53 protein-coding genes, 1 tRNA gene and 1 pseudogene (2 of these 55 running past the window's edge) are annotated in these 57,671 nt (G+C 41.1%); 32 read left to right on the top strand and 23 right to left on the bottom strand.

The window, feature by feature from the left end; all coding sequences use genetic code 11:
* Nucleotides 1-1,487, top strand: the 3' portion of a protein-coding gene (locus HWQ42_RS34050; RefSeq protein WP_292736755.1) for a DEAD/DEAH box helicase. The gene continues 43 nt to the left of window position 1, outside the view; only the last 1,487 of its 1,530 coding nucleotides appear in the window; the start codon falls outside the window, past its left edge; its stop codon occupies nt 1,485-1,487.
* Between the two features lie 232 nt (nt 1,488-1,719).
* On the opposite strand, the gene HWQ42_RS34045 is transcribed toward HWQ42_RS34050, so the two are convergent.
* The 5 genes from HWQ42_RS34045 to HWQ42_RS34025 all read right to left on the bottom strand — a co-directional run bounded on the left by HWQ42_RS34045 (nt 1,720) and on the right by HWQ42_RS34025 (nt 3,915).
* On the bottom strand, nt 1,720-2,667 hold the full coding sequence (locus HWQ42_RS34045; protein WP_292820215.1) for an aldo/keto reductase: 948 nt from the start codon (nt 2,665-2,667) through the stop codon (nt 1,720-1,722).
* 267 nt (nt 2,668-2,934) lie between these two features.
* A complete protein-coding gene (locus HWQ42_RS34040) occupies nt 2,935-3,159 on the bottom strand; it encodes a hypothetical protein (RefSeq protein WP_292736759.1) in 225 nt (74 codons plus the stop codon).
* Nucleotides 3,160-3,304: 145 nt separating this feature from the next.
* Nucleotides 3,305-3,517, bottom strand: coding sequence for a hypothetical protein (locus HWQ42_RS34035; RefSeq protein ID WP_292820212.1), 213 nt, complete (start codon nt 3,515-3,517; stop codon nt 3,305-3,307).
* 21 nt (nt 3,518-3,538) lie between these two features.
* The gene (locus HWQ42_RS34030; protein WP_292820209.1) at nt 3,539-3,703 is read right to left on the bottom strand and encodes a hypothetical protein; all 165 of its coding nucleotides are present in this window, start codon (nt 3,701-3,703) and stop codon (nt 3,539-3,541) included.
* Nucleotides 3,700-3,915 (bottom strand): hypothetical protein, encoded by a 216-nt coding sequence (locus HWQ42_RS34025; RefSeq protein WP_292820206.1) that lies wholly within the window; start codon nt 3,913-3,915, stop codon nt 3,700-3,702. Before HWQ42_RS34025 ends, HWQ42_RS34030 begins: the two co-directional genes overlap by 4 nt.
* A 278-nt stretch (nt 3,916-4,193) precedes the next feature.
* Here HWQ42_RS34025 and HWQ42_RS34020 point away from each other — a divergent pair, with 278 nt between their 5' ends.
* Nucleotides 4,194-4,727, top strand: a complete 534-nt coding sequence (locus tag HWQ42_RS34020; protein WP_292820203.1) for a hypothetical protein — start codon at nt 4,194-4,196, stop codon at nt 4,725-4,727.
* Between the two features lie 125 nt (nt 4,728-4,852).
* On the opposite strand, the pseudogene HWQ42_RS34015 reads toward HWQ42_RS34020, so the two are convergent.
* A pseudogene (locus HWQ42_RS34015) lies at nt 4,853-5,675 on the bottom strand (Rpn family recombination-promoting nuclease/putative transposase); the annotation flags it as partial.
* Nucleotides 5,676-5,684: 9 nt separating this feature from the next.
* The gene (locus tag HWQ42_RS34010) at nt 5,685-5,807 is read right to left on the bottom strand and encodes a hypothetical protein (RefSeq protein ID WP_292820200.1); all 123 of its coding nucleotides are present in this window, start codon (nt 5,805-5,807) and stop codon (nt 5,685-5,687) included.
* A 100-nt stretch (nt 5,808-5,907) separates the two neighbouring features.
* Between HWQ42_RS34010 and HWQ42_RS34005 the strand changes: the two genes are divergently transcribed.
* From HWQ42_RS34005 to HWQ42_RS33990, 4 genes are all read left to right on the top strand, one after another.
* On the top strand, nt 5,908-7,341 hold the full coding sequence (locus tag HWQ42_RS34005) for a BCD family MFS transporter (RefSeq protein WP_292820197.1): 1,434 nt from the start codon (nt 5,908-5,910) through the stop codon (nt 7,339-7,341).
* Between the two features lie 91 nt (nt 7,342-7,432).
* On the top strand, nt 7,433-8,239 hold the full coding sequence (locus tag HWQ42_RS34000; protein WP_292820194.1) for an inositol monophosphatase family protein: 807 nt from the start codon (nt 7,433-7,435) through the stop codon (nt 8,237-8,239).
* A gap of 216 nt (nt 8,240-8,455) precedes the next feature.
* Nucleotides 8,456-9,028, top strand: coding sequence for a hypothetical protein (locus HWQ42_RS33995; RefSeq protein ID WP_292820191.1), 573 nt, complete (start codon nt 8,456-8,458; stop codon nt 9,026-9,028).
* A 12-nt stretch (nt 9,029-9,040) separates the two neighbouring features.
* Complete coding sequence (locus tag HWQ42_RS33990; protein ID WP_292820188.1) at nt 9,041-9,997, top strand: alcohol dehydrogenase catalytic domain-containing protein; 957 nt, start codon at nt 9,041-9,043, stop codon at nt 9,995-9,997.
* A gap of 40 nt (nt 9,998-10,037) precedes the next feature.
* Here the strand turns inward: HWQ42_RS33990 and HWQ42_RS33985 are convergent, their stop codons facing one another.
* From HWQ42_RS33985 to HWQ42_RS33970, 4 genes are all read right to left on the bottom strand, one after another.
* Complete coding sequence (locus tag HWQ42_RS33985) at nt 10,038-10,325, bottom strand: hypothetical protein (protein ID WP_292820185.1); 288 nt, start codon at nt 10,323-10,325, stop codon at nt 10,038-10,040.
* Nucleotides 10,326-10,398: 73 nt separating this feature from the next.
* Nucleotides 10,399-11,445 carry a chlorophyll synthase ChlG gene (gene chlG / locus HWQ42_RS33980; protein ID WP_292820182.1) on the bottom strand — a complete coding sequence of 349 codons (1,047 nt, stop codon included), beginning with the start codon at nt 11,443-11,445 and terminating at the stop codon, nt 10,399-10,401.
* Between the two features lie 132 nt (nt 11,446-11,577).
* Nucleotides 11,578-12,678, bottom strand: a complete 1,101-nt coding sequence (locus HWQ42_RS33975; RefSeq protein ID WP_292820179.1) for an ArsA family ATPase — start codon at nt 12,676-12,678, stop codon at nt 11,578-11,580.
* Nucleotides 12,679-12,798: 120 nt separating this feature from the next.
* The gene (locus HWQ42_RS33970; protein ID WP_292736781.1) at nt 12,799-12,990 is read right to left on the bottom strand and encodes a DUF2862 domain-containing protein; all 192 of its coding nucleotides are present in this window, start codon (nt 12,988-12,990) and stop codon (nt 12,799-12,801) included.
* 434 nt (nt 12,991-13,424) lie between these two features.
* Here HWQ42_RS33970 and HWQ42_RS33965 point away from each other — a divergent pair, with 434 nt between their 5' ends.
* The 15 genes from HWQ42_RS33965 (at nt 13,425) to rfbD (ending at nt 30,046) form a co-directional block, all read left to right on the top strand.
* Entirely contained in the window at nt 13,425-14,273 is an 849-nt protein-coding gene (locus HWQ42_RS33965; RefSeq protein ID WP_292820290.1) for an ABC transporter permease, read from the top strand.
* 172 nt (nt 14,274-14,445) lie between these two features.
* On the top strand, nt 14,446-15,735 hold the full coding sequence (locus tag HWQ42_RS33960) for an ABC transporter ATP-binding protein (RefSeq protein ID WP_292820176.1): 1,290 nt from the start codon (nt 14,446-14,448) through the stop codon (nt 15,733-15,735).
* A gap of 50 nt (nt 15,736-15,785) precedes the next feature.
* Nucleotides 15,786-17,108 carry a methyltransferase domain-containing protein gene (locus HWQ42_RS33955; RefSeq protein WP_292820173.1) on the top strand — a complete coding sequence of 441 codons (1,323 nt, stop codon included), beginning with the start codon at nt 15,786-15,788 and terminating at the stop codon, nt 17,106-17,108.
* 60 nt (nt 17,109-17,168) lie between these two features.
* Nucleotides 17,169-18,257 carry a glycosyltransferase family 4 protein gene (locus tag HWQ42_RS33950; protein ID WP_292820169.1) on the top strand — a complete coding sequence of 363 codons (1,089 nt, stop codon included), beginning with the start codon at nt 17,169-17,171 and terminating at the stop codon, nt 18,255-18,257.
* The gene (locus tag HWQ42_RS33945) at nt 18,254-19,447 is read left to right on the top strand and encodes a glycosyltransferase (RefSeq protein WP_292820166.1); all 1,194 of its coding nucleotides are present in this window, start codon (nt 18,254-18,256) and stop codon (nt 19,445-19,447) included. Before HWQ42_RS33950 ends, HWQ42_RS33945 begins: the two co-directional genes overlap by 4 nt.
* A 211-nt stretch (nt 19,448-19,658) precedes the next feature.
* Nucleotides 19,659-20,222 carry a class I SAM-dependent methyltransferase gene (locus HWQ42_RS33940; protein ID WP_292820163.1) on the top strand — a complete coding sequence of 188 codons (564 nt, stop codon included), beginning with the start codon at nt 19,659-19,661 and terminating at the stop codon, nt 20,220-20,222.
* Between the two features lie 7 nt (nt 20,223-20,229).
* The gene (locus HWQ42_RS33935; RefSeq protein ID WP_292820160.1) at nt 20,230-20,976 is read left to right on the top strand and encodes a glycosyltransferase family 2 protein; all 747 of its coding nucleotides are present in this window, start codon (nt 20,230-20,232) and stop codon (nt 20,974-20,976) included.
* Nucleotides 20,977-21,092: 116 nt separating this feature from the next.
* Entirely contained in the window at nt 21,093-23,333 is a 2,241-nt protein-coding gene (locus tag HWQ42_RS33930; protein WP_292820157.1) for a hypothetical protein, read from the top strand.
* Between the two features lie 43 nt (nt 23,334-23,376).
* Nucleotides 23,377-23,745 carry an EamA family transporter gene (locus HWQ42_RS33925; protein WP_292820154.1) on the top strand — a complete coding sequence of 123 codons (369 nt, stop codon included), beginning with the start codon at nt 23,377-23,379 and terminating at the stop codon, nt 23,743-23,745.
* Nucleotides 23,746-23,925: 180 nt separating this feature from the next.
* On the top strand, nt 23,926-24,897 hold the full coding sequence (locus HWQ42_RS33920; protein WP_292820152.1) for a GDP-mannose 4,6-dehydratase: 972 nt from the start codon (nt 23,926-23,928) through the stop codon (nt 24,895-24,897).
* Nucleotides 24,898-24,905: 8 nt separating this feature from the next.
* Nucleotides 24,906-26,066 (top strand): glycosyltransferase family 1 protein, encoded by a 1,161-nt coding sequence (locus HWQ42_RS33915; protein ID WP_292820149.1) that lies wholly within the window; start codon nt 24,906-24,908, stop codon nt 26,064-26,066.
* Entirely contained in the window at nt 26,066-27,160 is a 1,095-nt protein-coding gene (locus HWQ42_RS33910) for a glycosyltransferase family 1 protein (RefSeq protein WP_292820146.1), read from the top strand. Before HWQ42_RS33915 ends, HWQ42_RS33910 begins: the two co-directional genes overlap by 1 nt.
* A 90-nt stretch (nt 27,161-27,250) precedes the next feature.
* The gene (locus HWQ42_RS33905) at nt 27,251-28,327 is read left to right on the top strand and encodes a glucose-1-phosphate thymidylyltransferase (RefSeq protein ID WP_292820143.1); all 1,077 of its coding nucleotides are present in this window, start codon (nt 27,251-27,253) and stop codon (nt 28,325-28,327) included.
* Nucleotides 28,328-28,445: 118 nt separating this feature from the next.
* Nucleotides 28,446-28,991 (top strand): dTDP-4-dehydrorhamnose 3,5-epimerase, encoded by a 546-nt coding sequence (gene rfbC, locus HWQ42_RS33900; RefSeq protein WP_292736808.1) that lies wholly within the window; start codon nt 28,446-28,448, stop codon nt 28,989-28,991.
* A 164-nt stretch (nt 28,992-29,155) separates the two neighbouring features.
* Nucleotides 29,156-30,046: a dTDP-4-dehydrorhamnose reductase gene (rfbD, locus tag HWQ42_RS33895; protein WP_292820141.1), complete on the top strand. Its 891-nt coding sequence runs from the start codon at nt 29,156-29,158 to the stop codon at nt 30,044-30,046.
* 105 nt (nt 30,047-30,151) lie between these two features.
* On the opposite strand, the gene HWQ42_RS33890 is transcribed toward rfbD, so the two are convergent.
* Nucleotides 30,152-30,892 carry a 2-phosphosulfolactate phosphatase family protein gene (locus HWQ42_RS33890; RefSeq protein ID WP_292820138.1) on the bottom strand — a complete coding sequence of 247 codons (741 nt, stop codon included), beginning with the start codon at nt 30,890-30,892 and terminating at the stop codon, nt 30,152-30,154.
* A 452-nt stretch (nt 30,893-31,344) separates the two neighbouring features.
* Here HWQ42_RS33890 and HWQ42_RS33885 point away from each other — a divergent pair, with 452 nt between their 5' ends.
* A complete protein-coding gene (locus HWQ42_RS33885) occupies nt 31,345-31,764 on the top strand; it encodes a BlaI/MecI/CopY family transcriptional regulator (protein ID WP_099102645.1) in 420 nt (139 codons plus the stop codon).
* Nucleotides 31,764-32,603 (top strand): M56 family metallopeptidase, encoded by an 840-nt coding sequence (locus tag HWQ42_RS33880; RefSeq protein ID WP_292820287.1) that lies wholly within the window; start codon nt 31,764-31,766, stop codon nt 32,601-32,603. Before HWQ42_RS33885 ends, HWQ42_RS33880 begins: the two co-directional genes overlap by 1 nt.
* 288 nt (nt 32,604-32,891) lie before the next feature.
* On the opposite strand, the gene HWQ42_RS33875 is transcribed toward HWQ42_RS33880, so the two are convergent.
* The 7 genes from HWQ42_RS33875 to HWQ42_RS33845 form a co-directional block, all read right to left on the bottom strand.
* Nucleotides 32,892-35,165, bottom strand: a complete 2,274-nt coding sequence (locus HWQ42_RS33875) for an AAA family ATPase (protein ID WP_292820135.1) — start codon at nt 35,163-35,165, stop codon at nt 32,892-32,894.
* A 2-nt stretch (nt 35,166-35,167) separates the two neighbouring features.
* The gene (locus HWQ42_RS33870) at nt 35,168-36,241 is read right to left on the bottom strand and encodes an AAA family ATPase (protein ID WP_292820132.1); all 1,074 of its coding nucleotides are present in this window, start codon (nt 36,239-36,241) and stop codon (nt 35,168-35,170) included.
* Nucleotides 36,242-36,502: 261 nt separating this feature from the next.
* Nucleotides 36,503-37,678 carry an aminotransferase class V-fold PLP-dependent enzyme gene (locus tag HWQ42_RS33865; protein ID WP_292820129.1) on the bottom strand — a complete coding sequence of 392 codons (1,176 nt, stop codon included), beginning with the start codon at nt 37,676-37,678 and terminating at the stop codon, nt 36,503-36,505.
* A 24-nt stretch (nt 37,679-37,702) separates the two neighbouring features.
* Nucleotides 37,703-37,774 (bottom strand) — tRNA-Asn (locus HWQ42_RS33860).
* A 144-nt stretch (nt 37,775-37,918) separates the two neighbouring features.
* On the bottom strand, nt 37,919-38,470 hold the full coding sequence (locus HWQ42_RS33855) for an NYN domain-containing protein (protein ID WP_094352149.1): 552 nt from the start codon (nt 38,468-38,470) through the stop codon (nt 37,919-37,921).
* Nucleotides 38,471-38,758: 288 nt separating this feature from the next.
* A complete protein-coding gene (locus HWQ42_RS33850; protein ID WP_292820126.1) occupies nt 38,759-39,436 on the bottom strand; it encodes an ABC transporter ATP-binding protein in 678 nt (225 codons plus the stop codon).
* Between the two features lie 13 nt (nt 39,437-39,449).
* Nucleotides 39,450-39,722 carry a hypothetical protein gene (locus HWQ42_RS33845; protein WP_012410874.1) on the bottom strand — a complete coding sequence of 91 codons (273 nt, stop codon included), beginning with the start codon at nt 39,720-39,722 and terminating at the stop codon, nt 39,450-39,452.
* 354 nt (nt 39,723-40,076) lie between these two features.
* Here HWQ42_RS33845 and psbD point away from each other — a divergent pair, with 354 nt between their 5' ends.
* The 7 genes from psbD (at nt 40,077) to HWQ42_RS33810 (ending at nt 47,960) form a co-directional block, all read left to right on the top strand.
* A complete protein-coding gene (gene psbD / locus HWQ42_RS33840; protein WP_012409998.1) occupies nt 40,077-41,132 on the top strand; it encodes a photosystem II D2 protein (photosystem q(a) protein) in 1,056 nt (351 codons plus the stop codon).
* Between the two features lie 786 nt (nt 41,133-41,918).
* Entirely contained in the window at nt 41,919-42,200 is a 282-nt protein-coding gene (locus HWQ42_RS33835; RefSeq protein WP_292820122.1) for a 4a-hydroxytetrahydrobiopterin dehydratase, read from the top strand.
* A gap of 491 nt (nt 42,201-42,691) precedes the next feature.
* Entirely contained in the window at nt 42,692-44,416 is a 1,725-nt protein-coding gene (locus HWQ42_RS33830; RefSeq protein ID WP_292820120.1) for an iron uptake porin, read from the top strand.
* Nucleotides 44,417-44,751: 335 nt separating this feature from the next.
* Complete coding sequence (locus HWQ42_RS33825; protein ID WP_292820117.1) at nt 44,752-45,189, top strand: Rrf2 family transcriptional regulator; 438 nt, start codon at nt 44,752-44,754, stop codon at nt 45,187-45,189.
* A gap of 70 nt (nt 45,190-45,259) precedes the next feature.
* Nucleotides 45,260-46,222, top strand: a complete 963-nt coding sequence (cysK, locus tag HWQ42_RS33820) for a cysteine synthase A (protein WP_292820114.1) — start codon at nt 45,260-45,262, stop codon at nt 46,220-46,222.
* A gap of 15 nt (nt 46,223-46,237) precedes the next feature.
* Complete coding sequence (locus HWQ42_RS33815; protein ID WP_292820111.1) at nt 46,238-46,939, top strand: J domain-containing protein; 702 nt, start codon at nt 46,238-46,240, stop codon at nt 46,937-46,939.
* A 148-nt stretch (nt 46,940-47,087) separates the two neighbouring features.
* Nucleotides 47,088-47,960, top strand: a complete 873-nt coding sequence (locus HWQ42_RS33810) for a 6-carboxytetrahydropterin synthase (RefSeq protein ID WP_292820108.1) — start codon at nt 47,088-47,090, stop codon at nt 47,958-47,960.
* 69 nt (nt 47,961-48,029) lie between these two features.
* Here HWQ42_RS33810 and HWQ42_RS33805 read toward each other — a convergent pair whose 3' ends face one another.
* The 4 genes from HWQ42_RS33805 to HWQ42_RS33790 all read right to left on the bottom strand — a co-directional run bounded on the left by HWQ42_RS33805 (nt 48,030) and on the right by HWQ42_RS33790 (nt 52,447).
* Entirely contained in the window at nt 48,030-48,587 is a 558-nt protein-coding gene (locus HWQ42_RS33805) for a Uma2 family endonuclease (RefSeq protein WP_292820105.1), read from the bottom strand.
* A gap of 32 nt (nt 48,588-48,619) precedes the next feature.
* On the bottom strand, nt 48,620-49,615 hold the full coding sequence (locus HWQ42_RS33800) for a PrsW family glutamic-type intramembrane protease (protein ID WP_292820103.1): 996 nt from the start codon (nt 49,613-49,615) through the stop codon (nt 48,620-48,622).
* Nucleotides 49,608-50,528: a class I SAM-dependent methyltransferase gene (locus tag HWQ42_RS33795; RefSeq protein ID WP_292820100.1), complete on the bottom strand. Its 921-nt coding sequence runs from the start codon at nt 50,526-50,528 to the stop codon at nt 49,608-49,610. The genes HWQ42_RS33800 and HWQ42_RS33795 overlap by 8 nt, the downstream gene beginning before the upstream one ends.
* Before the next feature lie 242 nt (nt 50,529-50,770).
* Nucleotides 50,771-52,447, bottom strand: coding sequence for a DUF3352 domain-containing protein (locus HWQ42_RS33790; protein ID WP_292820097.1), 1,677 nt, complete (start codon nt 52,445-52,447; stop codon nt 50,771-50,773).
* Nucleotides 52,448-53,715: 1,268 nt separating this feature from the next.
* On the opposite strand from HWQ42_RS33790, the gene HWQ42_RS33785 reads away from it, so the two are divergent.
* A complete protein-coding gene (locus HWQ42_RS33785) occupies nt 53,716-56,337 on the top strand; it encodes a M1 family metallopeptidase (protein WP_292820093.1) in 2,622 nt (873 codons plus the stop codon).
* 500 nt (nt 56,338-56,837) lie between these two features.
* On the top strand, nt 56,838-57,671 hold the 5' end (the start) of the coding sequence (locus tag HWQ42_RS33780; protein WP_292820090.1) for an AarF/ABC1/UbiB kinase family protein. It continues 891 nt past the right edge of the window; only the first 834 of its 1,725 coding nucleotides appear in the window; the start codon lies at nt 56,838-56,840; its stop codon lies off the right edge, out of view.

Raw genomic sequence — 57,671 nt, 5'->3', positions numbered from 1 at the left:
TCGAACAACTAGAAAAAATTGGTTTTACTGAACCAACTAACATTCAAGTGCAAGCAATTCCCCAATTGCTAGCTGGTCGTGATGTGGTAGGTCAATCTCAAACTGGAACAGGCAAAACGGCAGCATTTTCTCTGCCAATTTTAGAACGGCTAGATATTAATCAAAGAGCCGTGCAAGCCATCGTTTTAACACCAACTCGTGAATTAGCGATGCAAGTTCACGATGCGATCGCCCAATTCATCGGCGATGAAGGATTGCGGGTGTTAGCAATCTATGGTGGTCAATCAATTGACCGCCAAATGCTACAACTCAGACGTGGCGTTCACATGGTTGTGGGCACTCCAGGACGGGTGATCGATTTACTCGATCGCGGCTGTTTAAAGCTCGATCAAGTCAAGTGGTTTGTGTTGGATGAAGCTGATGAAATGTTGAGCATGGGCTTTATCGACGATGTGATAAAAATCCTCTCACAAGCGCCCGTAGACCGCCAAACAGCTTTATTCTCGGCAACAATGCCACCATCGATTCGGATGTTGGTGAACAAGTTCTTGCGATCGCCTGCAACTGTCACCGTCGAGCAGCCAAAAGCCGCCCCCAACAAGATTAATCAAGTAGCTTACTTGATCCCCCGCCATTGGACAAAAGCCAAAGCTTTACAGCCGATTCTGGAAATGGAAGATCCAGAAACAGCTTTAATCTTTGTCCGCACCAGACGCACAGCCGCCGAACTCACCAGTCAGTTACAAGGCGCTGGTCACAGTGTCGATGAATACCACGGTGACTTGTCTCAACAAGCACGGGAACGGTTATTAGTCAGATTCCGTAACCGTCAAGTCCGTTGGGTAGTAGCAACTGATATTGCAGCACGAGGGTTAGATGTCGATCAACTCTCCCATGTAATCAACTTCGACTTACCCGATAGCGTAGAAACCTACGTCCATCGCATTGGTCGTACTGGTCGTGCTGGTAAAGAAGGAACAGCAATTTCTTTAGTACAACCATTTGAGCGGCGCAAGCAGCAAACATTTGAACGTCATAATCGCCAAAGTTGGCAATTGCTGACGATTCCTACACGCGCACAAATTGAAGCACGGCACATCCTGAAATTGCAAGAACTGGTGCGAGAAGCTTTGACAGGTGAGCGTTTGGCTTCATTCTTGCCAATTGTCAGCGAACTGATTGAAGAATACGATGCTCAAGCGATCGCCGCCGCCGCATTACAAATCGCTTACGATCAAACTCGCCCTGCTTGGTTGAACTCAGACGTAGAAATTCCCCAAGAGGAATCTTCTGCTCCCAAACCAAGACTCGGCAAACGTCGTGAATCTTCCAGCGATCGCCCCCGTTCTGCATGGAAATCAGATAGTAACAATGGTGAAGAAAGACATTCTTCTCCCAAGCCAAAACTGCGGACAAGTGGACAGGATTCTTCTGTATCTCCTAGTAAAAAGATAGGTTCACCTACAGCTAGAGAATCAGCTTCTTAGTCAACATTTAGAAGTTAATCAATTTTGGATTTTAGATTTTTAGATTTTTCTGCAATCCAAAATCCAAATATAAAATTGGAGAGTTGAGAGTTAAGAGTCAAGATTTTGGCTTTGGCTCTTGACTTTTTGGTTTTGCAAGATAACGACAAACTGACACTACCAGACTTACTACCAGATTGAGAGCTAGTAGTGTCAGAAATTTGGCCTCCTGTGTTTGAGTAGTTCAAAACTACTACAGCCAAGGACGACTAACTAGTTCTAATTCTCCAATTTCATCCTCGCTCAATTTCCAGCCTAAAGCACCAGCATTCTGCCGTACTTGTTCGGCTGTCTTTACCCCAGCAATGGGAATAACGTTACCCTGAGCAATTAACCAGTTGAGAGCAACTTGAGCAGGGGTGCGATCGTATTTTTCCCCGAAGTTGCGTAGCAAAGATATGACTGGGGCAATTTTTTGCAGACCTTCTTTCTTAAATCGCGGGTCTATTTTTCTCGCACCAGTGGGAGTTTCAGCACTATCAATACTGTACTTACCTGTGAGTAATCCCTGTGCTAAAGGACTATATGCCAAGATAGTCACACCCAACTCACGCGCAGTTGCCAAAATACCTTTGCTTTCAATTTGGCGACTGAGTAAAGAATAACGCACTTGGTTTACAGCCAAAGGCACTCCACGGGCTGCCAATATTTGATGCGCGTCTCGCATTTGCTCTGCTGAGTAATTACTTACACCGACTGCCGCAATTCTGCCCCGCTTCACTTCATCAGCTAGGGCATTCATCAAAGTTTTTTGGCTTAAAAAGAAGGCAAAAGGCCAATGCACTTGGTACAGGGCGATCCGCTCAAGTTGTAGCCGTTTGAGGCTGGCTGTTAAAGCATCAGAGACGGATTGGGCTGTAAATCGCCACGGTACGGGGCCAAATTTTGTGGCGATTTGTACAGGTTGTTGTGTCTGTTGCAGAAATTGCCCTAAAAATTCCTCGCTCTTTCCCATTCCGTAGATTTCGGCAGTATCAAAGAATGTAATCCCAGCTTCTAGAGCTGCGGTAAAGGCTTCTTGTAACTGTTCTGGGCCGTAGCGATCGCCATAATTCCAAAATAGTTTATCACCCCAAGCCCAAGTACCGATGCACAAGGGTGTAACAGATGGGCCATTTTGCCCCAATGTGATGTTTTCCACGGTTGCAAAATTTAGTTTATTTACATTTCTTTACTTTTATAGTGTATCGTTACAGACAAGATTGGGTGCGATCGTCACCACTTGACTGCAAATCTTGTGGTGTCGCAGCTACGCCCGTCGTAGACATTGCGCCTTGCATAACAATTTAAAACCTGAATCAAAGGCGCATAAACAAGATCCCCGACTTCTTCGAGAAGTCGGGGATCTGTGGGTCGCAATTCTCACAAATCAAATAGGATTGCTATAGTTGAGTGTATTTACTTGTATTTATGAATTAGATGATTTATCCTGCTTGGCTTTTTTGATTAATTCCATGTAGACATTAATCTCACTAATTTCTACATCATGCTCAACTCTGGTTACTTTCCATCTTTCCTTTTTTAGGTAAACTTCCTCTCCTACTCTGGGAGTAAATTGAAGGTCGTAGAATTTTTTGAGAAAATCTTTTTGATTTTCTTCCCATAATATTACTTTGACTGGTTCTTTACTCATTACTTATGCCTTTTTGGTTACTGGATGAAGCTAAGTAGTTTGATGACATACATACGGCAAGTTTATCTTACTAATTCAATGGAATAGCGTAGTTAAAACCACATTTTCATAATGTTTAAACTTACCTGTGTAATGATTACGGAGACTACAATTCCAGACTCTTGAACCAACTCAAATCTCTGTAATCCAATATCCAAACACTAGTGTCATAAAGTTGAGCTACCGCTACAACAGACATATCTTCTAAAGTTCCTTGCCAGTCTGGTATCTGGCGAACCATGCTGTAAATTTCCTGAAACATTTCCATGTTCACTGGTACAGTCACTGTGTTCTCACTAATAACGCCTAATGCAGTCATTGCAGCACGGCTCGATTGTTCTCATAGCACAAACTTGTAAACTTCAAACAACACAGGTAGAGGGGTTAGAACCTCACCAAACAAGGCTGGTAACTTACTAAAACCCGCTTTGCATTCCTGATGGTAGTCATCTTGGACAGAAACTAAGGCAATCAGGGGGCCTGCATCCAAAACGAGACGCTTCATCCTTGTATCAAATAATCTTCATTAACTGAAGCGTCTGTAGGAGCATTTTCTACGATTCCTGCTAGCGATAGTAGCCTTGAAGCATTTTTGGGGCGTAACTTTTCCGCCAGTGCTTCCTGTATAACACTTGATGGGTTTTGCTCTGGGTGATCTTTTAAGTATTGGTCAAGTTGTGTCCACAACTCATCAGGAATATATAGTGTGCGTTTCATTTTTTCAGCATCTGGAGGTACAACACTAGTTGTACTCTTATTGTAGTTGCTGGAGTGCGATCGCTATTTTTAGCTAGTTCCTGCTCAATGTTGGGGTCAGTCTTTGTTTAAGCTTTTTGACTTTTATTCTGATCGTGAGAATTCAACCGAATTTTATGGGAATACTTATAAATAGTTCTATCTTCTCTAAATAAGTAAATATGGGCTTTTTTAACAAATTTGCAGCAACGTTTGAGGAGTCTAGACAATTTCTCAAAAGAAGTCTAGAAGAATACATAATGTTTAGTTCAGAAGCTAAACAGTTGACTTTGACCAAAAAAATGGTTTTACTTCTCTGTCAACAAGCCGAATCTAGAGTTGAACAATTAAAAAGCTTAGAACCACACTCTGAGGAGGGACTGATTGCGACAATAGAGTACAATAAAATTCAAGTAAAATTACATTTTACTCCTGAAAAAATAACTCTTAATAAAGATTGCATTAAAGGTGAACTTCGCTTATTGAACACTCCTCAATTTGAGACTGAAGCGATAGTTTACCGTCACCTTATTGCAGGTTGGACAAGATTTTTGGGAGGTAAATTCCCCAATGGAACTTTACCAAAAGAGGTTAGAATTGAAAATAATAAGGTCTATTATACTCTTCCTCGAAATGAATTGCAGCTTTTAGATTCTCTTTTCCCTAGTCTTGAAAATGGTTCTGCTTTGATAACTAAGCTTCAACAAGGGGAATTAACTATTGAAACTTCAGTAGCTTTGAGTTGGAATAATTTTAAGCTTCAAAATTTGCTTCAACTTCTGAATCTCAAATAGGCATATCTTAATCTGTCATATTTTGGCGTGATCGCTCTGGAAACCATAAAAGGACAATCGAGGATTCTTATCAAGCTCTGCTCATTTTGCAAAAATATGACAACAGACATAAAATGCCCATTGTATGTATTTTGTTGTGTGCCAAGCTGGACAGCTTCTATATCAACATTGAGATGTTGAGCAATCTCCTCCATACTCATCCCTGTTTTTAGTAACAGAGGGACGGTAAGTTTCAACATTTCAGCTTCCCGTTCTTCTCGACCTTGTTCTCGACCTTCTTCTCGACCCTCGGCTTTCGCTTCCTGATAAACCCTTGTTTGCTCCAAAGTCAGTCCTAACATAGCTTCAACTTCCTCTCTACTCAAGGTCGAAAACTTATAAACAGCGATTGTGGTGATGATGTCTAGTATTTCGTTTTGCGGCAGTGTGTCTGTTTGCTCTAATTTTACCCGCTCAATCAATTGCTTTGCTTGCTCTGCCATCACTTCATCCGATGCTAGAGTCAACTGCATCAAGTTGATGCCTATTGGCTGCTGATTAGTCGCGCCTAACTCATCTAAATAGATTCGCTGCACTTGGTCGCTGTTGAGAAATATTCGATGAGTTTTTTGATCCCTTGATTCTACAGAGCGTGATGAAAAAATTACCACACAGAACCAGTCATCGTACTGAGAACGATTACGGTTCAGGTACATCAGCGACTCGGTAAAGAACCTATGGTAGAGGGCTTCATCTCTTTGGAATTGAACTTCAGCAAAAAAGATAACTCTGGATGTTGCACCCTCTGGAGGTAAAAATACACCATCCATGCGAAATGCGGTTTCTTTGACTTCAACTGATTCAAATCGATAATTTTGCCCTTGCAGAGGAGGATTATCAACCAGTTCAAAGAGTAACCCAGGAAAGCGCTTAAAAATTTGATAGATAGTAAATGGAGTCTCGTTTCACTACTTCATCCTAAAAACCTGATTTCTCACAAGCCATCAAAATTAATCCTAACTTGACTGAAGCATACACTAATCGAGGTGTTGGTATAACTGCTTGCCAAATGATTGCGATGTCTGTGGCAGGCGAAGCCATCGCAACTTCCACTTTTCATTCGCTGATTTTGAGCGGGTAGGGTTTATCTTTATTTAAAGAGAGAGAGATTAAATCCTATAAACTATACGAAAAAGTAGCTATGGCAAGCGGTGAAGTATTTGATACCAAAACAAAATCCCTATCTGTGCCAAGGGTAAACCTGCTGACCATGTTCCGGCTGGGTTTATTTCAGATGGGATTGAGCATGATGTCTATCTTGACTCTGGGCGTACTCAACAGAGTCATGATTCAAGAAATAGCAATTCCGGCGACGCTGGTATCAGTTGTTCTAGCACTCCCTTTATTTGTTGCTCCTTCCCGTATCTGGTTTGGTCAGATTTCCGATGCCAAGCCGTTATGGGGATACCACCGCACAGCTTATGTTTGGGTGGGCGCAGCAATATTTGCGATCGCAGCATTTTTAGCTGTACAAGTAATGTGGCAGATGAATCTTGCTGGAAATAGTGCAGGTACTTGGGTATGGACAACCCAAACAATCGGCTGGACAGCACTTTTGGCTTTAGTTTTCGCTATATACGGTCTAGGAATTTGTGCTAGCGGTACTGCCTTTGCTGCTTTGTTGGTGGATATATCTGAAGAAGATAACCGTTCTAAAGTAGTCGGTGTGGTTTGGTCGATGCTAATGGTGGGGATTATTGTTGGCGCAATTATCAGTGCTAGCTTACTGAAACAGTTAACACCAGAAGCAACTGTAGAAACCTTGCAGCCAGCCATCAACCGATTGTTTACTATCGTCCCAGCAATTGTATTTGGTTTAGCGATCGCAGCAACATTCGGCGTAGAAAAAAAATACTCTCAATACTCAACCCGTTCCACACTAGTGAACCGGGAAGACAGTATTACTCTGGGCAATGCTTGGAAAATATTGACAGCTAGCCCACAAACAGGTATATTTTTCACCTTTTTACTGGTGATGACTATCAGTTTGTTTATGCAAGACCCGGTTTTAGAACCTTATGCGGGTCAAGTGTTTAAAATGCCCCTAGCGGAAAGTACCAAATTAAATATTTTTTATGGAACGGGTCTACTGATTGCCTACGGGGTTACGGGCTTTTACATTGTCCCGCGTTTGGGTAAGCGCAGAACTGCACGTCTAGGTTGTATGTTGGTAGCATTCTGTGCAATCTTGCTAGGTATCTCAGGATTCACAGCTAATGCAGCAGTTCTCAAACTAAGTTTGGTCTTGTTCGGTTTAGCCACAGGTTTCTTAACTACAGCAGCAATTAGCTTGATGTTGGATCTTACCGCAGCAGAAGCCGCAGGTACGTTTATTGGGGCATGGGGATTAGCGCAGTCCCTTTCTAGAGGTGTGGCGGTAGTCATCGGAGGTACAGTTTTGGATATTGGACGCAAGGTGTTACCAAGTTTAGAGTTAGCTTATGGACTGGTATTTGCCCTAGAAGCCGTGGGAATGGTGCTGTCGATTTGGTTTCTGAATCGGGTGAACATCACAGAATTTCAAACAAGTACCAAGCAAGCGATCGCTTCAGTTTTAGAAAGCGATTTAAACTAAACTGTATAGGGCATGGGGCATTGGGCATGAGACAAATGACCAATGACCAATGACCAATGACCAATGACAAATGACAAATGACTAATAACCAATGAATGATTTTTGGACAACAATTCTAGATTTTGCCCAAACTACTACTACCAGGGTGGGTAAGCAGCTAATGCAAGATTTTGGGCAAGTACAGGCTTCCCAAAAAGCTGATGGAAGTTTGGTGACGCAAGCAGATAAATGGGCAGATCAGGAAATTCGGGATGCGATCGCTTCTAATTTCTCTGGTTACGGCATTTTGAGCGAAGAGAGCGATCAGTCATTTCCCGGTACTGAGTGGTGTTGGGTAATTGATCCTCTTGATGGTACAACCAACTTTACACGCGGCATTCCCATCTGGACAATATCTCTGGGTTTACTGTATCGAGGTACACCTATTTTCGGTTATGTTTACGCACCAACCTTGAATCAAGCTTTTCATGGTTTCTGGGCAGGTTCATCTGGTTTAGCAACACCAACAGGAGCATTTCTCAACCACCATCCCATCCACACTAGTATTGATAGTCCCAGCAATAATCACTTTTTTAACCTCTGTTCTCGTAGCACCGCAGCTATCAAAAACGGCTTTCCTTGCAAAATTAGGATGTTGGGTGTAGCTAGCTATAATTTTTTGACAGTTGCTACTGGGGCTACTCTCGGTGGTATTGAGGCAACACCAAAAGTTTGGGACTTAGCCGGGGCTTGGGTAATTGTCCAGGCTGCTGGTGGGGTATGGTCATCGCTGAAGTCAGAACCGTTTCCGTTGTCACCGGGAGAAGATTATAGCGATCGCTCTTTTCCCACCCTTGTGGTTAGTCGTCCCGAATTAGTTCCAGTATTTCAACCTTTTCTCGAAGGCGTAAAAATTTAATTTGCAGCTCCTCGTCCTGAAAACAGTGATTTTGTCAACTAGCCTAGTGGAGAATTGCATACTCGACATTAAACTTAACAAAACCCTAGTTAAACAAAGAATTGAGTATAAATAAAGCTAGTAATAATCCTGATTTCAGTGCAAAACCAGTGTAGTTATTAATTTAAGTAGTGTTGTGGCTTTCATCACACTGGTTAATTTAGTATAAAAAATTTTATGTTGTCTAATCTAGATTTAATTCGAGAGTTTGTGCAAAACTCTATCCAGAAAAAAGACGTTTTGTTGTCAAATCATGTTTTGACAGCGCAAACAGTTTATAAAACCAACCAATTAACAGCAAAATCTGAAGGCGTAATTGCCACTGCTCAACTATCTAACACCCTATCGGAATTCTCGATTTCTCCAAAATCAACCCAGTGGGAATTGATAAATCAGGCATTAGCAGAATCTAGTTATATCCTCAAAGGAGAAGTAGATAGTCGGGGTTTCTATCAGTATCAATACTGCGAAGTTCCCAAAGGCTATGAGATGCACTGTACTAAATCTGTACTTCTATGGCGAGCTTGGTGGAAATATCGCAAGTATAGTTCAAAACTAGGGATTCCCTTGGAACTTCTAATCAGGAGGCGGGATTCATGGTATCCAATCCGAGATTTAATTATTAGTGATGGACTTGTTTATATCAAAACTTTAGGAAGCGAGATCGCGCTTGATTCAGAAGACTTGGTTACTTGGTTAAGCAAAATTGATGTAACCAAAATTAAAGAAATACCTAGTACAGAGACATAAGTGTGAAGAAAAATGCAAGGACTTTGGCTCGAAAATAACCAGTTGCAGCTACGTACAGATATTCCCATTCCTGAACCACCACCAGGAGAAGCTTTGATACGCGTCTTGCGTGCGGGTATCTGTAACACTGATTTGGAACTACTTAGAGGCTACTATCCCTACATCGGTATTTTGGGGCATGAATTTGTCGGCATTGTCGAACAAGGGCCAGAACACTTAGTTAACCAACGCGTAGTTGGAGAAATCAACGCTGTGTGTGGGCATTGTCGATTTTGTCGTAGTGGACAACCAACTCACTGTGAAAACCGTACAGTTCTGGGTATTGTCAACCGCAACGGAGCATTTAGTGAATATCTTTGTTTGCCGGTAGAGAACCTGCATCCCGTACCTGATAATGTGCCGACAGAAGTAGCAACATTTTCTGAACCTTTAGCAGCAGCTTTGGAAATCCAGCAGCAAGTGCTATTGCATCCAAACCATCGGGTGCTAGTGGTTGGAGATGGCAAACTAGGGCAGTTGGTAGCGCAGACACTAGCTCTAACTGGCTGTGAACTCTTAGCTGTGGGGCGTCATCGAGACAAACTGGCTAACTTAGAAGCACGGGGGATAAAAACGAGTCTAGCTGACGCTGTTACAGATGGATATTTCGATATCTCAGTAGAATGCACTGGCAACCCAGAAGGATTTGCGATCGCCCGCCGCGCTCTACGTCCCCGTGGTACTCTTGTACTGAAAAGTACTTATGCTGGTAACCTCAGCCTAGATGCTTCTTCTTTAGTAGTAGATGAAATCACTCTCATCGGTTCCCGTTGTGGCCCCTTTAGCCCAGCCCTCCAGCTACTAGCCACAGGAAAAGTTGACGTGCAACCCCTGATTCATGCCACTTACCCCCTCATTGAAGGGCTTGCAGCTTTTGAACACGCCCAGAGTCGCGGTGTTTTAAAAATATTGCTGGAAATTGGTCAATAGTTATTGAACATTGGGCAAACTCTTTCCCAGTCCCCAATCCCTAATACAGATAAGGATTAGTCTTCGGTTGATAGTCAAGACAATCGATCGCTTCTTCTGTATTGGCAATAGATGGGCGTACAGTACATTTAAGACGGTAATTGTCAGTAAAAAATTGGCAACCAGTACAGGGGATTTGATGCATTTGCTTGGCTGTAGCCACGCTATCTCGCGCCGCCGTCCAGAGACTCAAAACAACGAGAATAGTTACAGTCCAAGCAGTGATAAAGCATATTGGGATTAACAAAGGTTGAATCTCATGAAGGAGGAAAAATATGACTTTTAACACAGTATATCCTGATACAAATTAGGAATTAGAAGTATATTAACTCCTAATTCCTAAATTCCGACTATAGAAGTATTTAAATACCAGCATGACCAAGAGCTAAACCTGTTACTAGCATTCCTAGCACAAGAAAAGGTTGGGCGCTGGCTTGGTACTTAACATCATTCTTCACAGGGTCGCGCAGGAAATACATATCCTGCAAGGTGATTTGCGGGATGATTAACAGTACTAGTATTGTTGCATACAAATTCTCATGGATGCTGACAAGATAAGCTGCGATCAATCCTTGAAAGACATCAATCGTCACTACACAAATCCATGCCGCAGTGGTAATGCCAAACATTACAGGTAGTGAATTTAATCCTAACTGGCGATCGCCCTCTACACTCTTAAAGTCATTGACAATGGCAATACCTAATCCAGCCAAACTGTAGAACATTGTCAAAACCACAATTGTGGAATTGAGTTCGCCAAACAAAGCGTGTCCTGTAGACCAAGGTAGGGTAATGTAACTTGCACCCAAGGCGTAACTACCTAGCCAGCCGTTTTGCTTGAGTTTCAGGGGAGGTGCAGAATAAATATAGGCGATGAAGGAACCGATAATTGCGATCGCTGTAATAGTCGGGAATTCATGACCAGACCACACATCTAACACAAACGCCAAACCAATACCAGCAATCAGTAGTACCCAAATCTGAATAATTACCTGGGGTAGGGGAATTGCCCCAGAGGGAATCGGGCGATAGGGTTCATTGATGGCATCGATTTCGCGATCGTAGTAATCATTGAGGATTTGGGTGTAACCTGTCATCAATGGCCCAGCCAGCAGCATACAGGTTAATACTTTCAACACATTTTCCAGTGTCCAAGTATAGTTACCCGAAGAAGCCGCACCACAGATTACGCCCCAAATTAGGGGAATCCAGGTAATCGGCTTCATTAGCTGCAAACGAATTTTCCAAATTGAAGTTTCCCCAGCAGATGCACCTTTCATCCCCAGCAACTGCCTAGTTTTCGCATTGCGATCGGCGGATGCTATTGCTTGATCATTGGGATTATTTACCACTGAGTCTAATGCCTCAGATGGGTTAGGGTCTGGGGTAATGGGAGTTGATTCTGACATAATTTTTACTGATTAATTAGGCATTGGGCATTGGGCATTGGGTACTGGGCATTGGGCATTAGGATTAAGTTTCTTCCCTATTCCCTATTCCCCATGCCCCATTCCCCATTCCCCATGCCCCATTCCCATAACTTAAAACGAAATTATCAAATAATTATTCTGAAACTTTGCTCCAGCAACGGGTCTGCCACTGAGAGCCGGGGGTAGGGGAATATTCCGCCGCTGGTCTCCTGCTTCTACCGTGACTTCTGGCCCATATTGGGTGAGTTTGACTTGCTTTTTGTCAAATCCTGGCAAGAATAAGCGTACTTGACGATTGTGGATGTCTATTTCAATTGGTTTAGGAGCCTGTAAAGCTTGTGCTTCAAAGTTGGGTAGTGCGTCTATCAGTGGTTGCCAGTCACCTGTTGGCGAGTCGGGAACAACGCTCACAGGTAGGGGTATAAATTCCTCTGGCAGATTGACGTTTGTCTCAGGAGACACAAGCAGAACACCACCGACAGTTAAACCAATTTGTTGAGCGCTACCCCATAAATAACGAGCATTTGCTACGTCAATTGGATCTCCTGTGGTCACTAAGAAAGCAGCAAGACGCTTCGGATCGGCAAGAGCGGCTCTCCCTTTTTCCAAGAAATTATTGACTTGGTTGGTAGGCCCTGCAAAATTATCTGCTGTCCAGTTGATATTGAAAAAACTGCTAATCAGGGGTTGAATCAAGGGTGATTCAGTAATCGTCTTCCCCAAATCGGAGTTGACAAATAATTGCCGAAATCGCCGGACATACCAACTGAGGGATTCTGGCAAACCCAACATTCGCAACGTTAAAGAGTCACCCGTGCCATCATAGACGATCGCATCATATTTGCCACTGGCATCATATTCGCGGATAGCATTGAGAGCTAGGGCGTTGTCCATCCCCGGCAATACTACCAGTTCTTGACCAAAAACGTCTTTGAAGATGGGCGTGCGGAGATATTGCGCCTCAAGTTTCTTCACTTCGTCCCAGTTGCGCTCAAGTAGTACAGATGCTTGAAACTGTACCGCCTGTAACTTGGGAGCGATCTCTTGAGGATCGGCAGCAATGGGAGTACCCAAAAGGATTGATAATGTTGGTTCTGCTTGTCCTGCTAGGAGTACGCGCTTGCCTTGACTTGCCAATAATTTGGCGGCGGCGATCGCAATTTTGGTACGAGCGGTGCCGCCTTTGCCCAAAAATGTCAATATTAGAGCCATTACTTGATTCCTATTTTCACCGCCGAGCTTTTCAACTCCAACTTAGCACTCAATAAAGATTCTCAACCTGTGCTTTCAATTTCAGATGCCAAGAAAAACTCCGATCTGAGTTCTTTACTACTACACAGGTTTGATTTCATCTTCAAAAAACCAAGTGGAATAATTATCGTCAAACAGCACCACTACACCGATTCCACCACCATCGGTGACTTTGTAGCCTTGGATGATACCCACTTGTCCGAGTTTTTTTACAACTGGGGGAGAAACGCGATCGCGTAAACGAAAGACTTTAACCTTTTGTCCGATTTCCATGCCTGATTACAATTCAGATAAACCAAGTCTCAGTGTAACGGAATCCGTGACTCTGCTTTCATAAATTCAGTAGAGATGAGGGAACTGGGGAAGATGAAGGAAAATAGTAAATGACTAATGACTTCTGAGGTTCAATATCCTATTTATTGTATGATCACCAAGATAATTTGGATACAATTTTCTCGTGATGATATATTCTAAAAGCACGGAAGAGATTTCCAACAAATAAATTATCCAATATATATGAGGTGGGCATCCTGCCCAGGGCTAGCCAAAGGTGGGTGTCTCACCCGCCTCACAATAAGTTGTTGGATATTTTTTATATTTTTAAGTCCCTGAAAAAGGAACTTTCATAAATATAATAGGCTTCAGTGAGAGCAATTAGGTGAGCGGATAGTGAGTAGTAAGCGAGGAAGCAGAAATTGTTGCCGACAATGCGGGGAGTTGTACGTAAGGTAGGGAGATGCAGGCGCATCTTGCCCATAGATGAACAGTTATGGGTAAAGTTCGACTTACTAAGAACTCTAGTACGCCGGGATTTAGAGGCACGTTACAAGGGTTCTGTTTTGGGTAACTTGTGGCCTTTGCTAAATCAGTTATCACAATTACTGATTTATACTTATGTTTTTTCTACCGTACTGAAGGTGAAGCTGACTACTCTCAAAGGTTTACCAGCAAATGATTTTACCTTTGGTTTGTGGTTATTTGCAGGGTTACTTCCTTGGATTGCTTTTACGGGTGGTCTAATGCAGTCTGCTAATTCGGTACTAGGACAACCGAATTTAGTCAAGAAGGTGGTGTTTCCTTTAGCTTTGTTACCTTTAGTGCCAGTTTTATCAACCTTTATTGAGAGTTCCTTTGGTTTAATGGCATTGATTTTTTTCGTGGCGGTAAGTACTCATACTTTACATAGTACTTTGGCGCTATTACCCTTGGTCTGGCTAACGCAGCTATTGCTAACAGCAGGCTTGGGCTATTTAACAGCCGGACTAACGGTGTTTTTGCGAGATATCCCTCAGACTTTAGGAGTGATTTTAAATATTTGGTTTTATGCAACACCGCTTGTCTATCCAGCATTAGCAATTCCAGAGCAATGGCGGAATTTGGTATTCTGGTTAAATCCAATGGCAGCGATCGCAGAAGTTTATCGTGACATAGTTTTAGTTGGAGAGATGAAGCACTGGGGTGAATGGGGAGTTGCTTCTGCGATCGCAACTATTATATTTTGTTTTGGTTTTACAGTGTACAAGCGTTTGCGCCCATCTTTTGCAGATGTATTGTAGCCAGACCAGATTTCATTATTAAACTGCTTTTAAAACAAGCAAATGCTAATTTTAATTAGATAGTAGATAGCGATATGATTCGACAAAAAGCCAAGATTTTAACGATTTAATTAATTGTTATTTGATAAAATTTTACATATTAATTTTTTTAGTAATTTAAGTATGTGGTGTTATGGGTGAGGAGATTGCAATTTCACTGAAGAATATCTCAAAGTGCTACAAGCGATATGCTCGTCCAGTAGATAGGCTCAAAGAAATTTTATTACCTACTAAGAGCCACGCTCAAGAGTTTTGGGCGTTACGAGATATTAACTTGGAAATTCTTAAAGGAGAAACATTAGGAATTATTGGTCAAAATGGTTCTGGTAAAAGTACATTACTACAAATTATTGCTGGAACCTTGACACCAACTACAGGAGATATATGGGTTAACGGCAGAGTTTCAGCTTTACTTGAACTAGGTAGCGGCTTTAATCCTGAATTTACTGGAAGGCAAAATGTATTTTTTAATGGGCAAATTTTGGGGTTAAGTCGAGACGAAATACAAGCTAAATTTGATGATATTGCCGCATTCGCAGAGATAGGAGATTTTATAGAACATCCCGTTAAAACTTATTCCAGTGGTATGGTATTAAGACTAGCATTTGCAGTCGTTGCTAATACGGAACCAAGTATCTTAATTGTAGATGAAGCTTTAGCTGTAGGAGATGCAAAATTCCAAGCTCGCTGTATGAAGAGAATTCGTCAGCTTAAAGAACAAGGCGTAACTATCTTATTCGTTTCTCATGATTCTGGAAGTGTCAAGATGTTGTGTAAGAGTGCAGCACTCTTAAATTATGGAAGAATGTTAGAAATAGGTAATCCCAAAGAAGTTGTAAATCATTACATTGCTTTACTAAGCTCAACACCAAATCAAGCGGAGCTTGAAGAGGAAACTCTAGAAGAAATAGAAAATTTAAATAATGATAATGATTTCATCAAAAATAAAGAAAATAATTCTATACATCGGCATGGAAATAAATTGGCTCTTATTAAAGACGTTAAAATTAGCAATTTAGAAGGTAAAGAAATTATACAGTTAGAAACAGGGAAAACTTTTCAGATTAACATCTTACTAGAAGCACAAGCTGAACTATCAGACTTAATTGTAGGTATTTCAATTAGAAATTTGATAGGATTAGTAATTTATGGAACTAATAGTCATTTACTTAATATTAAACTACCAAACTTAGAAAACAAGCAACAATTGACAGTTAGATTTCAGGTTCCATGCTATCTGAATAGGGGAGTGTATACAGTAACCGTAGGAATACATTCTGAAGAAGGTTTTAGTTATGATTGGATCGATGAATTGGTCGTTCTTGAAGTAAATAACAGAATTTTCTGTGAGGGCTTAGTAGACTTACAGTCTAACGTAAAATTAGATAACCAAGAATACAATGTCATAGAGCCGAAATTTTAAGAATATAATCAATCTTCCAGAAATATAGTAAATAATAAAATTGGTTGAAAATGATGGAAGCAAATAATCCTGAAATTAATGTTGATGAATTAATGCATACAATTCGTGAAGAGGTAGTTAAACGTCAAGCTTATTCTCAAAAAATAAAAATAAATTTAGATTCTAATCTCGATGTATCAAAGCTTCAGTTAAGTATTAGTTATATGGAAACCTTTCTTAACAATGCAGAATCTCGTTCAAGCATACGTACAAAGTGGCCAGATAAACTTAATTTCTTTCCTTTTAACTTTAGTACTAAGTTCCAAAAAATTATTATAAAAGTCATCAACTTTATCTTCAAAGATCAACGAGAAGTCAATTTTAATGTAATTAATTCTCTGAAAGAGTCTTTAGCAATTAACTACCAGCTAATAGCGCAAATTGCTACTTTAAAAACCCAAGTAGATAATCGCATTCAAGGTTTAGATGAAAGTACTGTTACTATAGATAACAGTATTCAAGGAATAGATGACAGCTTAAATGCCATTGATACTTTAATTAACAGTTGGCTAACTGGTATTCAAGAAGGTTTAGATACCTTAAATATGCGAGTACAAGGAATAGATGAACATTTAAGTTCTGTAGATAAACTACTCAGTACTACAGTTATAGAAAACTTACCAGCTTGTCTAGAAGTTGCTGAAGAATCTTACATTAATACAGCGATCTCTTTGTCTAAAATACCAATTGAAGAACATTGTCAACATGATAAAAAAGATTTGTTTTACTATTTATTTGAAAATGTATTTTATAATTCTGAAACTGTTAAAGAAAAACAGAAGATTTATCTAAAATTTATTGACCCTGATATTAGTCAATTATATCGTTTTTTTGATGCAGGATGTGGCAGAGGTGAATTTATTCAAAATCTGACTGAAAATAACATCAAATATATAGGTGTTGATTTAAATAAATTGGAAATAGATAACTTAAGGAAGAGTGGATTTGATGTATATGAATCAGACATACTAGCTTATCTTGAAAGTCATGATGAACAATATTGTGGCATATCTGCATTTCAAGTAGTCGAACATTTAAATTTTCAATACATCCACAAGTTTCTGAGTATTTCATTTGAAAAGTTAGTTAATAACGGAGTAATCATAATAGAAACAGTAAACCCTCATAGTTTATATGGGCTGTCAAATTTTTATCAAGATCCTACTCATATTAAACCCATTCCTCCTGAAATGTTAAAGTTTATATTAGAGTGGCATGGATTTAAGTCAGTCAAAATAATTTATTCTTCTCTTATTCCTGAATCAGTTCGGATTTTCAAAATTCAAAAAATGAATTATCAAGATTATGCTGTAGTTGGATATAAAAGAATATAAATTCAATTCAATTGAATTTATAAATGTATTTAAAATTAGCTTTGTTATCAGGAGTCAACGATGATAAATATTGCTCTTTTAACCCCTTGTATTATAGAAGGTGATGCGGTTAGCAATGATGTAATTGGAATGTATCATTGTTTAAAAAAATACGGTTATAACGCCCAGTTATTCGCAGATTATTGGGAGTCTTCTATAAATAATATTAAACATGTAAATCAAGTTAAATCTTTTATCACAAAAAAAAAAGATATATTAGTTTATCATTATTCCGTTGGTTGGGATATTGCTCTTGATATCATTAATCATATTAATTGCATTAAGGTTATTAAATACCATAACGTCACTCCGCCTGAATTTTTCCAGGGTATTAATGCAGATTATGCTAGCGTATGTCAAGCAGGAAGAAAACAACTAAAGCTTATTGCTGATGTGCCTGGTGCTTTATATTTGTCTGACTCTGAATATAATGCAGATGAATTACATTCAATGGGAGTTTCTCAAGAAAATAGTTTAGTAATTCCACCATTTCATCATATTGATGATTTGCAATATGTTGATTCTGACACTAGTATTTTAGATAAATATCTAGATGAAAAAGTCAACATTTTAATGGTAGGTCGTCTTGCTCCTAATAAAGGACACTCTGCTCTAATTGATGCTTTTGATGTTTACCACAAAAATTACAATAGAAATAGTCGCCTAATCGTTGTTGGGAAACAAGATGATCGTCTAAATATTTACACTACACGTCTTTATGAAAAAGTTAAGTATTTAGGTTTGCAAGAATCGGTAATATTTACAGGAGGCGTTTCTACTGCAAGTCTCAAAGCTTACTATCTTGTTGCTAATACCTTTATGATTACCAGTGAACATGAAGGTTTTTGCGTGCCACTCGTTGAATCTATGGCTATGAAAGTGCCAATTGTAGCTTATGGTTCAACTGCTATCCCTTATACAGTCGGAAAAGCAGGTTTGGTTTGGGAGCAACCAGATCCTTATCTTATGGCTGGGTCAATAGACTGTATAGCTAGTAAGGAATCCATTAGCGTCACTTTAGGTGATATGGGATGGCGGCGCTACCAAGAAACTTTTACGAATGAACAAATCGAATCTAAATTTATGAGGGCGATCAAGAGCATAGAATGAAACAGATTGCTATCGTTGTTCAAAGAAGTCATGAAAGTATAGTAGGAGGCTCAGAAACTTTAGCGTGGCAGTATGCTAATTTGCTCAGTGATGAATTTAAGGTCGATATAATTACTACAACTGCATTAAATTATACTACATGGGCTAATGAATTACCTCCTGGTTGTGAAACCAAGCAAGGTATAAATATTCATCGCTTCCCAGTTACTATAGGCCGAAGTGACTACTGGCATAACTTGCATAAAAGACTTCTAAGAGAGTTTGACAAAACCAAGTTTAGGCAAACGGAAAATAGCCAAATTATATCTTGGAGTATCGCACTTCAGGAAGAATTTATTCGCACTCAAGGCCCTTACTCACTGCCTTTGCTATCTTTTCTAAAACAGCGATGGAGTGACTATCAATCTATTATTTTTACAACTTATTTATATCCAACTACTTACTTTGGAATAGATCGAGTTCCTTCTTCTAAAATTTTGCTAGTACCAACTCTCCATGAAGAACCGGCTGCGTATTTGTCAGCGTATAAGTATATGGCTCGTAAGGCACGTTTCTTAGTCTGGTTGACTAATATGGAAAAAATTTTGGGAGAGAAGTTATGGGGAGAACTACCTGGCAGGGTTGTGTCAATGGGTGTGGAGACAACTCCTTATAGTCCTTTTAAAGCTAAATACCAATATATTCTCTACTGTGGTCGTATTGATTCAATTAAGGGGTGTAATGACTTAATCAATTTCTTTATTAAGTTTAAAAAAGATATTTCTTCTAATTTAAGATTAATTTTAACTGGAAAAAATGAAATAGAAATACCAAATCATCCAGACATTGATTTTAGAGGTTTTGTTTCGTCAGAAGAAAAATTTAAACTCATGGCTGGAGCATCTATTTTTGTTATGCCATCGCCTTATGAAAGTTTTAGTATAGTAACTTTAGAAGCAATGGCTCAATGCACACCAGTATTAGTTAATGGCTCTTGTCAGGTATTAGTAGAACACGTTGAGCGTAGCGGTGGTGGCAAGATTTATCATAACTATGATGAATTTTCTACAGTAATACAAGAAATGATGGCGAATCAACACCAATTGGCAGCAATGGGAAATCTAGCTAGAAATTACGTAGTCTCCAACTATGCTTTGACTAGCATTAAAAATAAGTTGGTGGAAATAATTAATTCCTGTTGCGATAAGTAATATTTATAGAATAAATATAATATTAACAATATGTCTATATAATTTATTAATATAAGCAACATTTTTATGAAAAATTTTACAGCTACTGTAATATTATTTATACTCACGAATTGCTTCGACGCGGTACATAATTTGTATGTATATGCTTCACCAGCAACTTTATAAAAAGTTATCAACTAATCTCATTTAGCTATGAGAAATAAATATGATCATGAAAGAACCGTTTTTAGAACCCATCTTACGATACCTCCGGCTTAAAAGAGTAATATCCCACATTCCTAAAAACTCTGTTGTTTTGGATGTAGGTTGTGGCAGTTCAGCAACTTTCCTCAAAAGCATTTCTCCTCATATTAAACAGGGATTTGGTGTTGATTTTAAAGTAAAAGATTTCCACTTAGGCAATATACAAACTAAGCAGCTAATGTTTGAAAATCATTTGCCATTTAAGGATGAAAGCTTTGATGTTGTAACCATGCTGGCAGTTTTAGAACACATAGAACATGAAAAAGACATTTTAAAAGAGATTTATAGAGTTCTTGTTCCTCAAGGTAAACTGATACTGACAGTTCCATCAGTTTGGTCACAGTCAATACTAGAATTTTTAGCTTACAGATTAAAAATAGTGAGTGAAGCAGAAATTCGAGATCATAAAAGATATTATAAGCGTGAAAATCTTAGAAAAGTTTTGGTAGATTTAGCTGGATTTCAGGGATTTGAACACCAATATTTTCAGGTTTGGATGAACAATTTTTGTATAGTCACTAAGAGGGGTTAATTATTATATGAAGCTATCTGTTGTGATTCCTTGTTATAACGAATTGCGAACTATCAGTAAAGTTGTAGAAGCTGTCAAAGCATCGCCTGTAAAAAATTGTGAAATTATTATAGTGGATGATTGTTCAATAGATGGAACGAGAGAGCTACTTCAATCAAAGATACAGTCACAGGTAGACCAAGTAATTTACCATCACAAAAACATAGGTAAAGGTGGAGCTTTAAGAACTGGCATTGCTAGTGCTACTGGAGATATTGTCATCGTTCAAGATGCAGATTTGGAGTACGATCCACAAGAATATACGTTAATGATTCAACCTATTTTAGATGATAAAGCTGATGTAGTTTTTGGTTCGCGTTTTCAGGGTGGCAAACCTCATAGAGTAGTCTACTATTGGCATATGTTAGGAAATAGTTTTTTAACAATGTTATCTAATATGTTCACTAATATTAACCTGACAGATATGGAAACTTGTTATAAGGCTTTTCGGCGAGAAGTTATTCAATCTATCACAATACAAGAAAATCGCTTTGGATTTGAACCTGAAATCACAGCTAAAGTTGCGAAAATGCAATGTCGCATTTATGAGGTAGGTATATCTTATTATGGACGAACTTATAAGGAAGGCAAAAAAATAAGTTGGAAAGATGGAGTTAGAGCAATTATATGCATTTTGAAATACAATCTTCTGGTTAATACTAAAACATATAAACCGCCTTATATAAATTATTCATCCAAGCAAAAAGTAATTTAATTATTAAATAAGGTAAGCCAGAATTATGCCGTGATTATTATGATTCTCGTCTGACTTTTTACTAAAGTTGAATTCTTTTACAACTCATACAATTATTAATTTATCCATAAAATACAATGATAGGTAAACTTAATCACAGAAAAATTAATAATATATATGAGCTTCTACTACCTATATTAATTCTTCTAGTTTCTACTGTAATCTATCTTGCTAATGGAGTAACAATTGGTGCTGGCGATACTGTTCCAAATACGTTATTAGGTTTCAACCTACTTGAAAACCATACTTTAAATTTAGATGCTTTCAGGACAAGTCATTTTTGTTCGACAAGCTATGGAAATTGTTATTTTTTTGCTGAGGCAAATAATGGGCATTTGAGTTCTACATATCCTATAGGAACTGCAATTATTACCTTCCCTTTGTATGTAATTTTTTATGCTTATCTAAAGGTAGCATCTTATTATGCTGGGCAGCTCCCTCTTGACTTAACATCTGTAAGTTTCGATGTACATAGAATCTTTTTTGAAAAACTTGCTGCTACGATAATCACATCTATCACAGTTAGTATATTTTATCTATCTGTTAGATTAAAGTTTAGTTTAACTATATCTTTAGTTTCTACATTTATATTTGCTTTTGCTACTAATACGTGGATGACGAGTTCGCAGGGATTATGGCAACATGGAACATCCAATTTAATGCTTACAAGTACTATATATTGCCTATTCAAGGCTAACCGTACTTCAGAAAAAAGTCAAAAAATATGGTTGTTATTAGCAGGAGTTACTTGTGGATTTCTCCCTGGTATTCGTCCTACAAGTATAGTATATGTAATTGCTACTATTGTCTACTCAGTTTTTATCTATCGCTTTCAATCAATTTTCTTATTTTTTGGTTTGGTTTCGGCAGTACCAAGTATTTTATGGAATTTATACTACTTTAGTAACCTCAGTGGTGCTTATTTAAAGTTGTTTCCTGTTTCTCCCTATTTGTTCACGTTAAATAATTTCATAACCGCATCTTTGGGAACGCTAATTAGTCCTAGCCGAGGTCTTCTTGTTTACTCTCCAATAGTTTTATATTCCTTTCCTGGAGTCTATCAAGTTTTAAAATTAAGGTTTGCTAAAGATGAGAAGCTAATAGGAAGCATGACCATTGCTTCTATAATTTTATTGAGTACTTATGGTTTTTATAAAGTGTGGTGGGCCGGACATTCTTATGGTCCAAGATTTCTAGTCGATATCATGCCAATAATTTGTTATTTAATTAGTTATTATTTTACTAATCAAGTCAGCAAAAAACTAAATTCTAGAAAAATATCCGTTATCAATTTTTTGATGTTTGCAGCATTAATAGCATTTTCCACATTAACTCAGTTGCTTGGAGCTTTTGGTGCTAATCCTGGTATGATGTGGAATCCAATTCCTCTAAATATTGATAAGTATGAATATCAATATAGGCTTTGGAGTTTAAGAGATAGTCAAATAGAGAGACATGCTCAAGCTGTCATTCACAAACTTATTAAACCTCCCATAGATAAACAAGTATATCTCCAAGGTTTAAGTGGAAAAATAACAAAAATTACGGATAAGAATAACCAACCTCTTAATTATTTGATTTCAGTCGAACCAGGGGCTGAAAAAGTTCTGAAAGCCAAGCTTGAAAACAAGGGTAAATCAACGTGGTTTGGTTATCAGTCTGCGCTGGAAAGGGGAGAAATACGCGTAAGATGTCGCTTTTATGATGAACTTAATAAAGAAGTTAGTGATCTTCGACTTTATATTTCTGGTAATCCAAGACAAAATGACGTAAGTGAGGCGATCGCTTCTATTACTTTCCCTAAAGAACCAGGAAGATATAAGCTTGTTTTTGACTTAGTGAGTGAAGGAATTGGTGAATTTCCTAATTCTACTGGCAAGCCGCTTTACGAACTAGATATTAATGTAGGAAAACAAAAAGTCACAAATTTGCAACTAATTTTCCAACCAATTTTCTTACAAGAAATAAAAATTATTAATAATATAGAAACTATTAAAGTTGGCTCAACACTGAGAATTCCCATTTTTCTTAAGAATAAAAGCAGTTTTATTTGGTATAATAAAGGGCTTAACCCAACAAATTTTTCCTATCGTTGGCTAAATGCTAGTGGCAAATTGGTAGTTGCAGATGGCGATCGCACGATTCTGCCTTTTGATGTATCTCCTGGAGAGTCGCTAGCAATTAACGCAGTTATCAGACCACCTACTAAACCAGGAAAATATACTCTCATTTTAACAATGGTGCAGGAAACAGTTGCTTGGTTTAGTGATAAGCAATCTCCATACCCTAAAATTGATGTGACAGTTACTTCAGATTGATTATTAATTGTTCCTTCAGTTAAATGAGTATGAGGAAAATAATATGAACATACAAGAATTTGCTTTACTACTAATGTCTGTTGCTACAAGTGTAGGCGGACAGTTTTTCTTAAAAACAGGTGCGCTAAAGTTAGGTAGAGTTCATATTGAAAATGTTGTTAGCCACATTCTTAGCATTCTCATAACACCTGAACTTGTATTAGGACTAGGGTGCTACGGTCTGGGTGCGCTAGCATACATCATGCTTTTAACCAGAGTCAATCTAAGTATTGCTGGTCCATCTATATCCTTAGTTTATGTTTTCTCAGTTCTGTTGGGTTATTTTATATTTAGAGAAGCTATTCCCGTAACCCGTCTTATCGGCTTGAGTTTTATTGTGTGTGGAGTTATCTTGGTAATTTGGCAAAAGTAAAACCCAGTTGCATCTAATAAATCTCATTAAAAAATCAATAATAAAAAGCTCTCAGCGCTTATATAGCCATTATAAACATGATACTTTTAACCAGAGATGTTAATTGCTACCCTACTAATTTTCATACCTTATAACTAACATCTCCACAGTCTTGATAATTTTGTTGTAGCACATGACCACATGACTAAAAAAGCTCTAATTACAGGTTTAACAGGACAAGACGGTTCTTATCTTGCTGAACTACTATTAACCAAAGGCTATCAAGTCTTCGGCTTAGTCCGCCGCTCAAGTTCCAGTAATCTTGAGCGCGTCAATCACCTTTCTGGCGATATCCAAATCCTTTCTGGTGATCTTTTGGATCAGTCATCTTTAATGGATGTGATTACGGAAGCTCAACCTGACGAAATTTATAATCTAGCCTCGCAAAGCTACGTTCCTCTTTCTTGGACACAACCTGCTCTCACTGCTGAATATACTGCCCTCGGCGTCTCTCGTCTCTTAGAATCTATTCGTCGTTGCAAACCAGATGCCAGATTTTATCAAGCATCCAGTAGTGAAGTCTTCGGTCAGCCTGACGAATCACCCCAAACCGAACGTACTGCTTTTCGTCCTCGCAACCCTTACGGTGTTGCCAAAGCATACGCTCACTGGATGACTGTCAACTATCGGCAGAAATACAACCTTTATAACTGCTGTGGTATTACTTATACTCATGAATCGCCTCGACGTGGGACAGAATTTGTATTTCGCAAAATCACGCACACAGCTGCCCAAATTAAATTAGGTTTAGCAAATGAATTAAAATTAGGCAACCTAGATGCCCGTCGTGATTGGTGCTACGCCAAGGATGCTGTTTACGCTATGTGGCTGATGTTGCAGCAAGAACATCCTGATGACTATATCATCGCCAGTGGTGAAACTCACTCTGTCAAAGAACTCGTTGAGTGTGCTTTTAACTGCGTTGGTTTAAACTGGCAAGATTATGTCTTAGTTGATCTTGCTTTTTATCGTCCTGATGAATCAGTCCAGTTAGTTGGTTCCATTAATAAAATTAAGATAGAGTTAGGTTGGCAGCCTCAGTACTCATTTGAGCAATTGGTTGAGATTATGGTTGATTATGATCTAAAAAAATTGAGTAACGGCGGAGCTTAAATATTCTGATGCTAAAAGTTGTAGTTGATGCCACCCCAGTGGATTCAAAACCCAGTGGGGTTGGCTTTTATATTGCTAATTTAATATGCGCTCTTGATGTATTACAAAAAGAGGAAAATTTTCAGTTAGGAGTAGTCTATCAACCAGGGTTAAAAAATTGGCTTCGGGGTGACTTCATTTTTCCTGAATGCTTTAAAAATTCTTCTCAACAGTATCTCTTGCCTTTACCTGTAAGAGTCTCAGATTTATTATTAGCTTTAGCTTTTAAGCCTAGTTTATCTTACTTTGAAAAATATTTTGGTTCTCCGGATATATTACATGGTACAAATTACTCAGTTTATCCCTGTCAAAATAGTTTAAATGTAATGAATATATACGATCTGACTTTTATTAAATATCCTAACTATACAGATTCAGTCGTAAAAACATATACAAAAAGGGTAAAGCGATGTTTACAGTGGACAGATTTAGTTTTAACTATTTCAGAAAGCTCTAAAAAAGATATTATTGAATATTTGCAATTAGATCCAGAAAAAGTCTATGTCACACCTTTAGCTAGTCGCTACTATCCTAATTACTTGTCTGAGGAAGTTGCCCAAATTCTAGAAAAACAAGCTAATTATGATTTTTCCAAGCCATATCTACTTTTTGTCAGCACAATAGAGCCAAGAAAAAATATTAATAATATAATTACAGCATTTAATTATTTAAAAGAAAAGTACAAAATTGAACATCAATTAATATTGATTGGTAGGAAAGGATGGAATTATGAACCGATATTCGCAGCTATTGAAAATTCCCCTTGGGCAAACCAAATTCATCATCTTAATTACCTATCTAATGAATTAGTTGCATTATTTTACTCTAAAGCTGATGTCTTTGTTTATCCATCTCATTACGAAGGGTTTGGTTTACCCGTATTGGAAGCAATGACGCTAGGCGCTCCAGTCGTTACTTCTAATACTTCGTCAATACCAGAAGTTTCAGGAGATGCTGCTATATTAATTGACCCTAGTGATCCTGTTCAACTAGCCGAAGCTATCCTGAAAGTAATCAGTGATTCCCAGTTGCGACAAGAATTAATTAATAAAGGGAAAGCCAGAGCAAAATTATTTTCTTGGGAAAGAACGGCTAAAGAAACATTAAACGCTTACAGAACCGTTATTTAATGAAAATAGTAGATAATATCTCTGCCAAACAATTAATTATTAACTTATCTATTCTATTGTCTAAACCAACGGGTATAGGCAACTATGCTCAAAACCTTTTTCCTTATTTAAAACCTTTCCAACCTACTTTATTAGTAGCGCAAAAATATTCAGATTTTGACTGCTATTCAATCCCGTCAGACTTAACCCCAGACCACGGCACAAAAGGTCATTTAAACCGCCTTATCTGGACACAATTTCAATTACCAAAAATCTATAAAAAACTCAAATCGAGTCTCTTATTCTCCCCGCTCCCAGAAGCACCCCTTTATACTGACTGTCGTTTTGTTGTCACATCTTTTGACATGATACCGTTGCGCTTTGCCAAAGGCTTCTCACCACTCATAGCCTACCACCGCTACTATACTCCCCAAGTTTTTAAGCAAGCTCAACATATTATTTGTATTTCTCAAACTACGGCTAAAGATATCACTGATTTTTATCAAATTCCCGCCAGCAAAATTACTGCGATTCCTTTGGCACACGATCGCACTCACTTCCTTCCTCTCAACCTCCCCACTAGCAACTACTTTCTCTACATTGGTCGCCAAGATCCTTACAAAAACATCCAGCGACTTATCAGTGCTTTTGCGGCGTTACCTAACTGCAAAGACTATGAACTATGGTTAGTAGGGCCAATTGATTCGCGTTACACCCCGACTTTAGAAGCGCAAGTTGCAGAACTAGGAATAACTAATCAAGTCAAGTTTCTGAACTATGTTCCTTACAGCGAATTGCCAAAAATCATCAATCAAGCGATCGCTCTGGTTTTCCCCAGTCTATGGGAAGGTTTTGGTTTACCTGTCCTGGAAGCAATGGCTTGTGGCACTCCCGTCATTACCTCCAATCTCTCTTCTTTACCTGAAGTGGCTGGCGATGCGGCGATTCTGATCGATCCCTACAACACTGGAGAAATTACAGAGGCGATGCAGGCTGTTGCAACTAATTCGGAATTGCGATCGCGCCTTTCTAGTCAAGGTATCACTCACTCTCAACAATTCAGTTGGGAAAAAACAGGAAAAGCAACCGCCGAAGTCTTATCCCGTTACCTATAAACTAACGCCAGAATTTAAATGCAATGATTTGGGATTTTGTCAATATTTCAGATTATCTTGACTAATGACTTGTAATGAATCCTAATCTTTATGAAAGCACTCATTCTTTCTGGCGGTAAAGGTACACGCTTACGTCCCCTCACCTACAGCGGGGCAAAACAACTTGTTCCAGTTGCTAACAAACCTGTTTTATGGTATGGCATTGAAGAAATGGTTGCGGCTGGTATTACTGATATTGGCATCATTATCAGTCCAGAAACCGGGGCAGAAGTCCAAGGGAAAACCGGAAATGGAGAAAACTTTGGAGCAAACATCACCTACATCGTACAAGATCAGCCACTTGGACTTGCTCACGCCGTCCAAGTGGCTCGTCCTTTTTTAGGAGATTCTTCCTTTGTCATGTACTTGGGCGATAACCTGATTCAACTAGGTGAGTTAAGTTACTTTCTGCAACAATTTAGCCAACAACAGCCAGATGCTCTGATTCTCTTACGTTCGGTTGCCAACCCTAGCGCCTTTGGTGTGGCTCAGGTGGATGAAACAGGACGGGTATTACAGTTAATTGAAAAACCCAAAGTTCCTCCTTCAAATCTGGCATTGGTAGGGGTTTATTTCTTTTCTCACCTCATCTTTGATGCGATCGCCAATATCCAACCTTCCACCAGAGGCGAGTTGGAAATCACTGATGCTATTCAATACCTGATTAATCAGAAAAAGCAGGTTGTAGCCCACAATCTTCAAGGTTGGTGGCTAGATACTGGTAAAAAAGATGATTTATTAGAAGCTAATAGATTAATTCTCGATACTTATTTGACAGCATCAGTTGTGGGCGAAATCGATTCTCAAAGTCAGATTATTGGACGAGTGCAAATTGGTGCAAAATCTAAAGTAATTAACTGCACAATTCGGGGACCAGTGGTCATTGGTAGCAATTGTCATTTAGAAAACTGCTTTATTGGTCCTTATAGTAGCATCGCTAACAATGTCACATTAATTGATACCGATTTAGAACACAGTGTAATTTTAGAAGGTGCTAAAATTGTCGGCATCCATCAGCGCATTATTGATAGTGTGATTGGACAAAGGGCACAATTGAGTCTTGCACCCCGTCGCCCTAAAGCCTTGCGATTTATGATTGGTGATGACTGTCAAATTGAATTAACGTGATTTACTTGTTAAAAATAGGACAAGCCATAGTCAAAGTTGGAACACAGTGCCTGTAAAATATGAATGCGAAATTCATCTAACAATCACAACACTGCGTCACATCCGATAAATAATATTAATGAGCATTGTAAATACCAAGATTCCTGAAGTTCTGCAAATTGAACCCCAAGTATTTGCAGACGATCGCGGTTTCTTTTTTGAAGCTTACAACCACCAAAAACTTGCTCAAGAGATAGGGATTGTTACGAACTTCGTCCAAGATAACCACTCTTGCTCTAAACAAAACGTCCTACGTGGATTGCACTATCAAATCCAACAACCTCAAGGTAAACTCATCCGTGCTGTTGTCGGTACTATTTTTGACGTAGCTGTAGATATTAGAAAAAGCTCTCCTACCTTTGGTAAATGGGTAGGTTCAGAACTCAGCGCTGAGAACAAACGCATATTGTGGATACCATTAGGCTTTGCTCATGGCTTCCTCGTGCTTTCAGAAATAGCGGAAGTTCTCTACAAAACTACAGATTACTACGCGCCCCAAAGCGATCGCACAATTCTATGGAACGATCCAGATTTAGCGATAGATTGGCCACTTAGTGGACCACCGATTTTATCAGCTAAAGACGAAGCTGGTAAATCTTTCAGAACTGCTGAAGTATTTGATTAAGTAGTCATTGGTCATTGATCATTGGTCATTGGTCATTAGTACATACCCCGTCTCTTGTGATACCCTAAGCTTACTTGTATGGTGGGCGGAAAAACTTTGTCTTTCATCGGACTAATTCAAACTACGTTAAAGAGTGGGCGTGGCTTCTCTTGGACAAATGATAAATGACTAAATCAATTTTGCTGATTGGTAGCAACGGTCAAGTGGGCAAGGAACTGCAACAAATCCTCCCATCCTACGGCAATGTTATGTCAGTAGCACGCCCAACAGTAGACCTTGCCCAACCCGATACCCTCCGCAACGTTATCAGATCCAAGCAGCCACAAATTATAATTAATGCCGCCGCTTATACTGCTGTAGACAAAGCCGAAAGCGAACCCGAACTTGCTACTGCTATTAATGCTACTGCACCTCTAATTCTTGCCCAAGAAAGCCAAAAGTTAGGATCTTTTCTAATTCATATTTCGACTGATTACGTTTTTGATGGCAATGGCTGTAGCCCTTACCAAGAAACCTACACAACTAATCCTTTGAGTGTTTATGGTAAAACCAAACTCGCAGGAGAAGAAGCTATTCGGGAAACTTGCGCCCATCATCTCATTCTCCGCACAGCTTGGGTTTATGGAACCTTTGGCAAAAGTAACTTTGTCAAAACCATGCTGCGACTAGGTGCAGAACGCCAAGAACTCCGTGTTGTCGCCGATCAAATTGGTAGCCCAACTTGGGCACAAGATATAGCGGCAGTTATAGCCGAGATGATTCCCCAGTTAACCCCAGAAATTCGCGGCACTTATCACTACACTAATAGCGGCGTTGCTAGCTGGTATGATTTTGCGATCGCTATTTTTGAAGAAGCACAACAAATAGGCTTCCCTTTGAAAGTTGAACGTATTGTCCCGATTACAACTGCTGAATATCCGACACCAGCCCGTCGCCCTGCTTATTCCGTTCTTGCTTGTGGAAAAATTGCGTCAATTCTAGGGACTTATCCCCCCCATTGGCGACAAAGACTCCGGCAAATGCTCATAGATTTGAAAATTGAGCATGGGGCATAGGTCATTGGGCATTGGGCATTGGGCATTGGGCATTGGGCATTGGGCATTGGGCATGGGGCATTGATTAATTCTCCCCTGCTCCTCTGCTCCTCTGCTCCCTATTTCCTATTTCTTTTGACTTTTTAATACTCCCGTTTCATGTTGTATTGGCAAGACATCTAAAATATCAGTTTGGGAACAATATTTTAAATCTTCATGGCAGTCAAGACGTAACAATCGTTGACCGTGACTAGCTTGGTGAAGTAATCCTAATAAGTTATCTTGCCACTGAGAGTAAAGAGCGATCGCACTTATTACTTCATCATTACCAGCGAGTTCTTCTGCTGACAACTTGCTTTGCTGCAAAATACTATGAGCGATCGCACCTGCACAAACTGTATCCTCTAAGGAATAACTGCCTTCCCAACCGGAACCGACAATCCATACTGTCTCTGGTTGCTTTTCCAGGAGAAATTGCACCACCGCCGCCCGGTTAATTAAAGCTGCTGCTAATACATTTGGGGAGTCTTGTACCCTTTGTAAAGCACGAGTGCCATTTGTGGTACTGATAAACAAACGCCGCCCTTGCACTAATTCTGGTGTGCAGTCGAGGGGAGAGTTACCCAACTCAAAGCCAGCTACTTTCGCGCCGCCGCGTTCTCCAGCCCGCAGCCGTTTTTCAGAGGGCCATTTTTCGCTAACTTCAATTAATTGATCTAAATCGCTGAATACTTGTACAGCTTCGCCTCCAGATGCCAAGACAGTCGCTATTGTGCTAGTCGCTCGCAAGACATCGACTGCGATCGCACATTCTGGCGCTTTATCCGTTGGAGTCAATTCAGGAGTGTGGTATACGAATAACTTCACGGGCTGGATACACCTGTTTTAATACTACTGCCGAAAATAACATTCTACCTAGTTGGTGTCACTAACTATAGTCACAATTGCTCCAGGAAAATTTTTTATCATCAAAATACAAAATGTATCTCATTCAATACATAGATGGAGTAGGGGACAAGGGGACAAGTCTCTTCCTTGTCTAGCTTGTCTCTTCTCCATGCTCAATGCCCAATTCCCAATGCCCGATGCCCAATTTTCAATCCCTAATAAATACTCAAAAAGCGCATTTTATGGTGTTAGACTTTCAGACTTGCTGCACTATCTTGTAATCTAAAACAAGAACAGACCTTCTAAATGGGGAAAAAGTTACAGTTGTAAGGTTACAGTCCAAAGGGACAAATATTAACTCATTCCCTACTCCCCAGTACAGACGCAATTAATCGTGTCTCTCCCACTCCCCACTCCCCCTTGAAATTGCTATGGCACCTTTACCCGACTACCGTCCTAAACAGCTATCTTTAGGCCCGTTAGAAGCGGAAATTTTAAATATCATCTGGGAACTTGGTTCAGCCACAGTTAAGGATGTACACGATCGCATCCTCGCCGATCCCAACCGCGAATTAGCGTATACTTCTGTAACCACTGTTTTACGTCGCCTCACTGATAAAGGTTGGCTGGCCTGCGACAAGAAGGAGCGGGCATTCTATTGGCGGCCAATGCTGAGTAAGCAGCAATCAGATGTCATCAAAGCTCACGAGCAGTTACAACGATTTCTAGCGGTGGGGAATCCCGATGTTGTTGCTGCCTTTGCTGATAGTCTGGATGAAGCAGCTAGCGAGCAAATAGCAGCGATCGCCAAACGTATTCAATCTGCACGCCAAGCCAGGGAGGAACAATGATGCATCTGATAATGATTTTGAATGCTTTGGCAGTTGCCTGGTGGTTAAGATCCGCTTCTAATCAACCCCAAGGCAATTGGAATCTGCGATGGCAGCGATCGCTATTTTTGTTTCTCTTCCCGCCCTTGCTAATTTTCATGACTGCGATCGCTGTGCTGTTCATGGGGCCTCAAGGACAAATGGGCGGGATGTATACTGGCTCAATTAGCTATTTACTAGCATTAATTTATTTGGCATTTTTTGCCATTTCATGTATTAAACTTGCTTTCCAAGGTTGGCAGTCTGTAGAATCTGCGCGTAACTGCCCTTTAGTGAATGTTGGCGATAGACGAGCCAGACTGCTGCAAACGGGCGCGTTGTTTGCAGGTCAAATTGGTTTTTGGCAACCAGAACTAGTAGTTAGCCAAGGATTAGTGCAAACTCTCTCACCAGCTCATTTAGAAAGCGTCTTAGCCCATGAGCAAGGGCATCACCATTATAGAGATACGTTTTGGTTTTTCTGGCTGGGTTGGGTGCGTTCTTGCACTGCATGGTTGCCGAATACAGAGCCTTTGTGGGAAGAACTGTTAGCTTTGCGCGAACTCCGTGCTGACGCTTATGCTGCATTGCAGGTAGACCCTCTGGTGCTAGCAGAATCACTTTTATTAGTGGTTAGTAGCGGCCCCGTCTTATCGGAAATTTGCTGTGCTGCATTAGGTTCCTCTGGTGCAGATCGCTTAGAACAAAGAGTAGAAGCTCTATTAGCACCACCAGAACCAACCCCAGAAGCTCAATTGCAATCCTGGCATGGCTTTTTGCTGGCGTTCCTGCCTCTACTGTCTGTGATATTTCATAGTTAAGTTGAATTTAGCCAGCTACTACAGCACGAAATCGTGATGTTTGTAAAGAAAATCGTAGCGTTGGTAATAAAAACGTATTGATTGTAACGAAAATCAGATTGTTTGTAACGAAATTATTGTGTTTGTAACAAAAATCAGATTGTTTGTAACAGAAATCGTAGTGATTGTAACGAAAATTGTAGCGTTGGTAATGAAAACGTATTGATTGTAACGAAAATCGTAGTGTTTGTAACAAATATCGCGATCGCAACAAACTAACAAGCGGTAATTACGAATTAGGAATTACGCTTATTCTTCTTCTAGCAACTGTTCTATATACTTTTGCACCAAAGGCACTTGAAAAGCATTGCCTTCTTGAGTCAAGATTTCTTTTCGCGTTAGTTTGCGGATAACACCTTTGTCTTGCTGTGTGGGAGTTTCCCCGTAGATTATCCGACGTAGGAGAGAGCGATCGCTATCTGCTAAACTCTTCCATAATTCCCGAAAATACTGATCGCCTCGCTCCAGCACAACAGGTATAACTTCTTGAACATCCTGTACAGTAGCTTTTGCTGTATCAGCTTCTCGCCTGTTTCTTCTGATATCGCGGTTTAGCAACTCCACCACTTCATAACACACCAACTGAACGAGATAAGGTTGACATCGAGTAAGTTGGATAATTTCATCTATAGCAGTTGGTTCATAGATATCGCTAAAGTTCTCTACTGGTTGTTGAATCAAATCGCGGGCTTCTGACTCGTGCAGGTAAGTCATTCGCAAAGCACGGGTGTTAATTAGATAGTCACTCCAGTAATCATCAAGTTCAGATAACTCCTGTGAACCACTAAAAAGTAAAATCCACTTGCGTTGATGTTGCAGCAGGTTACGAATAAAATTGAGCGGCGCACGGCTGCTTGTTGCTTTCACTACCTCACCCAGGCGTTCATATTCATCCAAACAGAGGAGAAATTGCTTATCAGAGTTGCTGCGTTCTATTTCTGCGAACCAAGTTTGCAGCGCGGGAAATGGATCTTCAGCTAGTTTATTGGCATCTGGATTAGGCAAGTATACTTTGCGGGGTAATCGCCGTGCAGCTTCGATAATTTGTTGAGCTAAATTTTCAGCCAATCCTTTTAACGTTGTGGCTGATGCTGCTCCTTGTAAATCTACCAGCAAAGGTACAATATTTGCTTGTATTCTGTAAGGTAGATATTTCAGCGCTGAAGTTTTCCCTGTCCTCCGCCCACCATAGAGTAACAACACTGGCAGTTGTTCAGAAAGCGCCAAAGTTTCGATTTCCCGAAATATATCAATTCTCCCTTTGAAACGATTCTTTGCTGTTTCCGGGTCTAGCGAGTTACCAGCAATATAAACTTGGCGAATTTCTTTTGATTGCTGTGCCTGTTCGTTTAAAGTGTGCTGCGCCGTCTCTAATATAGTCAGCCAGCTTTGTGCAATGTTGCCAAAAGAGACAGCAAGGCGAGCATCTTTTGTCAAAGCTAGACTTTGCCCCAGTTGGCGTAATCCATTGATGGGAATATTGAGTAACTCATATTGACGATAAGGTGAAGTTGCTTCCTCTGATGCCCGGACATTCTGACTGATATCTAAAACTTGAGGCAGTACAATGCCAAGTTCCTTTGGTGGTGGTGAGGGAATCCACGCTAGTTGGTTGGCAATCTCCACAATATCGCTCAACCTCTGACAACGATTGAGAATATCTACAGTGATATCATAAATTGCCTGTGCTACAACTTTTTGCTGATTGGTGGATGTAATTAGATAATTGATAGTTTTACTGGCAACCATTGGGTTCTTTCGATAAGCCTTTACAATCATCACATCCATAAAAGGCAGAGGCAAAATAATCAATTCATCAAAGCAGAGTGGCAGATATCGCAAACAAATTACCTGCTTTTCATTGGGAGACAAAAAGAACAGGGTGAACCAGAGAAATTCTGGCAACCAGAAGTAAACCCGTAGCACACCACAAATCCACGCTACGCCTAGCGCCACACCTCCTGCCACACTTACCGCCACGGCTACCACTACGCCGAACGCCACGGCTACCGCCAAGCCGAACGCCAAGCCGAACGCCACGCCGAACACAACGCTTAACACCACGCCTCCCGCCACACCTCCTGCCACGTCGATCATCACCATGCCTGATAATCTAGCTCCAAGAAAAATGCTAAGGACAGCAACAAGGTAAATAACTAGCCCATTTTTATTACTGCCACTGTCTCCAACCCTTGCTATAAACCAGCCCGCCAAAAATACACAGCTTCTAAACCAATTAAATGACTCCCCACTAAACAGCATGTAAACTGGTGCCACTAGCAACACGGCAAACATTGGAACTACGGCAGATAGCCACGAAACTTGCCCAGCATAGCGACGCAAACGGGGGTTAGTACGAAACTCAGCCCGTTTATCAAAGGGGTTATCTTTCGGCTTCAGTTCTGGATGGATATCGCGCAACCAGCGTTCAAAGGTAAAAGGCTTAAAGTAAATCCAATATAAGAGGCGCACGCATTCAGCCACATAATTCCAAAAGCCTGATGCTGGAGACTTGTTACTCATCACTATTTCACAAAGTTAAAAATTTTTCCCAACCACTCCTGTACTTGAGGCAAGGTAAACACACGCACCAGACCCAAACCAATCACAATCAGAATCACCATTCCGATGATCCTGTTTTGAACATCATCCCAACTCGTGCCAATGAATGTGGCTAAACGACCCAGACGCAACGGTATATCCCATAACCAACCCAGCAATGATTGCCACCATTTTCCTTTTGGTTTCGATTTAGGATTTGCAAGCTGTTGTTCAAACTGCTGTTTTGCCCACTTGATTGCCTTGCCTTGTTGACGTGCTTCCCACAAATAGGAACCAGCCAATTGCAACTTGTAAGGATGACGATCGCCCCATTGCTGGGCATGATTCTGTTCGTCTACACTCAAAGCTGCACCATTTGTAGAGCGAGTTGGTAAGCGCGACAGTTCAATAGCCTCATCTGTAGTTAGTTCTTTCAAAGAAATCGTGTGACCAATATTGAAAAAACTAGAGACAAACCGATGCTCGTTAGCATAAACATCCAATTGTTTACGCGAAGCCACCACTAGCATCAAGGCGTTGCTATCCATCAGCGATCGCAAATTGTCATAAAATCCATTATCGAATTTATCGGGATATTTCAAAAGGCTTTCAAAATCATCCAAACAGAGAACGGGTAGCTTTCCTTGCTGTTTCCATTGCTTAACCGCATCTGAAAAAGCTTGACGATTAAGCGGTTTAGTCTTCCAAGGATTTTGCAGACTGCGTTGTTGCCATCCCGGAACGTGACTCAGCAAACCTTCAGCTACAGCCTCATAGAAACCCGTTTCAGTTTGGCAATCTACACCCCGTAACGGTAGGTAAATTACCACATAACTATTGCTGTTTAATACTCGCTGCTGCCAAGTCCGAACAAAATAATGCAGCAACGAAGATTTACCAATGTGCTTCTCACCAACTATATTTATACTTGTAGGCTGATCGCCCTTCATCCGAGATGCGATCGCGTGTAATTCATCTTTACGACCGACAAACAGCCTGGGATCTTCAATCATCCCCGCAGCCACAAAAGGATTAGAAGGCAGCGCTCCAGAAGTCATGTAAAGCGTTATCCTAGTTTCAGCAATTTTAAGTGCAATCACCTAAAAGAATACCACTAGCCCCATAATCTCTTTGCAGATCACAAAGACGCGATAAATCCCCCTCTCTACGAAAGACCGATTTGTAGAGACGGCGATTCATCGCGTCTCTTGCCTTAAACGTGGCATCTAATAAAAATATTTATTTGGCAAATCACCCAATATTTACTGCTACAAGTGCAAAACATACCCTTGATGCGATCGCCAGTTTCCTAAACTAGATTAACAGCACAATCCCTTTAACACCTTTGCCAAATACTCATACTGCTCTAAAGTATTGTAAATCTGCGCCGAAATCCTTACCAACAGCCGAGGTTTTTCCTGCCACGGCATCACCTGCACTTGAATACCAAACTTATCAAACAACTCATCATGTATAGACATGAAATCACGGTTTTCCAAAGTCGTAGGCATTGGCACAACCGCCATTGAACCAATCATCTCCTTTGGACAAAGCGGCTGCACCTCCAGCGCTTCACAAAGTAGCCGTCTTCCCTGCAACACTAGCTGATGATTTTGCTGTCTCAATTCTGTCCATCCACCAGGTAGCAACGAACCCATAAAAGCGATCGCTTCCGGTACACACATATAAGCTGTAGGATCGTCTGTACCTGTCCAGTCAAATTCCAACTGAAAGCGGCTTTTATCAGTGCGTGGCGAATTTGTCCCGTGGCTAATTGTCAGAGGACGAATTTCTGACTGTTTATCTCGTCGCACATACAAAAATGCTGCTCCTTTGGGCGCACACAGCCATTTATGACAATTTCCACTGTAATAAGTTGCGCCAATCTCTCGCAAATCTAGAGAAATCATTCCAGGCGCATGTGCCCCATCGACCAATGTATCTACACCCCGTTGTTGCAACTCCTTCGCCAACTCTTGAATCGGGAAGATTAACCCTGTCTGGCTGGTAATATGATCCAAAAGTGCTAATCGGGTTTTTGCTGAAACTCGCTCAATTACTGCTGCTACTATTTGCTGTGGCGAGTCAATAGGAAAAGGAACTTTTGCTACTACCACCCGCGCACCAGTGCGACTGGCAATAAAATCAAGTGCATTGCGGCAAGCATTATATTCGTGGTTAGTTGTAAGTATTTCGTCCTCTGGTGAAAATGTCAGCGACCTTAACACCGAATTAACGCCAGTCGTTGCATTGGGGACAAATACCAAATCCTGCACATCAGCACTTACAAACGCCGCCAACTTACTTCTGGCATCGTCTAGCAGGGGTTCCCACTCTCTACCAAAAAAGCGCAAAGGTTCATGTTCTAGCTGCGATCGCAAACGTTGTTGAAATTCCAGCACTTGTTTAGGACAAGCACCAAAAGACCCATGATTCAGAAACGTCACAGTCGAGTCAAGCGACCATAAGTCTCTGATGGATAATCTAGAATCCAAAATTTAAAATCCAAAATTGATAAACTCCCCAGGCTGGATTCGAACCAGCGACCAATCGATTAACAGTCGATCGCTCTACCACTGAGCTACTGAGGACCACTCACGATTTATAATCTTAGGGCTAAAAATAGTATTTGGCAAGTACTTTCGCCAATATTTTTTTTAGAAACTTAATTTAGAGAATTTTTGCAGCCAAAATTGATTCAAGAACTTAAGCAGAGACTCTGAGATACTAAATATCTACTGTAATCCCATTCGTAATTCAGCCAGACGCTGCCGCGCTTTAGCATCAATGGCATTAGCTAAAAACCGACTCTTAGATTGTTTGCGCGTATGATATTTTTGTCGCATTCGGCAAACAGTGGTTTCCACTTCCCCACAGAGTTGCTGTGCTGACAACCATTCAGCCCCATATCCTTGGATCATCAACTGCTGTGCCCGATCTGATGTAGCAACAATCACACGCGAAATCAAAGATTGGGCTATTTGGTGGCGAAAAGAAGCGCAGGATTTTTCAATATAAGTATCTGCGGTTTGCCCAAAATCAGTGTAATAAACAGATAAAAGCTCAGTAATAATTTCTTTATTACTAGAGCTATTCTGATATTGAGCATCAAAAACTATCTGAGTTGTGTAACCTTGAAACGCACTATAACCAGTCATCGCTTCCACAAGTTCGCCCCGTGCAGCCTCTAGTCCAACGCTATCACGCGTTTTTTTAAGGCAAGGCCAAGCGCCTATGATATTGTAGCCGTCCACTAACAAAACGGCTTGGAGTAAGGAACGGGGCATGGTTTTTAATCACAATTTTCTAGAGTTAACAAAATTCATTCATAAGTTTTATAATAATTGATGCATAGTCTGTAACACTATGCTACACAGAATAAAAAATACGGCAGCCTCATAAAACTCAAACCTCAGATAGACGCACCAACTTAAAACGCGCCTTTGTTTAAAAGGCGCGTTGTAGTTCTTTTTCAGTAGTATTCAGGAGTGCTAAGTACAATGAATTTTACTTATTCACTCAGCACTCATTACTCAGCACTGGCTCAACGCCCCGCTATCACTAACAGCACTGAATTAAGAGGCTTCGCTGTGTACCTCCATTAGACGTTGTTTGAGACGTTCGGCCTCACCACTATCAACCAAAGAGCCTTTTTCTAGCAAGAAAGCGCCGTCACAGTAATTTAGCTCATCTAATCGATGTGTCACCCAAAGGGCTGTAATACCTCGACTTTTGACAAGGCGGCGGACACCAGCAACTAAATCCAACTGGCTATCTGGATCTAGTAAGGCAGTGGGTTCATCTAATAATAGAACTTCACAGCGACGGGCGATCGCACCTGCGATCGCGACTCGCTGTTTTTGTCCCCCAGAGAGTGCATAGATAGGGCGTCGTTGCAAAGTAAGCAAATTCACCGCTCCAAGCGCCTCCTCAACCCTAGCTCTGGTAGCAGCAGGTGGCAACTTTTCTTCCACCAATCCAAAAGCCACATCAGCACCAACTGTTGGCATCACCAGTTGATGATCTGGATTTTGGAAGACAAAGCCAACGGGTTGCAAAAGCCGAATTTCGCCAGATTCAGGAGCTAATAACCCCGCCAGCAGTCTCAGTAAAGTAGATTTTCCACTGCCATTTGTACCCAAGAGCATCCAAAACTCACCCTTGGGTACTTCTAAAGAGCAAGATTTGATAACTTTCTCTCCATTAGGCCAACTGAAATTTAAATCCTTGACCTGAATGCCCACTTGAGCCATTTGTCAACCTTGGTTACTCAGCAGCTACAGCGAAAAAGCCAGGTGGTCTGCCGCCACCAGGGGTTGTACCATCTTTCTGAACAATCTGCACCCCAGAAATTTCACTAGCGCGGACAGCAATTTTTTTCTCTGTCTTGCCTTCGCACTTGAGTTCTACAATGTCAGGGTTCCCAGAACGGATTGCTGCCAAAATTAGCTGATAGACAGCCTCAGCATCCTCTGCTGACTTACGTTGTACTGAGATTGGGAAAGCAGTGTTTCTGATGCTTAAATCGATGGTAAACATTTAGCAATAATCAAATTTAACTGTGGACTCATTTTAGCGTCAGCTGACTGATTCTAGGGAAATGGGTATTGGAAGAGGCAGAGGGGCAGGGTGCAGGGAGCAAGGGGGAGAATTCAAATTACCTCTTTCGCCTCTTGCTCCCCTGCTTTATCTACCTCGTCTGAATCAAAAATTAATTTTTATGACAAAACCCCTAGAAAAATTAGCGATTTACACCTAATATTATTAAAGGTGTGTAAAAAATTGTAAACTTGGTTAACAACCTGGTTAACTTTCTGCTTATGGAAGGCTTTTATATGGCCGTCTATAATACAGATACAACCTGTACTTATAAACATTTGGAGATTTGCTCTAATGACCATCGCAGTTGGACGTGCCCCTAGTAGAGGGTGGTTTGACGTTCTCGACGACTGGCTCAAGCGCGATCGCTTCGTATTCGTAGGTTGGTCAGGGATACTATTATTCCCCTGCGCCTTCCTAGCACTAGGCGGTTGGCTGACCGGCACCACCTTCGTCACCTCTTGGTACACCCACGGATTAGCCTCCTCCTACTTAGAAGGTGCTAACTTCCTGACAGTGGCAGTATCCACCCCCGCCGACAGCATGGGACATTCCCTATTGCTGTTGTGGGGACCAGAAGCCCAAGGCGACCTCACCCGTTGGTTCCAACTGGGTGGTTTGTGGCCATTCGTTGCCCTACACGGAGCCTTCGGTTTGATTGGCTTCATGTTGCGGCAATTTGAAATTGCGCGTCTAGTAGGGATACGTCCTTACAACGCCCTCGCCTTCTCCGCTCCGATTGCAGTATTCGTCAGCGTATTCCTGATGTACCCCTTGGGACAATCAAGCTGGTTCTTTGCACCCAGCTTTGGCGTCGCAGCAATTTTCCGATTCCTACTATTCCTGCAAGGCTTCCATAACTGGACACTCAACCCCTTCCACATGATGGGTGTTGCGGGTGTATTGGGTGGTGCTTTATTGTGCGCCATTCATGGTGCGACAGTAGAAAACACCTTGTTTGAAGATGGTGATGGTGCTAACACCTTCCGCGCCTTCAATCCAACTCAGTCGGAAGAAACCTACTCAATGGTGACGGCAAACCGTTTCTGGTCACAGATTTTCGGGATTGCTTTCTCCAACAAGCGCTGGTTGCACTTCTTTATGTTGTTCGTGCCAGTCACAGGCTTGTGGATGAGCGCCGTCGGCATCGTCGGTTTAGCACTCAACCTACGAGCTTATGATTTCGTTTCCCAAGAATTGCGGGCGGCGGAAGACCCTGAGTTTGAAACCTTCTATACCAAAAACATTTTGCTGAACGAGGGTATCCGCGCTTGGATGGCTCCTCAAGATCAACCCCACGAACAATTTGTATTCCCTGAAGAAGTTCTACCTCGCGGTAACGCTCTCTAAGAATTCAAATTTGACCATGACCTGAATTAGGGTTGTGCTTGGCGAAAATTGACACACCCAGACAAAATAATCTCCTTGTAATCAGCCAATAAAGTATCAATTTTCACTATCATCCAGTAGTCTCCCATCAAAGAGGTGGGAGATTTTTTCTATATATGGTTAATATCTCTAAATTTATATGTTATGTTAGGTAAAGGTTATGAACCCAGAGTAAATCCTCTGCCCTTTTGAAACTAAGACCGCTTAGGCAATAAGGAGGTGATGCCCATGATAGAAAGTAGTAAATGCATGGGTCATCAGGTTGCAGTTAGCCGGCTGCGCGCCGGGGCTGTTCTCTAAAAGTTAGCCTTAGTCATCTTTGAGATACTAAGTTAGCTCAAGTAGCTAGGCAAGCTCGGAGTTCCTTCCGGCAGTCTGGTTGCAACCTGAAGACCCGCTAGACCGCTCTGACTTAGATCATCCGATCTAAATCAGGGCGGATAGTTTTTTATAGGTAATTTTTGTTTTATTAATGCTTACTTTTATAAAGATAGATAGCGATGGCTGCCACGAAGAAAGGCAACCTATTTAAGTTTTCTTAAAAAACATCATAAATATCTTGCGTTAAACCTTGGGGTATGACCAAACGTGAGAAATAGCGTCTATCTGCCAAGTTTGATTTAAATCTAGACATACGTATTGTGGCTTAAATTTATCCTCCCATACTTTCTGTGTGGAGAATAAAAGGGGTTTGCCTTTGTCAGATGCAAAATGTTGTAACAAATATATAAGTAGGAATTTCTTGATATGCCACAACTACTCACCGAAGCGGAAATTCAAAAACAGGCAAAGGTTTTGTCAGATTGGACTGTTAAAGACTCCAAGTTGCAAATTACCCGCACATTTAAAGATTTTATTGAAGCAATTGAGTTTGTCAATAAACTAGTTGAGCCGGCTGAATCAGCCGGACATCATCCAGATATAGAGATTTCCTACAATAAAGTGAAGATTACACTTACAACACATGATGCAGGCGGATTGACCCAGCTAGACTTTGATGTAGCACGGGTGATTTCCCAGATCAACTAGCTGATTTCTTCTAACATCTTGTGCCAGACTACAGGAAGTCACTGCGATATACAGTTTGTATAGCCGAACCAGTGTGTTCTAACTGGCGTGAGATTTATACGAGGGGTAAGTGAAAGAAGCAATTTTTGATGGCAAACGGCTAAGTGTCTAAAGCTTTCAGCAATTTAGCCTGCGTAGAGAGCGAATGACCCAAACCCTACTCCCTACTTAGATATTTAGATAAGTATGTGTGACAGTTATTAAGGCGATCGCTGCAATCTTGCCATCTAGATCAGATGTTTTATAATGTTATGATATAAAGATATGTTTTTGCATAAGTTAATCACATAAGTTTTTAACCCCAAGTTAATTGTTTATTTAGCTTTGCAAAAACTAAAATTGTAGTAGTGCCAACTATGCCTCATCCATAGGTTTCAATGAGATGTCGCATTTTCGAGAATTAGGTGTAACGAAACCAATTATCTAAACAAGGTGTGAGGAGTAAAGTGAAGATGTCTAATCTATTATGGAAATCCTTAGTGGTTAGCCCAGCAGTTTTGGGAGCAACATTGTTAGTTTCGGCAACAGCAATGGCGGCCCCAAACCCAACCACACAAGTATCAGCAGCCAAACAACTAGGTGTAACCGAAGTTGCCCAACAGCCAGAAATATTGGCTCAAACAACCATAGATCAAGTTAATCGCTACAGCAACGAAGGCAACCAAGGTAATTCTCAGTCTCAAGTAACATCGGTTTCTCAATTTTCCGATGTACAACCTACTGACTGGGCATTCCAAGCATTGCAGTCCTTGGTTGAGCGCTATGGTTGTATTGCAGGTTATCCAAATGCGACTTATCGCGGTAATCGTGCTTTGACCCGTTATGAATTTGCCGCTGGTTTAAATGCCTGTTTGGATCGGGTTAACGAATTGATTGCCACAGCAACAGCTGACTTGGTGACAAAACAAGATTTAGCTACGTTACAACGGTTACAAGAAGAATTTTCCGCAGAATTGGCAACCCTACGCGGTCGCGTAGATTCCTTAGAAGCGCGGACTGCTGAATTGGAAGCGAATCAGTTCTCCACCACCACAAAACTAGTCGGTGAAGCAATTTTTGCAGTTACTGATGTGTTTGGTGGTAACACTGGTGATAACAACAATACTGTCTTCCAAGATCGGGTACGTTTGGACTTGCAAACCAGCTTCACTGGTAGAGACGTTTTACATACCCGTCTGGCAGCTGGTAACGCAACAGCCTTTACACAATTTGACAACGCTAATAATCCCATCGGTACTGCTGAAGGCACACAAACCTTTGAAATTGGTAGCAGTGGTAACAATGCTGTAAGGATAGACCGTTTGACCTATGAAGCTCCTATAGGTCCAGCCCAAGTTTATCTCGCAGCTAGTGGTGGACGACACAGCCATTATGCTGCTGTCAATAACCCTTACTTTTTTGACAACACTGACGGCGGTAACGGCGCTTTATCTACCTTTGCTACTGAAAGTCCCATCTATCGGATTGGTGGCGGTGCAGGTATAGCGCTCAATCTGCCCCTTGGTAAAGGTGGCGGTCTTTTAGGAAATAGCTCAATCACTGCGGGTTACTTGGCATCACAAGCTAACGATCCTACTCTTAGTTCAGGTCTGACCAACGGCGACTATGCCGCTTTAGGACAGTTGAACTTTAGTGTAGGCGATCGCGTGGCTGTAGCTGCTACCTACGTCCACGGATATAGCGCTAGTGGTGCTTTATTCGACTCTGGTACAGACGGAAATACTGGAGGTTTTGATGTCGGTACTGGACAAGCTAACTTTTTAGGTAATGCAGGAGGTGTAACCCCATCTAGCAGCAACTCCTACGGTGTGTCGGCTGCGTTTAGACCCAGCGACAAACTGTCCATTAGTGGCTTCGTCTCTTACCATGACGTAACAGGTGTCGGTGCAGGTGATGATTATGAAGCTTGGAGCTACGGTGTAGGCGTAGCCTTACCTGATTTCGGTAAAAAGGGTAACGTTTTAGGTGTTTTTGCTGGTGCAGAACCCTATTCCTTTAACCGCCCAGGTTTTGGTGGCAACAATGATATACCCTACCACTTTGAAGGTTTCTACAAGTATCGTGTGTCGGATAACATCTCTGTAACCCCTGGTGTAATCTGGTTGACCTCTCCTGGTCAAAACAGCGATAACGATGATGCTATTATCGGTACACTCAGAACTACTTTCACCTTCTAGAGTGTTGATTATCCAGTGACAATTTTGAACTCTATTTCTCCCCGCCATTAGGCGGGGTTTTTTGTTTTCAGTAGCAGCAATGGATAATCCCCAGTAATTAACCGGAGTATACTAGAAAAGTTAGGAGTTGTGAGTTAGAAGTTATGAGTTATGGCGGGTTTTATATGAATAGCTCAGAGTAGGGTGGTCATTGTAATACCCACTCTATAAGTAACTTACGCCGTGAGCAACTTTTTCTGAGGGAACTTTTCTAATAGAGGTTAATTGAATAACTCTTAACTCCTAACTCTTAACTCTTAACTCTTAATTACCTAATCCCTAACTTATTGCTGCTTGTGGAACTATCCTGTAAATCGGAATACGCAATTCTCGCCTTATTAGAGATGGCCGCTCATTACGAAAGCGGCGACCCACTGCAAATTCGACAAATTGCAGCACAACAAAACATACCCGATCGCTATCTGGAACAGCTACTAGCAACTTTGAGGCGTGGCGGTATAGTTAAAAGTCAGCGTGGGTCAAAAGGTGGCTATCTGTTAACGCGAGAACCCCGAAAAATCATCCTTTTTGAGATTTTGGAATGTTTAGAAGGCTTAGAGGCGCGGGCTGGTGAAGAAAACGTTAATTCCAAAAGTATAGACAGTTCAGTTATAGAAGAAATTTGGCAAGAAGCAAGCCGCGCGGCAAATTCAGTCTTGCAAAAATATACGCTCCAGGATCTTTGTGAAAAACGAGATTCGCTGCGGCAATTAGATATCATGTACTACATTTAGTCAAGAGTCATTTGTCATTTGTTGATGACTAATGACCAATAACAAATAATTAATAATTAAGGACTAATTTATGCGAATAGCTCGTAACATTACAGAACTGGTTGGTCGTACTCCTTTAGTGCAGTTGAACCGCATTCCTCAAACAGAAGGATGTGTTGCAGAAATTGTGGTGAAACTGGAAAGTATGAACCCATCGGCATCAGTCAAAGACCGGATTGGGGTAAGTATGATTAATGCCGCAGAGGAGGAAGGGCTAATTACTCCTGGGAAGACAGTATTGGTAGAACCCACTTCTGGAAACACCGGCATTGCCCTAGCGATGGCAGCAGCAGCTAAGGGTTATCGATTAATTTTGACAATGCCAGAGACGATGAGTGGAGAGCGTCGGGCAATGTTGCGAGCATACGGAGCAGAACTGGAACTAACACCAGGAATGGAAGGCATGAGTGGGGCAATTCAACGAGCGCAGCAAATAGTTAATACTACACCAAGTACCTATATGTTGCAGCAGTTCCGCAATCCAGCTAATGCAAAAATGCATCGGGAAACTACAGCCTTGGAAATCTGGGAAGATACCGATGGACAAGTAGATATCATTGTGGCGGGAGTGGGTACAGGTGGTACGATCACTGGTGTAGCAGAAGTAATTAAAGCACGCAAGCCTAGTTCTAAAGCGATCGCAGTTGAACCTGCCAATAGCCCAGTTTTATCTGGGGGACGACCAGGGCCCCACAAAATCCAGGGAATTGGTGCTGGGTTTATTCCTCAAGTACTCAAGATAAAATTGATTGATGAAGTGATTACCGTCACCGATGAAGAAGCGATCGCTTATAGTCGGCGTTTGGCAAAAGAAGAAGGACTACTATCTGGCATTTCCAGTGGAGCAGCTTTATGTGCAGCAATTCGCGTTGCCCAACGTCAAGAAAATAAGGGACGTTTAATTGTGATGATTCAGCCTAGCTTTGGTGAAAGGTATTTGAGTACACCGTTGTTCCAAGACCTGGAGGCAAGGTTAGCCACTAGCGTCAGTTAACGATACATTGAATTAATGGTCAATTCTAAGCACGTTTCTAACCATTACGAAACTCTCAAAGTTAGTCCAAGTGCAAGCCTTGCGGAGATTAAGCAAGCTTATCGCCGCTTGGTTAAGTTGTTTCATCCTGACAGTAATCAGGAAACAGCCGATCGCGAGCAAATTATCCGCATCAATGCAGCTTATGAAGTTTTAGGCGATAACCAAAATCGCCGCAATTATGACCAAGAACTGCAAGATGACTCCCAAAAATTAAATAGCGATCGCCAACAGCGTACAGCATCAGCACAAAACCATTACCAGGCAAGACGAAAAACTGGACGGGATGTTGACGAGCAAGTTGAAGAATGGCTGCGTCAAGTTTACCAACCAGTAAATCACTTGCTTTGTACGATTCTTTATTCTTTAGAAGAACAAATGGAGCAATTAGCTGCCGATCCCTTTGATGACGAGTTGTTAGATGAATTTCAAGAATACTTAAAAACCTGTCGAGATGACCTCAAGCAGGCACAAACTACTTTTCGCTCTCTGCCAAATCCCCCTAGTCTCGCAAGAACAGCGGCTCACCTTTACTACAGCCTCGATCAAGTAGCAGATGGACTCGATGAATTAGGTTATTTTCCTTTGAACTACGATGAGCGTTATTTACACACAGGTCATGAACTATTCCGCATAGCTACGAGATTGCACTGTGAAGCACAAGCTTCTGTTACATAATTATTGGCATTGAGCATGGGGCATTGGGCATTGGGCATGGGTAAATTGCGCTAGATGACTAAGGACGAATGACTAATGACTAAGAAATTAGTTTATGCTGGAAACAGAAAAAGGTTAAGAAATTTTAAATTCTGCTCATAGTGTACTCATGCCATGTATTGTTAATCGCCGCGCCCAGTTTTCAGCAAGTCATCGTTATTGGTTGCCAGAACTGAGTGAAGCCGAGAATATTGAGAAATTTGGTGCTGGTACTAGATTTCCAGGGCACGGACATAACTATGTCTTATTTATCTCCCTAGCTGGGGAATTGGATGAATATGGCATGGTGTTGAACTTGTCTGATGTGAAACACGTAATTAAACGGGAAGTTACCAGTCAATTGGACTTCTCTTATCTCAATGATGTGTGGGCAGAATTTGAACAAACTCTGCCTACCACTGAGAATATTGCACGGATTATCTGGCAGCGCCTAGCACCTCATTTGCCTCTAGTCCGTGTGCAGTTATTTGAACATCCTGAACTTTGGGCAGATTATATGGGAAACGCAATGGAAGCCTACCTCACCATCAGTACTCACTTTAGCGCCGCCCATCGGCTAGCTCATCCTAACCTCAGTAACGAAGAAAACACTGAGATTTATGGTAAGTGCGCTCGTCCTAACGGTCACGGACACAACTACCATCTAGAAGTCACTGTCAAAGGTAAAATTGACCCACGTACTGGCATGATTATTGATTTAGGTGCCCTGAATCAAGTGGTAGAAGATTATGTGTTGGAGCCATTCGATCACACATTTTTAAACAAAGATATTCCCTACTTTGCCGAAGTTGTACCTACTGCTGAAAATATCGCACTTTACATTAGTAATTTAGTGCGATCGCCTATTGAGGAATTGGGAGCTAAACTTTACAAAGTGAAACTGATTGAAAGTCCCAATAACTCCTGTGAAATCTACTGTACGGAGTCTGAATCAGATTCAGCCAGTGCAGCCGTGAATCAGCCAGTATTCGCAGTGATTTAGGTAATTGTAAATTTAGGCATAGGACATAGGGAATTTATCTCATCCCAATGCCCAATGCCCAATGCCCAACTAAAAAAGTTTACTCACTAAGCAGTTAAAACCAGGTAGCAAAGGACTTGTCAATTCATCTTGACTAAATAAAGTAGCTGCTAACTTTAATACAGCCTGTTCGCGTCGATAAACCTCAACTTTCTTTTGTACAGAATCGCAAATCCAATATTCCTGAACCCCTTGCACCGAGTACAGCTTTAGCTTTGTTTCCCTGTCACGTTTCTCGTTTTTTTCGCCAGGTGACAAAACCTCTACTACTAATTCCGGTGCGCCCGTGAGATGTCCAACTTCATCTAGTAAGTTTTTTAAGCGTTCATGACTTGCCCATACCACATCAGGGATCACATTGTCAGAATCTGAGAAAATAATTCCAGGTGCGATCGCAGCTTTACCTAAACCAGTTTCATCTGACCAATTGTTAAGAACTGTAACAATCCTGCCGCAGCTCGTTTGATGATCCCAACTAGGTGATTTAGTCACAAATAGTTCTCCATCAATAATCTCATAGCGATTTCTGCGATCGCTAGCAAATAGCTCTAGATCAGCAGTGGTCCAACGCACTGGAGTTGTTTGCATAGAAACCCCCTAGCCTTTTCCTAAATCATATTTTAAAAATACCGACGATGGGCGGAATGTCGCAAATAGCGATAAATGCCCCACGCTAAAACTCCAAAAAAGAGATTTAGTAAAAAACGACTAAATATAAACCACAAAATATAAGTGTCAAAAAACTTTGACGGACTCAAAGGACTAATTTTCCTAACTAAGAGAAACAGCCCAAAAATAGCATTTCCACCCAGCACGAGGGCAAACAGCACTAAACTCCTCTGCCAGTAACGGCGCTGGATTGTACGGTCTGAAATCAAGGTAATTACAGGTTTACCTTGCACTTTTCGCAGTAATTGTTCCAGCCGCCAAAACATCCACAACAGAAACGGAAATAAACCGTAACTTAAAAAAAGTAAGGGTAATGAATAACCCCAAGCACTAGATAGGACATTAACTAGCGCATGACAGATGACAGAATTTAGCCAAGCCCTAAAAATAAACTTTTTATCTCGATTTAAACGATTTTTAGAGGAGATATAGGTTCCTAATGCATATCCCCAAGGCGCAGAGAACATAGCATGGACTGGCGTGCCGATAGTACGTTCAAAAACTGATGCTGTACCGTGAAAAAAGTAAATCCAGTTCTCTTCAGCAGTGAATCCAAGGGAAACGGCGATCGCGAATAGGAAAACGCTAGAGTGAAGTAATCGATACTTGCGTTGCAGATAGTAAGTTGGGATAACAACCGCAGCCAACTTGCAGCCTTCTTCAATTGGGCCTATTTCCACAAGTTGCCGTAAGGCTGTACCAAGAAGCGTAGATGCGAAGCAGCTTGTCGCCAGACATCGCTTAATCTGATGCCAGTCTACGAAAGAGTTCGCTACAATTTCAAAATCCCATTCAAGTTTAAGGGCTAAAAAACCAGATATTGCCCCAATGATAAAGAACATCAGTAACTTTAACAGAGGTGGGGCAAATGGCATCCGACAGTAGTAGTAGCCTAGCAGCAGCAAGGGTGGTATTGCTGCCCACAACAGTAGAGATAAATCAACCACTCACCTGAGCAATTACTGTGCGGTGACGGTGGGTATTGTTGGTAATAGTGGGAGTTTGGAAACCCGCTTCAACAATAGCTTGCTCAATGTCCAAAGCAAAATATTCATCTAAATACGGTTCAGTACTTTTGAGCAAAGTCAAAATGTAGGCTGGCATTTTCTTGTAAACTTCAGATTTGGGATTCATATCCATGATTGCCAAGTAGCCACCCGGACGCAAAACGCGCCGCACTTCAGCTAAAATCTGTCGGGTTGCTGATTGGGGTAATTCGTGGCACATCAGGAAAATGGAAACTAAATCAAACGAGGCATCAGGTAGCCCGGTAGATTCAGCTGGGGCATGAAGCCAGTTAATTTTAGCTTGACGTTGTTGGGCGCGGTAATTGGCAACAGCTAAAAAATAGGGAGATAAGTCTAAGCCTGTAATTTTGGCATGAGGATAAATTTCTTGCATGGTAAATGTACTCAAACCCACACCACAGGCCAAATCTAAGATGTCTTGGGGTTGATTGAGGATTTGCGCTTTGAGGATATCATGGTAACTTTGGCGCAGTTTAGCATCTCCTTCTGCTCCAGCATCTTGCCAAATTCCAGCATGGACAGTACGAGCAGCAACTTCTAACTCGCAAGCAGCTTTCCAACTGAGGTTTCCACCTTCATAGGCATGGAATGACCGCAAATAGTATTCTGGGTAGGAAAGCTGAGGATTTTGTACTTGAGCTAGATCGTCTTTCCAATCAAGCGCTTGTAACGTTTCGACTTCTTGCGTCCAAGGCACACCAATTCTCTCGGCACGTTTAATCATCATTTGTCTAGCTTGATGCTTGGCTAGGTTAGCTAAAGGCTGGATTGCCAGTATGCCATTTACCAAGCGGGAAGCTAAACCAGGATTAGTGTTTACAGCAGCAGTCATAAATTAGTTTGCATTTAACAGCCTTTTCTACTTATGACATAGTTGCTGGAGGTCAGTCTAGATGCAAATTGAAAAACATTCTGGGGAATGGAGAGTGAAGAAGGGAATAGGTTACAGGTTATAGGGTAGAGGGTAAAGGTTATTCTCTATCATCTGTAACCTAAAACAGTTTCCCCATCTCGCATCCAAAAGATTATTCCCTATCACCTGTAACCTGTCACCTAATCCCCATGCCCCATTCCCTATTTTGCAGTAGGCTTGAGAGCTAACAACACCTCTAATTCACTGGTGGATTTATCTGGGCTAATAGCGGTAAAACCAAGACCACGAATGGAATTTAGGATGGTGATAGTATCGGCGTTAGATGATACAAAACTATTGATCAGGGGCACAGTTTTAGTTTTATCCATATCCAGGTAGAAATAGCCGCCGTTAGGCTTTTGCAAAGAACCAGTCACAGCTTTGAAGGCGTCGCTAGTGTCGAGAGATGGATTTTTGCGATCGCTAACTGCGTCAGCAATGGGACCACCAATAGCTACAAATACAGTATCTTGATCCAGCCAACCATGTGCCAATAAAGCTCCTTGTCGGGGAATTTGCCATTCAGTTACGTTTTTACCACCGATATTTCTGTTAGCGATGTTGATTTGTTGGGTTTTGGCAAGGGTATCCAATTTTGTTAAGGTAGCTTCGGCAGTTTTGCGATCGCTAGTATCAAATACTAAAGCACCTCCAAAACCAACACTCGCTAATACCCCTTGATTTGATGGAATCGCACCAAAACCAAATTCCCCATTCATCCAGCCAAAAATATCCTTATCTAGGTCTATATTGACAGATTTCAGTTGTCCTCGCGCTTGTTCCAGAGCTTGCTTCATTTCTGGATAATCTTTTGACTGTTCTACTAGCACTTCCCAGCCACGGCTGATGCCGTTTCCGCTAATCAGAGCAAAGGTATCAGCAGGAAATTGCCCGACTATATTCCCAGGACTTGATTGATACTGAAATTTATTTAATTGCGGATCTAAATTAGCGATCGCTTTTACCCGCACTCCCGCATCATCAACACCAACACCCGCTACCACAGATTTTATCTGCTTCAGTTGTGTCAGGGTTTGTGGGGGTAACTGCTTTGCCTGCGGATTTCCAGCAGTTAATTGCTGTATCATTTCGGCATAGTCTGGTACATAAATTTGGGCGAGGCTGTTTTTAACATCCACTCCTTTAAGAATGCTGCTGGCACCTTCTTTACTGGCGAAAGAAGACTGTCCCTTAAAGGTATCAATTGCTTTTTCTACAGCTTGCTTTTCGGGGGCTAATACCAACTGACTATCATTTAAAACTACGCTATACGTCGGCTTGCCATTTTGTGTAGTTTCGATAATTTTTTGACCTTGATAGTCAGATTCCTGTAATTTCACCCCTTTTTGTGACTTCAATTTGTTTGCAAAATTTAACGCGCTGAGTTTGTCCTTGATTCCCACCACGATCAAGATATTCGATTCCTGCTGTAGATTTGTTGGTACATTAGGTGCCCCAGAGGGTACTTTTAACTGTGCCGGTTTTACAGGATTTGGTGGCAGTACAGCAATCATCACACTACCAGCCCAAGGCTTTATGTCTTTTTCATAAGAAACGTTACTGTCACTGAAAATTTGCTTATTGAAATCTTCCAGACCTTTTGCCACTAACTTTTGTGCTTCTGGAGTGCCAAACTGCTGTAATTTTGCCCAGGCTTCAGAGTCAGTAGTAATGTAAGTTGCCATCAGTGCTGTTGAAGGTACTACTTTAGCACTGCCTAGAGCGTCTGAACTACCTCCTGGTGAGCCTTTGAAGTACATATAAGCCGCTATACTTCCGACGACAACGACAGCAGCACCAACAGCAGGAATGAGAAATTTTGATTTACTTTCAGGCATTTTGTTATCCTCTTTTGCTCAGATTGTCACCGAGATTTATACAAGTGTCACTGTAGAGTTTTCGGATTTATAATATTTCCGCTAATCCATCGCTAGACTAACCCATGACAAAAGGATTCAGCAGCACGCTGATTGACAAGCTGCACATCTACCTCCTACTCAAAGAAAATTGTAGGACCGGCCCTTTCAAGGTGACTCGTAAAATCTCTGTTTTTCTCTCTGCGCTCTCTGTGCCTCTGCGGTTTAAAAGTAATTTATTTAACCACAGAGACGCAGAGAACACAGAGTTAAGAGATTAAAGAGGAATTTTTTTGAGCAAAATTTTTACTCACCTTGAAAGGGCTAGTTCTAAATTGTTGCTTTTGACATCCATGATGAATCGGATATTAATAATAAAAATTCTCAGTTAACTGTCATGTCTCAATCAGCAAACATCCAACTTAAAAGTGATTTTTCACTATAAATGGGTTTTTGCAAATTAAATACATAGCAATCCTATCTGATTTGTAAAAATTGCAAAGCTGAGATTCCCGACTTCTCTAAAAAGTTGAGAATCTGATTGTTTACGAATGATTTCAGATTGCTATAGCACTTGGATCTCCCAGTCCATCTATACAGCAAACAAGCTAGCGATCGCCCGCCGATTTGTTAAAGAAGTTAAGAAGAATTTGGGAAGCGCAAAATCAATCTACAAGCGTACTCTCTGAGCGACTTTTACAGGTACTCGCCAGTATGAGAGTTTTTACGGAGACAAAAATCGATTATTTTACTCTTACACAACTGGTACCCTGCATTTAGTTTCAACTCCAGTTGGTATTTACTGATAAAATTAGTAATCCTATAAATTAGCGGTCTAAAATTACTCTCAAAAATACTTCAATCAGATGAGGAGCGAATTTGCAAATGATATGCTGTTCATTTTAAACAAAGTAGCGTGTTTAGCAGCAAGCTATCCTAAGTTATAAAAATAATTAGGAGTATTTGTACTTAATGAGAATCTATAGAGGTACAAGAGACTCTTGACTCAATGCCCAAAAAGTGCAGAACATCAGGAAAAGTAAATGCGGCAGGGATATAGAAAAAATCTCAGGATCGGTAGCCGATCTTCGGAAGTTCAGGTGAGATTAATTTCAATCTCCCAATCCCAAAGGGGAGTTCTCACCTCCATAATGCCCTGTTGATTTGGGAAATACATCAAACACCGCTATTTTACTTAACTACATCCAACCAAGCCAGACTTTTCAGGATTACAAGGTCAGTAAGCATCAATGTCGCAGTCTTATTTTGATACAGATAATAACGGACACAAACCTTTTGAGTTACCGGGAGCAAGACCACACTACAACCCCGATCGCCCCGGACAGGTAGAGCATATTTTTCTCGATCTCAGCTTGGATATTCCCAAGCAAAGCTATCAGGGCAGTTGTAGCATTCGCCTCTTGCCAATCCGTAATGGTATTGATCGTTTGACTTTGGATGCTGTCAACCTAAATATCGAGTCTGTGCAGGTGGACGAAGTGCCACAAAATTTTGACTATGACGGGGAACAGCTTTCTATTCAACTTTCTCAGGCAACCCAGATTGGTAAACGCTTGCTGATTGCGATCGCCTACTCGGTGGCAAAACCGCAACGCGGTATTTATTTTATTCAACCAGATAAGCACTATCCAAACAAGCCTACTCAAGTTTGGACTCAAGGCGAAGACGAAGACTCTCGCTTTTGGTTCCCCTGCTTTGACTATCCAGGACAACTATCTACTTCGGAAATTCGGGTCCGCGTTCCCAACCCTCTCGTGGCGATTTCCAACGGCGAATTAATTGATACCACAGAAGATGGTGATTATAAAGTCTATCATTGGTTACAGCAACAAGTTCATCCTACCTACTTGATGACTTTAGCAGTAGGTGATTTTGCTGAAATTCGAGATGAATGGAACGGTAAAGCTGTCACCTACTATGTAGAAAAGGGACGGGAGGAAGATGCTAAACGCAGCATGGAAAAAACCCCCCGAATGATCGAATTTTTGAGCCAAAAGTATGGTTATCCATATCCTTTTCCGAAATATGCCCAAGTTTGCGTCGATGACTTCATTTTTGGCGGCATGGAAAACACTTCCACAACACTGTTAACAGACAGATGTTTGCTGGATGAACGCGCCGCCTTAGATAACCGCAACACTGAAAGTTTAGTCGTTCACGAACTCGCACACCAGTGGTTTGGTGATTTGGTGGTGATTAAGCATTGGTCTCATGCTTGGATTAAAGAAGGGATGGCTTCTTACTCTGAGGTGATGTGGACAGAACAGGAATATAGTTTAGAAGAAGCAGCTTACTATCGTTTATTGGAAGCTCGTCGTTACTTAAGTGAAGATAGCAGTCGTTATCGCCGTCCAATGGTAACGCACGTTTACCGAGAAGCTATTGAACTTTACGATCGTCACATATACGAAAAAGGATCTTGTGTCTATCACATGATTCGGGCCCAATTGGGAGATGAGTTGTTTTGGCAGGCAATTCAAACATTTGTCCAAGATAATGCCCACAAAACCGTAGAAACAGTAGACTTACTCAGGGCGATTGAAAAGGCCACCGGACGCAATCTTTTGTTCCTGTTTGACCAATACGTTTATCGTGGTGGTCATCCCGATTTTAAAGTAGCTTACTCTTGGGATGGAGATGCTAATCTAGCAAAAATTACAGTCACTCAAACCCAAGCTGCTGAAGATAAAAATGGCAGTAAGGATTTGTTTGATTTAAAAATACCTATTGGTTTTGGCTATACCCAACAGGAAGAAGTCGGGAGTCATGGAAAATTCAGTACTTCATTCTCAGCACTCAAAACTTTCACCGTCCGGGTGAATGAACGCGAACAAAGCTTCTACTTTCCTCTAGAAAATAAACCCCAATTTATCAGCTTTGATGTTGGAAATAATTATCTAAAAACAGTAGCTTTAGAATATCCAATCGCGGAGTTAAAAGCACAGTTAGAATTTGATCCTGACCCGATTTCGCGTAGTTATGCAGCAGCAGCTTTGGCGAAAAAAGGTGGGTTAGAAGCTATCATTGCACTGTCTGCATCGCTAAAAAATGACCCATTGTGGGGTGTGCGGGTGGAAGTGGCAAAACAACTAGCCCAAATCAATTTAGATCAAGCCTTTGATGGCTTAATTGCTGGGTTAAAAGATAAAAATGCTTATGTGCGACGAGCTGTAGTGGAAGCACTTACTCAATTCAAAACTGCTGAAAGCTATAAAGTTGTGAGAGGGTTAGTGCAAAAGGGCGATCCCAGTTATTACGTGGAAGCAGCAGCTTCTCGTGTGATCGGGGCGATCGCCTCATCAAACTTGGAAGAAAAACCCAAGGAAGACAAGGTATTAAAGCTGCTGAAAGGCGTTTTAGAAGAAAAGGCGGGTTGGAATGAAGTCGTGCGGAGTGGGGCGATCGCCGGTTTAGCTGAATTCAAAACTTCGGAAGCAGCTTTAAATCTGCTAATCGAATACACCAAACTCGGTGTACCACAACCCCTACGTTTAGCCACAATTCGCGCTTTAGGAAAGATTTCCATAGGTCAAAGTCCGGCTAATTTGGAGCGGATTTTAGAAAAATTAACAGAACTAGCCAAAGAAAGCTTCTTTTTAACACAAGTGTCGGTAGCAGCAGCATTAGGACAAATGGAAACACCTAAAGCAGTGGGGATTTTGCGATCGCTAGCTGAACAAACAGCTGATGGGCGTGTACGTCGCTCTGCTGAAGAAGAAATTTCCAAGGTGCAAAAGAACATTGGTTCAGAAAAAACCCTGCGTCAATTGCGTGAAGATTTCGATCAACTCAAACAACAAAATCAGGAATTGAGAAGCCGTTTAGAAAACTTGGAGGCCAAATCTAAATAGCACTACATGACAATTAAAAGCAGGTAATTGGTAATTGTGGCAAAGCTATTAACAATTACCAAGGTTTTAGTTGATACTGTAATTTTATTGTGGACACATAAAATATTTTATTTTCCACTTAAATCACAGGTATAAATAAACATAATATCAAGATCCCCGGCTTCTAACATAAGTCGGGGATCTTTATGTTGTAAGCGGTTACTGAGTTTCAATTTGCATATATAGGTACATATTTATATTTTTATAAAAAATGGTTAAGAAAAGATAAAATCATCTAAAAGTTGGATAAGTAGTTGTAGTTTTATAAAGTATAATTAAGAAAAAGATAAACAAATCTAGGCAGTAACAGATGCTAAAATCGCCTCGAACACTATCCCCAAAGGGTAGAGTTCTAGTTGTTTTAGATAAAAGGCTACTGCTATCCTGAACTTACAACTAACTTGTGGGTCAGGAGAAAAACAATCATTGTAAATTTTTCAGTTGAAGAGGCAAAAAAAGGCGTGGGTCAGTATCAACCTGCTCAACTAAAACTCTATAATCCAGATGCGATCGCTCGCTACTATAGTTACCGTCCTTGGCTAGCCTGGGGGCGAGTGCTGAGAATTATCTCCTCCTTTGCAGGATTTATATTCGGTCTGAAGTGGGACGAGTGGCAAGATAAAGTTGAGCAGAACAAGAGTAAACGAGCTATCCAGTTGCGAGAACTGCTCACCCGCCTCGGCCCGACTTTTATTAAAGTTGGTCAAGCCCTCTCCACTAGGCCTGACCTGATACGCAAAGATTTCTTAGAAGAACTGATAAAGTTACAAGATCAGTTACCACCTTTCGATAATGCGATCGCTTACCAGATTATCGAAAGTGAACTAGGCCGTCCAATTCATGAAAGTTTTAGCGAACTGTCACCTCACCCAGTCGCTGCTGCTAGCTTGGGTCAAGTTTACCGGGGTCGTTTGGTTAGCGGCGAAGAAGTCGCCGTGAAGGTGCAACGCCCCAACTTACACCCGGTGATTACACGCGACCTATATCTGATGCGTTGGGCAGCAGGTTGGCTAGCTCCTTGGTTGCCTTTAAATCTCGGTCACGACCTCACTTTAATTGTGGACGAGTTTGGCACGAAGTTATTTGAGGAAATTGACTATATTAATGAAGGCCGCAACGCCGAGAAATTTGCTAGCAACTTCCACAATGACCCACAAGTAAAAGTTCCAGGAATTTATTGGCGTTACACCAATACCCACGTTTTAACCCTGGAGTGGATTGACGGCTTCAAGCTGACAGATACTCAACGCATCCGCGAAGCAGGTGTAGACCCAGAAGCGATTATCCAAATTGGT

This window comes from Nostoc sp. JL23, from assembly GCF_017115065.1.
GTDB lineage: Bacteria > Cyanobacteriota > Cyanobacteriia > Cyanobacteriales > Nostocaceae > Nostoc > Nostoc punctiforme_A.
Note: the sequence above shows the minus strand (reverse complement) of the source record. Positions and strands in the feature narration are given on the sequence as shown.

Coding starts and splice junctions, on each gene's coding strand:
- HWQ42_RS33785 (WP_292820093.1), top strand. CDS start 53,716: ATGTCGCAGTCTTATTTTGATACAGATAATAACGGACACAAACCTTTT.
- HWQ42_RS34005 (WP_292820197.1), top strand. CDS start 5,908: ATGGCAAGCGGTGAAGTATTTGATACCAAAACAAAATCCCTATCTGTG.
- HWQ42_RS33880 (WP_292820287.1), top strand. CDS start 31,764: ATGCATCTGATAATGATTTTGAATGCTTTGGCAGTTGCCTGGTGGTTA.
- HWQ42_RS33990 (WP_292820188.1), top strand. CDS start 9,041: ATGCAAGGACTTTGGCTCGAAAATAACCAGTTGCAGCTACGTACAGAT.
- HWQ42_RS34010 (WP_292820200.1), bottom strand. CDS start 5,807: ATGGCTTCGCCTGCCACAGACATCGCAATCATTTGGCAAGCAGTTATA.
- HWQ42_RS33995 (WP_292820191.1), top strand. CDS start 8,456: ATGTTGTCTAATCTAGATTTAATTCGAGAGTTTGTGCAAAACTCTATC.
- HWQ42_RS33795 (WP_292820100.1), bottom strand. CDS start 50,528: ATGACTGCTGCTGTAAACACTAATCCTGGTTTAGCTTCCCGCTTGGTA.
- HWQ42_RS33945 (WP_292820166.1), top strand. CDS start 18,254: ATGAAACAGATTGCTATCGTTGTTCAAAGAAGTCATGAAAGTATAGTA.
- psbD (WP_012409998.1), top strand. CDS start 40,077: ATGACCATCGCAGTTGGACGTGCCCCTAGTAGAGGGTGGTTTGACGTT.
- HWQ42_RS34000 (WP_292820194.1), top strand. CDS start 7,433: ATGAATGATTTTTGGACAACAATTCTAGATTTTGCCCAAACTACTACT.
- HWQ42_RS33960 (WP_292820176.1), top strand. CDS start 14,446: ATGGGTGAGGAGATTGCAATTTCACTGAAGAATATCTCAAAGTGCTAC.
- HWQ42_RS33850 (WP_292820126.1), bottom strand. CDS start 39,436: ATGGCTCAAGTGGGCATTCAGGTCAAGGATTTAAATTTCAGTTGGCCT.
- rfbC (WP_292736808.1), top strand. CDS start 28,446: ATGAGCATTGTAAATACCAAGATTCCTGAAGTTCTGCAAATTGAACCC.
- HWQ42_RS33930 (WP_292820157.1), top strand. CDS start 21,093: ATGATAGGTAAACTTAATCACAGAAAAATTAATAATATATATGAGCTT.
- HWQ42_RS33970 (WP_292736781.1), bottom strand. CDS start 12,990: ATGGAAATCGGACAAAAGGTTAAAGTCTTTCGTTTACGCGATCGCGTT.
- HWQ42_RS33830 (WP_292820120.1), top strand. CDS start 42,692: ATGTCTAATCTATTATGGAAATCCTTAGTGGTTAGCCCAGCAGTTTTG.
- HWQ42_RS33935 (WP_292820160.1), top strand. CDS start 20,230: ATGAAGCTATCTGTTGTGATTCCTTGTTATAACGAATTGCGAACTATC.
- HWQ42_RS33815 (WP_292820111.1), top strand. CDS start 46,238: ATGGTCAATTCTAAGCACGTTTCTAACCATTACGAAACTCTCAAAGTT.
- HWQ42_RS33955 (WP_292820173.1), top strand. CDS start 15,786: ATGATGGAAGCAAATAATCCTGAAATTAATGTTGATGAATTAATGCAT.
- HWQ42_RS33790 (WP_292820097.1), bottom strand. CDS start 52,447: ATGCCTGAAAGTAAATCAAAATTTCTCATTCCTGCTGTTGGTGCTGCT.
- HWQ42_RS33835 (WP_292820122.1), top strand. CDS start 41,919: ATGCCACAACTACTCACCGAAGCGGAAATTCAAAAACAGGCAAAGGTT.
- HWQ42_RS33915 (WP_292820149.1), top strand. CDS start 24,906: ATGCTAAAAGTTGTAGTTGATGCCACCCCAGTGGATTCAAAACCCAGT.
- rfbD (WP_292820141.1), top strand. CDS start 29,156: ATGACTAAATCAATTTTGCTGATTGGTAGCAACGGTCAAGTGGGCAAG.
- HWQ42_RS33965 (WP_292820290.1), top strand. CDS start 13,425: ATGCGGGGAGTTGTACGTAAGGTAGGGAGATGCAGGCGCATCTTGCCC.
- HWQ42_RS33810 (WP_292820108.1), top strand. CDS start 47,088: ATGCCATGTATTGTTAATCGCCGCGCCCAGTTTTCAGCAAGTCATCGT.
- HWQ42_RS34040 (WP_292736759.1), bottom strand. CDS start 3,159: ATGAGTAAAGAACCAGTCAAAGTAATATTATGGGAAGAAAATCAAAAA.
- HWQ42_RS33805 (WP_292820105.1), bottom strand. CDS start 48,587: ATGCAAACAACTCCAGTGCGTTGGACCACTGCTGATCTAGAGCTATTT.
- HWQ42_RS33920 (WP_292820152.1), top strand. CDS start 23,926: ATGACTAAAAAAGCTCTAATTACAGGTTTAACAGGACAAGACGGTTCT.
- HWQ42_RS33870 (WP_292820132.1), bottom strand. CDS start 36,241: ATGACTTCTGGAGCGCTGCCTTCTAATCCTTTTGTGGCTGCGGGGATG.
- HWQ42_RS33940 (WP_292820163.1), top strand. CDS start 19,659: ATGAAAGAACCGTTTTTAGAACCCATCTTACGATACCTCCGGCTTAAA.
- HWQ42_RS33875 (WP_292820135.1), bottom strand. CDS start 35,165: ATGAGTAACAAGTCTCCAGCATCAGGCTTTTGGAATTATGTGGCTGAA.
- HWQ42_RS34025 (WP_292820206.1), bottom strand. CDS start 3,915: ATGAAACGCACACTATATATTCCTGATGAGTTGTGGACACAACTTGAC.
- HWQ42_RS33950 (WP_292820169.1), top strand. CDS start 17,169: ATGATAAATATTGCTCTTTTAACCCCTTGTATTATAGAAGGTGATGCG.
- chlG (WP_292820182.1), bottom strand. CDS start 11,445: ATGTCAGAATCAACTCCCATTACCCCAGACCCTAACCCATCTGAGGCA.
- cysK (WP_292820114.1), top strand. CDS start 45,260: ATGCGAATAGCTCGTAACATTACAGAACTGGTTGGTCGTACTCCTTTA.
- HWQ42_RS33855 (WP_094352149.1), bottom strand. CDS start 38,470: ATGCCCCGTTCCTTACTCCAAGCCGTTTTGTTAGTGGACGGCTACAAT.
- HWQ42_RS33845 (WP_012410874.1), bottom strand. CDS start 39,722: ATGTTTACCATCGATTTAAGCATCAGAAACACTGCTTTCCCAATCTCA.
- HWQ42_RS33905 (WP_292820143.1), top strand. CDS start 27,251: ATGAAAGCACTCATTCTTTCTGGCGGTAAAGGTACACGCTTACGTCCC.
- HWQ42_RS33885 (WP_099102645.1), top strand. CDS start 31,345: ATGGCACCTTTACCCGACTACCGTCCTAAACAGCTATCTTTAGGCCCG.
- HWQ42_RS33975 (WP_292820179.1), bottom strand. CDS start 12,678: ATGGCTCTAATATTGACATTTTTGGGCAAAGGCGGCACCGCTCGTACC.
- HWQ42_RS33925 (WP_292820154.1), top strand. CDS start 23,377: ATGAACATACAAGAATTTGCTTTACTACTAATGTCTGTTGCTACAAGT.
- HWQ42_RS33910 (WP_292820146.1), top strand. CDS start 26,066: ATGAAAATAGTAGATAATATCTCTGCCAAACAATTAATTATTAACTTA.
- HWQ42_RS34030 (WP_292820209.1), bottom strand. CDS start 3,703: ATGAAGCGTCTCGTTTTGGATGCAGGCCCCCTGATTGCCTTAGTTTCT.
- HWQ42_RS34035 (WP_292820212.1), bottom strand. CDS start 3,517: ATGACTGCATTAGGCGTTATTAGTGAGAACACAGTGACTGTACCAGTG.
- HWQ42_RS34020 (WP_292820203.1), top strand. CDS start 4,194: ATGTTTAGTTCAGAAGCTAAACAGTTGACTTTGACCAAAAAAATGGTT.